This window comes from Salinivirga sp., assembly GCF_055145285.1.
The window spans coordinates 1-57,671 of the sequence record NZ_JBSRDC010000005.1 but is presented as its reverse complement, the minus strand read 5'-3'; the positions used below and the strand labels follow the sequence as shown (position 1 = coordinate 57,671).

The window sequence follows — 57,671 nt, the reverse complement described above, 5'->3', positions numbered from 1 at the left end:
TTTTAATCTGGCTATAGATTCAATAAAAAGTTTGTGATTTTTTACGGGTACCAGCCTGCCTACAATGCTTATTGCAAAATCATTCTCATCCAGATTCCACCGTTTTCTGAAGGCTACTCTCTTGTCTAAATGGTCTTGTCTAAAGCGGGCGAGGTCAAAGCCTAAAGGTATGACTTCAAATTTGCCTGGAGGGGCTATCTTGAATTCATTTGATAATTCTTGTTTTTGTTTATTACTTATAGCAATAATTTTTGTGCTTTTACTGGCGAGATATTGTTCTATTTTCCTAAATACAGAGGTTTTTGCCCCGGAAAAATAGGAATGAAATACGTGTCCATGAAAAGTATGCACTATAACCGGAACACCTAACTGTATCGCGGCCAGCCTGCCTAATGTGCCTGCTTTTGATGCGTGGGTATGCACAATATCGGGTTGAAATTGCTTAATAATTTCTTTGATTTTGAGATAAGCCTTCCGGTCATTAATGAGGTTGAGAGACCTGTGCATTTCCGGAATAATTTCGGCTTCTATGCCCAATTGGTTTAAAATGAACATGGAGTCAGCTTCGGATTCCAGGGAGACACCACCTACCAGTTTTGTTTCAAATCCTTTATCAGTCAGGTAGCGTGTTAAATAGGCAGCGTTGTATGTTGGACCTCCCAGGTTAAATCTGTTTATAATGCGTAAAACTTTAGGCATAGATTTTCTTTTTAATTCATGTAAGTATCCCACCAGTTCTGAAAAACTATAAGCGCCCAAATTCTGGCCGGAGCATCTCCGGGGCTTGCGCTCATGAGTTGGGTCCGCAAATTGGCAATGGTCCTGTGGTTTAATATTGCTTGTTTTTTTATTTTTTCTTCATTAAGTATTTCATGAAATATGAAATCAAACAGGTCATTGCGAAACCAGTTCCCCAAAGGTATTTCAAAACCTTTCTTGGGCCGGTTATACAATATTTCTGGTAATTCGTCTCTAAAAGTATCTTGCAGGATTCTTTTCTGTTGGTTTTTGTTGATTTTATAATTGGTTGGTAGTTGCATTGCAAAGTCCACGAGCTCGTGGTCGAGAAAAGGAACGCGTACTTCCAGGCTATTGGCCATCGACATCATGTCAACCTTTGTGAGCATATCGTTTGGAAGTAGCATTTTTATATCAGCATTTAGTATATGGTGTAACTCGTGTTGTTTCGGAATGTTCAAGCCTAATGAATCCCATGGTTTTATGGAATCATTTGCAGGAGCATTTAATACAAGTTCTCTGGCGTAACTTTCGGAAGATATGCTTGCCCAAAACCAATATCTTTCGATGCCCTGAAGTTTAATGCCACGACTGAATTTTGCTGCCTGGCGTGCCTTGTCAGCGATTTTATTTTGCCTTGACTGTGGTGTGAGCTCTAAAATAGGACCAGCTGTTTTTATTAATGTATTAAAGAATGATGGGTTTAATGCGCGTTTATGGGCCATGTGTTTGCGGTAACCTCCAAATAGTTCATCTGCGCCATCGCCAGAGAGGGCAACTGTAACGTGCTTTTTTATTTCGCGGCTTAAAATGTAAACGGGTATAGCACTGGAGTCGGCAAAAGGCTGATCCATATAATCTAACACATTGGTTAATGCTTCGAGCATGTCGCGCGAATGCACATTGATGATGTGGTGCTTAAGGCCTGCTTTATTTGCTACGGCTTTTGCATATTGTGTTTCGTCGAAATATGGTTCGTCCGGGAAACCTATGGAATAGCTTTCGATGTTGGGGTTTATCTTTGCTGTGAGTGTCGCAATAATGGATGAATCAATTCCTCCACTTAAAAAAGTTCCTAAGGGTACATCTGCAATTAGCCTTTTTTCTACCGATTTAAGCATTAATGCTTTAAGTTTCTGTTGGGCTTCATTGTAGCCACCTTCGTAACCGGGCTGCTGGGGAGGAGTATAATATTTAAGTGTTTTTACCCCACTGCTATTGATTAGCATTGAAGTTCCCGGCATTATCTGTTTCACTTTTTTGAAAATGGTGTCAGGGCCTGGGATATAATTAAGCTGAAAATAGCGGCTAATGGATGAGTAATCAGGTGTTTTGTCGATGTTGAATTCCTGTAAAGCCTTAATTTCCGATGCAAAGCATATTTGGCGGTCATCTTCTGAAATGTAGAGCGGTTTTATGCCATATCTGTCTCTCGCTATGAATACTTCATGTGTGGAATGGTTGTAAATGGCAAACGCAAAAAATCCATTGAGGATAGCGGGTGTTTTTGTATGATATTTTTTAAAGAGTTCGAGTAAAACTTCTGTGTCTGAATTGGTTCGGAATTTAACCCCTTCTTTTTCGAGTATTTTTCGGTGTTGTTTGAAGTTGTAAATTTCCCCGTTAAATGTTATTGTGAATTTACCGGAGCTGTCTGTAAAAGGCTGATGGGCTGAAGCAGAAGTGTCGATAATGGACAAACGCGCATGCCCCAACGCTACGTTATCCTTATGGAAAAAGTTGCTATAGTCAGGGCCTCTTTTATTGAGCCTTTTAACAGCATTTTCCAGATTCGTAAGTTGAGAAGTTGCATTTTCGCTTTTAAGCCAATATCCAGCTATTCCACACATTTATTTGACCAATGGGTTTAAGTATTTTACAAACTCTTCGTGCGGCACCGATACACATATTCGGGAGTGATTTTTATATTTCTCAGGGTCAATACTGAAATATGACATCGAAACGGCACTAATTTTATTTGCAAGTAGTTCTTCTTCTTTCCTCTTTATACTTGCAAAAATACCCATTGGTTTGCTGTTTTTATAAAATTCGGTGGACAGTAGGTTGTTGTTAATCAAAAAATCTATGTTTTTGGCGATTGCAGAGCTGGTTTCTGTTCTAAATTTTCGAATTGCTTCTTTGCCTTTTTCTGTACTTATTAACCGGTAAACGAGTTCCTGTGCAAATGCATTAACGCCATTGGTTGCATATAAAAGTCGTTGTTTCGCTTCCTGAATAAAGGTTTTATCCTGATTGTGCATAAATCCTATTCTTTGTCCACTCAATCCCATTGATTTACTAAAACTATCTACAATAATTACATTGGGAAAATCAAGTAACCGCTCGTATAGATCATCCTCCTCATCTGTAAATACTTTGCGATAGGGGCTGTCAACTAATACAAGAATCTTTTCCTGGTACAACCTGTCTATTGCATTAAAAATATCGGTATCCGCATGCTTTTCTCCAAGAGGATTTCCCGGATCATTAATTATGACCAATTGATTGGTGAACTTGTTGGGGTATTTTATAACCGTCTGCAGGTTTGGGTAAGCGTTCAGTTTTATTTTGCGTAGCCTGGCAAGCTGAGCATATGAGCCCCAGAAAAAATGGGGCAGAGTAATGGCATCTACCTGAATATTTTGAAATGCTATATCAAGACCACTAATGCCGCCAGGCATTATAAGAATATTGTCGGGGTTGGCTTTTCCTTTAAAATAACTGTCGGAAACTGCCCTGCGAAGTTTTTCTTTTCCCGCTGTGCCGGGGTACACTTGTATGTCTGTTGAGTTAAAGTCAATAGATCTTGCTATGTCGTTTATATCTATATTCACTACAGCATTAACTCCCCGGTGTAGCATCAGGTAGGGTGTGTTTTGTTCTTCTTGTAATTTGCGCGCTTTTTGACCAATTTTGAGTATGCGCGATGTTTCAGTATTGGTTTCATTGATTTGCATAGCAATAATCAATTATTAAAAGACAGCGATAAATATTTTACCGCTGTCTTTTTGTTTTTAAGAATTATAGTTTATCTATTCGTCTGCTTTAAACATCGGGTCCCATGGTGGCAACATGGTAGGTTTCTGTTCTAAGATTTTAAGTACCTTTTCTGGTAAATATTTTTTATGTATAACTACTCTAAACATGTACTCGTTAAACCATTTGTCTGTAAATGAAAGATAGCCATTGTGTCCGCTTTTGCTTCCCCAACTGTTTTCAAATTGCCATTTTACGGGTTCTTCCTGTGCATCAACATCAACGGCAATTAATGCCATTCCATGGCTGGAACCACTTTCGCGTGTTAGGATTCTGGCTTTTTTATCCATGTTGAATTTTATACCATATGCACTTTCATAGTTGTAGTTGGCCGGGTCTAATAAACCTATGTCGTTATTAAGTTGTTTGCCAACATCACAGGAGGCATACATGGCGTCGTTTCCTTTAATTGATGTCACGGCATATTGTTTCAGCTCATCATTTGGCAGGTTTATATATTTCCAGTTCATGCCCTCCATTACATTACGATCGTTATCAATTTCGTACAGTTTGTGATATGCTCTAGTGGGATCGTTCATTAACATTACGTAGTTATCGTAATTGATATCTGGCAAAATGGTTTTTGCAAACTCCTGAGGTGTATAGTTCTTCCTTTCCCCCAATTCTTCCTCTTTGTTTACGAACCGGTATTCAAAATTTTGTGGTGGTTCACCCAAATTAAGCGCGAGCATTTTGTATACTATGCCCATCATTTCAACTTTTCGTTTTTCAATTGCTTTAGGTTTGGCTCCCTCGTTGTGCATATTCCTGAGTTCAAGAGCAAATTCGCGAATTTTTCGCCTTAACAGGCGTCGCATGTAAGCTGTGTTTTTTGAATTATGCGTCTCGGGCATTATGCTTTGTGGTACTAAGCCATATTTAGTTACAAGGTTTGTAAAGGAGTTCCATACGCCCCCGTCACCGATGGGCGATTTTAGTAACCATTGGTTGTAACGGCTGTCTAAATCTTCGTCAGCGTGCTGAATGATATTTTCAAGAAACAAGTTGGCTTTTTCAAACTGATCCCAGAAGAATAAATGGTTTTGCGAGAATACAAATTCCGACAAATCATATTTTTCAATTACCTTGGGGCGAATTACATTCAGACTGGTAAATAGCCAGCAACGTCCTGATTTTTGCTGGTCTGTAATGCCGCTTACATCAACTTTATATTTAAAATGATGTTCAACTCCACTTAGGTTGCTGCGGCTAAGTGCAATTTCTTTTATACTGTTGTTCGAAATTGCATTCATACGCATTATATTTTCTTTATCTGTGTTGAAATCTTTATGCATTTCGTTAATCATTTCCATGCTAATGCTGCCCTTTTGACCAAAGGCCAATGAGATAGCAGATAAAAGAACAATAGCTAAAATTGTATGCTTTTTCATATTACCTGAGTTAATTAGGTTATTTGCTAATGCGGCAAAAATAAGGTTAATAAAAGGTATTTGCAACAAAATTTGCCAAAGACTACCTGCCTTTTGTTTTTTATGATCCTGCGTGTGGAAATGGTTATGCCTCTGTTGAGTATGTTTGTATATAACACTTGTTATATGTTGAGTCTGCAAAAAATGATAAAATACCTTTTATGCTGTGCAATAATCTTATATTTTCGCTGATGTTTAATTTTATAATGAAATGACCGTTCAAAAATCATCAAACCTGTTTTTAAGTGATGATTTTTGCATAGCAAATTAATTATAAACATGTGAAATAGTTTGATGCGATAAGCATTAACAGAAAAATAACTCTTATGAAAAGCGTTTTAATTTTAGGTTCAGGTATGGTTGCCGGCCCTATCATCGAATATTTACTCGAGAAACAGTATCATGTAACTGTAGCTAGTATAAACGAGGAAAGAGCAGTGCAATTACTAAATAACCATCCAAATGGACAGTTTGTTTATTGGAATGCCGAGGACGAGCAGCGTCTTCACAATTTAGTTAAGCAACATGATCTTACAGTAAGTCTTTTACCTTATAAATTTCATGTAATGGTAGCTAAGGTATGCCTGGAGCATCAAAAGCACATGGTAACTACATCTTATGTGAAGCCCGAAATGCAAAATTTATATGAGGAAGCTGTAAATAAGAATGTGCTCTTACTCAATGAGATTGGTGTGGATCCGGGAATTGACCATATGTCTGCCATGCGCATCATAGATCAAGTGCACGATGCTGAAGGAGAGGTGGAAGATTTTTTTTCAATTACGGGGGCTTTACCAGACCCTAAAGACGTAGATAATCCATTGGGATACAAGTTCTCATGGAGCCCCAAGGGAGTGATTCTTGCCAGTAAAAACGATGCTACATACTTGCATAAGGGAGAAGAAATTTACGTGGATCCTAAGGACTTGTTTCAGGATATTTTTGAGATTAATTTTCCGGATGTAGGCACAATGGATGTATATCCAAATCGAAACTCGATTGACTATATTGACATTTATAGGATTCCTGAGGTTAAAACATTATTTAGAGGAACCTTTAGACATAAAAGTTGGTGTTCAACCTTAGATGCCATAAAAAAACTAAATTTAATTGAAACTGACGAACACGATTTTACAGGCAAAACTTATGCAGATTTTGTGAAAGAAATGGCCGGTTTGAAAGGTGCTGACCTGAAACAAGCTATAGCTGATAAACTGGGTATTTCTGTAAATTCCGATGCTATAAAATCTATTGAGTGGTTGGGGCTTCTCGACAATAAAAACATGGAACGTGGAAAAGATACCGCTTTTGAAATTACTTCGGATTTGATGATTGATAAAATGTGGATGGAAGAGAACGATCGCGATATGGTGGCCATGCAGCATGTGTTTTTAATTAAAAAGAAAAGTGGAGAAAAAGAGGTTGTAAAATCCCGTCTGCTCGATTACGGTGACCCCAAAGGTTTTACCTCTGTAGCCCGTACCGTTGCGTTACCTGCAGCCGTGGCGGTCGATAAAATTTTACAGGGAGAAATAGCACTTGCAGGCGTTTATCGGCCTGTTGTTAAAGAGATTTATGAACCGGTTATGAAAGCGCTGGAAAAGATGGATATTAAAATGGTGGAGGAATTTGGTTTGCCGTTAAGTGAAAATATTCAAAAATAGTGCACAGCGCACTTACCCGGAACGTTTCAGTTATCAGCAGGTTCGACTTGAATTTTTAATCTTGAGATCAATGTGCTAATACGTCATGTATTTAAAAAATTTTGAATATATTTGCCCGATTAATTGGCAAAAAATTGAAATCATTATCAAAAACCAAACGAAATGCAGAATAAAGGAGTAATTAGGTTTATTGCAATTGCACTGGCATTGGTAGTAGTCTACCAGTTATCGTTTACTTTTGTTACTTCAATGGTATCTAATGATGCTGAAGAGTATGCAGAGGGATATGTTGCAAAGGCAAAAAAATCTGAGAAAGAGTTAAGTGAGGAAGAATTAGACGAGCTTAAAAAGAAAAAAGAGAGTCATTACCTGGATTCTATCGCGGGAGAACCGGTCTATAACTTTATCGGAATCCGTGAATTTACCTACCGCGAATGTCAGGAACGTGAAATTAACCTTGGACTTGACTTGAAAGGGGGAATGAACGTTATTCTGGAGATATCAGTATCTGATATAATTGAGGCATTAGCTGGAAATAGCGATGATCCTGATTTTTTGGCGGCTCTTGAAAAAGCAAAAGAATACCAAAAAGAAACACAAGAAGATTTTGTAACGCTTTTTGGTCGTGCATATGAGGAAATTGCTCCGGAAGGACGTTTAGCTACTATTTTTAGCACCAAAGATTTGCGCGAAAAAGTTAACTTCAACTCAACCAACCAGGAGGTACTTGACGTAATTCGTAACGAAACTGATGGTGCCATTTCAAACGCCTTTAATGTATTACGTAATCGTATCGACCGTTTTGGTGTGGCACAACCTGTAATTCAACCGCTGGAAACAGATGGCCAAATATTAATTGAATTACCCGGTATTAAAAACCCGGAGCGTGTGCGTAAACTTCTGAAAGGAACCGCGAAACTTGAATTTTGGGAAACACACAGTAATAAACAAGTTTATGAATACTTGTACAGGGCAAATGAGAAAATTCGCAGTTTAGAACAAATAGAAAAAGCACAACAAGACAGTGTGCAGGCGGCTGATAAAGAAGGTGAAGCTGTTCAGGCTAAAGCGGAAAGCAAGCAAGTCGAAGAAAACCAGGATTTGTTGTCAGAAGATGAGGATTTGCTCTCTGAGGATTCTACATTAATTGCCGAAGATTCAACTTCAATGTCAGATGCAAAGATGCGTGAACAGAATCCATTGTTTTCTGTGTTGATGCCTCGTGTGTCACAAGATAATAAATTAATGCCAGGTGCATCTGTAGGTTATGCCCATTTTAGCGATACAGCACAGGTTAATGAATACCTCCATATGCCAGAGGTGCAGGAAATATTCCCGCGCTCAATGCGTATTAAGTTCCGCTGGAATGTACAGCCCATTGATGAAGAAGGTAACATTTACGAGCTTGTTGCACTTAAGGTTAGCAACATGGAAGGTGAACCCGCATTGGCTGGTGATGTCGTTACCGATGCACGCGCCGATTTCAATAGTCAGACAGGTGGTAGTGCAGAGGTTTCTATGACTATGAATACAGAAGGTGCAAAAAAATGGGCCCGCCTTACAAGAAATAATATTGGCAACCAAATTGCCATTGTCCTCGATAATTACGTATATAGCTATCCTAGAGTTAATCAGGAGATTACAGGTGGTCGTTCATCTATTACCGGGCAGTTTTCAGTTGCTGAGGCTAAAGACCTTGCAAACGTATTGAAGTCAGGTAAATTACCAGCCCCTGCGCATATTATCCAGGAAGAAATCGTTGGACCTTCTCTTGGTCAGGAATCCATTACAAAAGGTTTGTGGTCATTCCTGATAGCGTTCCTTATTGTAATGGTTTACATGGTTTTATACTATCGGCATGCCGGTTGGGTAGCCAATCTTGCCCTTATCACAAACATGTTTTTCATTTCAGGTATACTCGCATCGCTCGGAGCTGTCCTTACACTCCCGGGTATTGCCGGTATTGTATTGACAATCGGTATGTCTGTAGATGCAAATGTGCTGATTTATGAGCGAATAAAAGAGGAGTTAAACGCCGGTAAAGGTTTGAGAATGGCAATTTCTGATGGTTATAAAAATGCCTACTCTGCCATTATTGACTCCAACTTAACAACCTTGCTTACCGCCATAATACTTGGTTATTTTGGTAAAGGACCTATTTATGGATTTGCCATTACGTTAGGTATTGGTATCATTACCTCTTTATTCTCTGCAATTTTTATTACACGCCTTATATATGAAGGCCTACTTGGTCAAAAGAAAAATATTGCTTTTGCTACCAAACTTACGCAGAATGCATTTAAAAATACAGCCATTAAGTTTATCGAAAAACGTAAAATTGCTTACGCCATCTCAGGTATTGTTATTATTGTAGGCGTTGGCTCATTGGTTACACGTGGACTGAATCTAGGTGTTGATTTTACCGGAGGACACAACTATATTGTGCGTTTTCAGGACGATGTTTCTGTAACCAAAATTAAAAATGACCTCGAAGATGTATTTGGTGAAGCCCCTCAAGTGAAAACTTTTGGTGGAAATAATCAGATTAAGGTAACTACCAAATATCTGATAGATACTGATTATGAGTTAACAGAAGCAAACAGGCAAGAATTTTATAAAATTACAGGAGTGGCTTCAGGTAACGAAGTAGATGTTGATGATTATGTTGAAGCAAAACTCTATCAAGGCCTGAAACCACATTTTGGTGATGTTGATTACCAGATGTTTGTGTCAGACCAGGATAAGAACGTCGGCCGTATGAGTTCGCAGAAAGTAGGACCAACCATTGCAGATGATATTAAAACATCAGCTATTTATGCGATAATTTTCTCGCTGATAATCATTTTCCTCTATATTTTAATACGATTCTCCAATTGGCAGTTCGGTTTAGGCGCCGTTGCAGCCCTTTTACACGATGTGTTATTTATATTGGGTCTTTACTCGCTGTTCTATACCATAATGCCTTTCTCCATGGAGATAGATCAATCATTTATTGCAGCCATTCTTACTGTTGTAGGTTACTCTATTAACGATACTGTGGTAGTATTTGACCGAATCCGTGAGTATCTCGGGCTTTATAAGAAACGAGGACGAAAAGAGATCCTCAATACAGCACTTAACAGCACACTCGCCCGTACATTTAGTACATCGTTGAGTACATTCGTGGTACTGCTTACCATCTTTATTTTTGGTGGTGAAATGATCCGCGGATTTATATTTGCCATGTTGGTTGGTGTTGCAGTGGGTACGTATTCATCATTATTTATTGCTACACCGGTAGTTTACGATACCGTAAAAGCTGATGAACGTAAACGCGCACTCAAAGGAGCCAAAAAGTAATTCAAATATAAACTACATGAAACCCCGGCAAATTTTTGTCGGGGTTTTTTATTTTGAATGTCTCATTATCAATTTTAAATCTTAATTTTGCGTATAATCACTTATGCTCAACCTGTTGAACTTTAAATATGATAAAAGTAGAAAAGTTAAATAAATATTACGGAGATTTGCACGTGTTGCGGGATGTGGATTTATGCATTAAGCAAGGTGAAATTGTTACTATTGTGGGGCCGAGCGGTGCCGGAAAAACAACCTTGTTACAAATCTTGGGAACCCTCGACAAGGCTGATAGTGGCTCGGTTTGGTTCGATGAGCAAAACCCATTCGAACTTAAACAGCAGGGCCTTGCACGTTTTCGTAATGATAATATTGGGTTTGTTTTTCAGTTTCATCAATTATTACCGGAGTTTAGTGCATGGGAAAATGTTAGTATACCTGCACTAATTAAAGGTCACAGTATGAGAGATGCCCGCGAAAACGCAATGATGTTGCTTAAGAAAATGGGTCTTACTTCGAGAGTAGATCATAAACCATCAGAATTATCCGGTGGGGAGCAGCAACGTGTGGCGGTGGCTCGGGCTCTGATGAACAGGCCAAAGGTAATTTTGGCCGATGAGCCTTCTGGTAACCTCGATACCGCTAATAAAGAATCGTTACATAAGCTTTTCTTTGCATTGCGGGATGAGTTTAACCTTACCTTTATTATAGTAACGCACGACAAGGAGTTGGCCGGTTTGGCCGATAGAATTGTGGAACTGCGGGATGGTGAGATTATAAACCGTCAACCTGTCCAAAATGGCGCAAAACCAAAAGCACAGCAGCAATAATTGCCAATGTGAGAATAACAATGCCGGATATTTTATTGATCCACCATAATTGTTTGAGTCTGAAGCGGTGACGGAAGATATTTACAATGGACGTTAGCCCGATCCACCAGCTCATTGCTCCAGCACTAATGCCACCAACAAGTATTAATTGCGACATCAGGTAATGGTCTGTCTCGTGAATACTTAATGCGGCAATGGTGGCTCCAAAGAAAAGTACTGTTAATGGATTACTTAATGTGAGGAAAAAAACCGAAATGAAGTCACCAAAAATACCTTGTCCTTTATTTCTGGCCCGTCGGCGAATCTGGGTCACCGGGTTTGAAAAGAAAATTTTAGCTCCAAGTCCTAAAAGCACAATTACACCCAATATCTGGAGTTCTATACGGTATTCCAATAAAATTTTTTTAGTTACCGTTAATCCAAAAACCGCTATTATGGCAAAAACAGTGTCCGCAAATGCTGCTCCAAAACCAGATAGCATACCATGTAGCCTTCCTTTATTGATGGTTTTTTGAACACATAAAACCCCAATCGGGCCCATGGGCACTGATACAGCAAGACCAATCACTATGCCTTTCAAAAATAATATTACTGGTGCTACAGCTTCTTCCATAAATCTTTTAAAAAGACCCAAAAATAATTAAAATTGCACTAATGAGAAAACTATTTATATAAATGACAAACGAAGCTGCCCGACTCTTGGTTAAAGAATTGCTTGAGGAGAAATATGAGCAATACAACAGAAGCGAATTTATTGAAAATGATCCCATTGCTGTACCACATCTTTTTAAGAAAAAAGAAGATATAGAGATCGCAGCATTTCTGTCAGCTACAATTGCCTGGGGGCAAAGACCTATGATTGTAAAAAAGGGCATGGAAATGATGCAATTGATGGATTATGCCCCTTATGAATTTGTGCAAAATGCGGGGAAAGACGATTTTAAACGGTTTCAAAAATTTGTTTATCGTACTTTTAAAGATAGTGATTTAGTTTACTTTATAGAAGCATTGCAAAAGTTAGTTGCTGAATACGGATCCCTTGGAAATTGTTTTGAGCATTTATATAAAGAAGCAGGAAATATTTATGATTTACTTATTTTGTTTCATTGCCGGTTTTTTCAACACAAAAAACCAGGACGTGCGCAAAAACACTTATCAAATCCGGCCAAAGGCTCTTCCGCCAAACGAATGAATATGATGTTGAGGTGGATGGTGCGAGACGATAACAGAGGAGTAGATTTTGGCATGTGGAAGTTTGTAAAACCTTCGGCATTATATCTTCCGTTAGATGTTCATACGGGTCGTATAAGCAGAAAGCTGGGACTTCTAACGCGGCGTTCAAATGACTGGAGCGCTGTGGAAGAGATTACAAGCACCTTACAGGAATTTGACGTGGAGGACCCGGTGAAATATGATTTTGCTTTATTTGGTCTGGGTATTTTCGAAAAGTTTTAATCAATGGCTAATCAATGGTTTCAGTTTAAACAATTTAAAATCAACCAGGATCGCACGGCCATGAAGGTTGGAACAGATGGCGTGCTGTTGGGTGCCTGGGCAAACTTTTCACAATCAACTCATATTTTAGACATTGGCACGGGCACAGGCCTGATTGCTATTATGGCAGCTCAACGTACCAATAAGTCCAAAATAGCGGGTGTTGAAATTGATGAGGGTGCATTTAAACAAGCAGAAGAAAATGTATTGGCCTGCAAATGGAGCGATAGAATACTATTGTACCATCAAGACTTTAATTTTTTTGCGCAAACCTCCACGAGAAAGTATGACCATATTGTAAGCAATCCGCCTTTTTTTAACAGCACATTGAAACCTCCACAGAACAGCAGAGCAACAGCCCGGCATAATGAATCTTTAAGTTTAGATGAACTTATTAAAAGTTCTGCTTTAGTACTGGCCGCTCATGGCCGCATTTCTTTGATATTGCCAACAACTGCAAAGTCTGAGCTTCAGTATATTTGCCAAATAAATGGTTTGTTTATTTCAACCCTCACATTTGTAAAACCTACTCCCGGCAAACCTCCTCATCGTATGCTCGTTGAATTAAGCTATAAGTATGAACCAATGGAGCCGGAAGAGTTGATTATTGAGGAATTTGGGCGGCATCAATATAGTGCGGCATACAGACAACTCACATACCCATTTTATTTGTGACTTCAGTTTTTTTAACGGTATAACCGTTTACGGTAGCTATTAATTTGGTGTTAACTAACTATTTTTCAAAAGCCCTGTGTTTTTTTTGCTATCTTTACACTAAAGCCATCGAATGAATCCATTGATTTTTGTCATAGCATTACTCACCATTTTGGATGTTTCCATAATTCGGACTTTCGTTTTTAATGATTCAGAAAATATTGGATACAACATTTACGAACTGCCCAGGATTTATGAGGGCGATTTAGTTTTTAGGAGAGGAAAGAGTATTGAAAGCTATGCAGTTTTGAAAGCTGATGGTAGTGTCCGATATTCTCATGTAGGAATAGCCCATATAAATAAAAATGGAGATTGTACTGTTGTGCATGCTGTGCCGGCCGATAATAAAACTGAGAACAAGGTGAGGATTGAACCCTTGTCAGATTTTTGGGATTATGACAACGCATCTGCTGGGGCTGTATATAGGCTAAAGCTGAATAATTATCAGCGAGAAATAATTGGCAATTATGTGAAAAGAATATTTAATGAGGAAGTTGAATTTGATGGGGCTTATGATTTACACGATACATCCAAATTGTACTGTACCGAATTGGTGCGTAATGCGTACCAAAAATGCAATATCGATATTCTGTCGGGCAATATGGATACCCTGTATTTTCCAAAACAGATACCAATAATATTTCCCGGTACAATATTAAAAAATAAGAAAATCCAACAAATTTATTCTTATACAAACAACTAAATTTATGCTTATGAGAAAGTTAGCGTTTTTATTTACTGTTTTAGCAGCATCTACTACAATGTTTTTTGCTTGTGGTAATGATGAAGCCCCCGGCGATATCACTGAAAAAGTATATTTAAGTATTGCTGATGGTGAATATGATTATGTGATAGACAGGCTGGACACCAAAGGAGATGAAATTACAACAGAAGACCGTGAAAAACTTAAAAAGATGCTTGAAATGAGTAAAGGCCAAATTGAAAAGAAAGGCGGAATTAAAAAGGTCAATATTCTTAAGGAAGAAATTGCTGAGGATGGAAAAAGTTGCACTGTACACGCAGAAGTGGCGTATGGTAACGGAGATAAAGAGCCCGCCAACTCCCGATTTGTAAAGACAAATGGAAACTGGATGATTAATGTGGGACAATAATTATCTTCAATTTTCCAAAAAAAGACTGACCTTTAAAGGCAGTCTTTTTTTGTTTTTAGCACTAAAAATACCTTAAAAGCCTTAATTTTGAACTCAGATAGAATTGTTAAAAGAAAAAAGTATTACAACTACCTATGAAAAAAGCGCTTGTTACCGGTGGAGCCGGTTTTGTGGGCTCACATTTGTGTGAGAGGCTTTTAAATGAAGGATATGAGGTTATTTCGCTTGATAACTATTTTACAGGCGACAAACGAAATATCCTGCATTTGAGGGACAACCCGTTCTTTGAAGTCGTCAGACACGATGTAACTACCTCTTACTATGCCGAAGTAGATGAAATTTACAATCTGGCCTGCCCGGCTTCTCCAATACACTACCAGTATAATCCAATCAAAACAGTAAAAACTTCTGTTATGGGTGCCATCAATATGCTGGGTCTGGCTAAACGTATAAAAGCCCCAATACTCCAGGCTTCTACTTCAGAAGTTTATGGCGACCCCAAAGTGCATCCGCAAACCGAAGACTACTGGGGGCATGTAAACCCCGTTGGCCGTAGGTCGTGTTATGATGAAGGCAAGCGCTGCGCTGAAACTTTATTTATGGATTATCATATTCAAAATAAAGTCCGGATAAAAATTATACGAATTTTTAATACATATGGCCCCCGCATGCACCCGAGTGATGGCCGGGTAATTTCAAACTTCATAATTCAGGCGCTCCAAAACCAGGATATTACAGTTTACGGCGATGGTAGCCAAACCCGCAGCTTTCAGTATGTTGACGATCTTGTGGAAGGAATGATTCGCATGATGCAAACCGACGACAAAATTACCGGACCTATTAATGTGGGAAATCCCGGAGAGTTTACCATAAAGGAACTTGCCGATATGGTATTGGAGATGACCGGTTCCACTTCGAAAGTAGTGTATTTACCAAAACCCGATGATGACCCGATACAACGGCGACCCGATATATCGAAAGCTCATGAATTACTTGATGGATGGGAACCTTCCATAGCCTTGCGTCAGGGGCTTGGAAAAACAATAACTTATTTTGATAATCTTTTGAAATCAGGTAATTTCGATACCTGGTAATATTCTATAAATGAACCATTAAATTCAAAAATATGAAAGGTATTATTCTGGCCGGCGGTGCCGGTACGAGACTTTATCCTATCACAAAAAGTATTTCGAAACAAATTATTCCGGTTTACGATAAACCCATGATTTATTATCCGCTCTCTGTTTTGATGTTGGCTGGTATAAAGGATATACTCATTATTTCAACCCCCCGAGATTTGCCGCTTTATAAAAATTTATTCGAAGATGGCAGCCAATACGGGCTAAATATACAATATGCAGAACAACCCTCTCCCGATGGACTTGCACAGGCATTTATTATAGGAGATGAGTTTATAGGAAACGATCAGGTATGTCTGATTCTGGGCGACAATATTTTTTACGGATACAGTTTTTCTGGTATACTCAGTAATGCCGCTGAAAGAACTCAAGGGGCTACAGTCTTCGGGTATTATGTGAAAGACCCGCAGCGTTACGGTGTGGCAGAATTCGACGAAAAAGGCCAGGTGTTAAGCATAGAAGAGAAACCCGAACATCCTAAATCGAATTATGCAGTCACCGGTTTGTATTTTTACGATAATACTGTAGTTGAAAAAGCTAAAGCATTAAAGCCTTCGGATAGGGGCGAATTGGAGATTACCGATCTCAACCGAATGTACCTCAACGAAGGAAAACTGAATGTTGAACTGCTTGGACGTGGATTTGCCTGGTTAGATACAGGAACACATGAAAGTTTGCACAATGCTTCTAATTATGTGGAAACCATTGAGACAAGACAAGGGTTGAAAATTGCTTGCATCGAAGAAATAGCATATAAAAAAGGCTTCATTGATAAAGAGCAATTGCTCAAGCTTGCAGAAGAACTGAAAAAAAATCAGTATGGTGAGTATTTATTTGAAGTAGCCAGAAAAAACAGTTAAAAACATGAAGATTATTGAAACACCCATCCCCGACTTGTTAATTATAGAACCTAAAGTATTCGGGGATGAGCGCGGATATTTTTATGAATCATATAATAAGCAGGTTTTTGAGCAGGCAGGCCTTCAATACGATTTTATACAAGATAATCAGGCTTTGAGCCAATATGGCGTATTGAGAGGCTTGCATTATCAGCATCCGCCTTTTGCCCAAAGTAAATTAATCAGGGCGGTGCAAGGTGAAATAAACGATGTGGTGGTGGATTTGCGCAGAGGTTCTCCAACTTTTGGCCGCTGGTATAGCGTAAAACTTACGGCAGATAATCATCGCCAGCTTCTCGTGCCCAAAGGTTTTGCGCATGGCTATGCTGTACTGAGTGATCTATCTTTGGTGCAATATAAATGCGATGCCTTTTATCATCCCGAATCAGAAGGAGGTATAAACCCCTTCGATGGTGAATTGGATATTGACTGGGGCCTTTCTTATGATGAAGCCCGGTTAAGCAATAAGGATAAGGCTCATCCTGCTTTTAAAGATTGTGTAAATAAATTTGAATTTCATGCCTAAGAAAACTGTATTAATTTCTGGTGTTAACGGACAGCTGGGACAAAAAGTTAAACAAGCGCTAAAATCCTGCGACAATATTAATGTACTTGGTATTGATATGGACCAAATGGATATTGTTTCCCGCAGGCAGGTTGAGGCAAAATTGCAGGAAATACAACCGGATGTGTTGATTAATTGTTCTGCTTATACCGCCGTAGACAATGCTGAAAATGAAAAGGAGATGGCCCTTAAAGTGAATCAGAAAGGGCCACTTGTATTGGCTGAAAAATGTAAAATGTTCAATACCTTTTTAATACATATTTCGACAGATTATGTATTCAGTGGAGAAGGATTTCGGCCTTATATCGAAAATGACCCTATCAGGCCGGTGAATTTTTATGGTGAAACAAAAGCTTTGGGTGAGGAATCCATACAAAAAACATACGAAAATGCCATTATTATTCGCACGGCATGGCTTTATTCCGAATTTGGTAAAAATTTTGTGAAAACCATGCTGAGGTTAGGGAAAGAGCGTAAGCAACTTGGTGTAATCGATGATCAGGTGGGGAGCCCTACCTATGCGGGAGATCTGGCTGATGCCATAAAAACTATTACTTCGCAATATGTGGCAGGAGAAGATTTTTCCCGTGGAATATACCATTTCACCAATGAAGGTGTTTGCTCGTGGTTCGATTTTGCATTGAAAATTCAGCAAACTGCCAACAACCGGGTAAAGGTTAATCCAATACCTACCAGCGATTATCCTACACCGGCAAAACGACCTTATTATAGCGTGCTTGATAAACGTAAAATTAAAAATCAGTTTCATCTTGCTATTCCGCATTGGGAAGATAGTCTGGCAAAATGCATTGATCTTTTGGAAGAATAAAAAAAGTTTGTGCTAATAAATCAGTAGTTTCGATTGGCGTGTACTTCCATTTGCTGTGGATATTTTCAAAATGTACATTCCGCTTTTCAAATTCCGGGTGTTAAGTGAATAATGCTTATCGTTAATCTTCTTGCGTTTTTTAAGCTGTCCGTTCATACTGTAAACTTCTAATAGCTCCATCTTTGTTTCACAGGTTACCATTGCTACATTGTGTGCCGGTTGGGGGTAAATATTTATACCTGATTTTGTAACTATGTTGGCTATAGCTGTGGTGCCGGAAAGATATTGTTCGGCTTCATGAATGTTGCCAATGATGTTTGACAGGTGAAAGCCGGCTGTCAGTATAAAAATTGTTGAAATGGTATCACCCGGATATACAACCATGCTTTCTGTGCCTACAAGGTGTGCTACATCATCTCCTGAACTCGATCCTGCTTCTTGCCGTTCGTTGGAAAGGGCAAACCACCTTTCTTCATCGGTGAACCCGTCGATTATATTTATGCCTTCGGTGTCTTCTTTAAGCTCAAAAGCATAGTGGTGAAAAGGCTGGTTGTAGACTTTAATGCCTGTAAGCAAATTGTCTCCCAGGTTGTTTGTGCAATAAGCAACCTGGTTGGTCTCATCAAAAAACATGTTATTGTTGTCTGCGCTAATTAAATCCCAATCAAAAAACAAACCGGTATGAAAGTCGCTGTAAGTGTTGTCGCTTTGGTTGATAAGCTGATATTTGAGAAAAACAACAGATGATAATTCCGGGTTGTTTGAAATACTTACTGTTTGTAACGTTGTGATTTGCATACTGTTTAGCTTGTTGGTGTCTGTCATAACAGCTTCAATTGATAGCTTCTCTTCTCCAAAATAACTGGTGTCAGCAATATTGAGTGTCTGTAGTTCAGGCGCATTCAAAAAAGTGCTGATTACTTCATTGGTGCTGTTTCCATAAATTAACCCGGCTTCCCACACCATGTTTCTGTAATTGTTGAGCCATATGCCATTTCCCTGTAATGGGCTCCTTTCATTGAACCCAAGGCGACCATTGGCCGGAATAGTTATATTTAATTCATTTTGGGTTAAATTAATGTATGACCGATTGGCATAAAAGGAATAAAACCGGCTGTTAATATTTTGTCCGTTGTCGATTAGAAATTTAATTGTTATCTTTTTATCGAAAGGTACATCATTATGGATGACTATGGGCAATGACTCATTTTCTATTGCGAATGTTTCATTTGTGTTAACTATGCCGGCGTTCATTGATGTAGTTAAAACGGAGGCATATTCTGATAATGACTCGATTTCTATAGATATAGCAGCACTTTGCAGGTGGTTTTTAAATAGCCCATGCAGGTAAGCCGTATCTCCTGCCCGAAGCGAACCATTAATATTCATCTCAGTAATATCAACACCGCTTATCATGGTATCTGAGAGCGTTTTGTGAGCGTCTAACCTGCCACTTCCCAGTTTGTCGGCGTAGATCACATTTTGAGGTATTGTGTCTAAATAGTAGGATGAGTTCTGTACTTGTTGCTTTACCTGAAAAGCATTCAGATGCGGCCTTTGGTGTCTGACTAAAGCAGCAATAGCTCCAACCGATGGAGCTGCATAAGAAGTTCCCGAACCACTGCTGTAACTATTCCCAAGGGCCGTGGATAAAATTCCTTCGCCGGGGGCTGAAATGTCGATGTGGTAACCATAAGTGGATCCAACCCATTTTTGATCGTTTTCATTTGTTGCTGCTACAGAAATAACCTCTTCGTAAACTGCCGGATAATATAAATCTTCATTGCGGCTGTTACCTGCTGCTGCCACAATAACCATATCCTTATCGTAAATGGCATATTCGATAATGTCCCGGGCAAATGGAGATTCAACCACACCGCCCCAGGAGCAAACTGCTACATCTACTCCGTGATCTGCTGCATAAACAATGCCTTCCCAGGCAGTGTTGAGCTCTCCATGGCTATTCATAACTTTTATGGGTAAGTAGCTAATGTCGCGGCCTGAGCCGGCAATTCCAATTCCATTGTCAGCAGCTGCTGCAGCTATGCCAGCCACTTTTACACCATGTCCGTTTATGTCGGCCTGTGGGTTATTATTGTTTTCGCTCAAATCCCAACCGTTAAAGTTATCAATAAAACCATCTAAGTCGTCATCAATTCCGTTTATCGGGTCGGCATAATTGCGATGCACTTTGCTGTTTAAATCTTCGTGTGTAAAATCTGTGCCTGTATCGATTATGCCAACCACAGTAGTTGAATCACCTTGTTCTATATCCCATGCTGCAAAAGCATTGATTTGCCCGAGATAGTATTGTTGGTTAATATAGGTATCGTTTGTGGTGTCGAATAATTGAACCCCGGGCTTTTTAACTGCATAAATAACCTCAGGGTGTTGGTTGAGTTGTTTTATGATTTTTGTTTGTGCAGCATCAGACGACAACGAAATGCTAAAAATATTGGACAACCTGCTTTCGGTTCCTTTTAATGCTTTTTGGTAGTGAGTAGGGAATAGTGGTCTGGGCGGTGATGTTTTATTGTTAAGGTTAACCACGGACCAGTCAAAATTTGCATTTTTTGTTTTAACTATCACGGGCTGGTTTTGAGCTATGTTGTGGATATAGCTCAGCAATAAAAAAGTGACTAAAAGCAATTTGATGATTTTCATGCTAACATGTTTAACTTTATACTTTTATAAACGGAAATCAATGGTGTAAAGATTAAAAAAATGAATATTATTACTATTTTTAGCTAAATTATTGACTATATTTGAATTTTATACGGTTAATAAAGGACAAGCAGCCACGAAAGTAACTAATTTTTTGACTTAGGGTTGCACAGCATTTAAAGTTCTTTATATAAAAAAGTGCCAAAATTATAGACGCTCAAAAACATGGAAGCTATGAATTGCATAATTATTGATGATGATCAACTGTCGCGTAAAGTTATTGAAGAATTTGTAAAAAAATCCGATTCATTAGAATTAATTGCCTCTTACGATAATGCTATGGACGCTATTCAGGCGTTTAATGGTCCGGATACCATCGATTTAATATTTCTCGATATAGAAATGCCGGAAATGTCTGGGCTCGATTTCTTAAATACACTGGACAATCCACCACAGATTATCATAATATCGGGCAAAGAGAAATATGCAATCGAAGCTTTCGAATATGATGTTACAGATTATTTACTCAAGCCCGTAAGTTTAGCCCGTTTTATAAAATCAGTTAATAAAGCACGAAAACGGTTTGATAATGCTGCCCAGGTTTCAGGAGAGACCAGTGATGAGATCTTTATCAAGAAGAAAAACTCTACGCTTGTACGCCTGAATTATAGTGATATCATATACATTGAGGCGCTCGAGAACTATGTGATTGTTGCCACCTACGAACATCGGTATACTATACACTTTACTATGAAAGCCATAGCAAATAAGCTCCCTGAAAATAAATTCAAGCGGGTGCACCGGTCTTATATCGTCAACGTAAACAGGGTTGATATGATAGAAGATAATACCATTGTGATGGGTGAAAAAACAGGCACAAAGGTAATACCCATCGGAAAATCGTACAGAGATGACCTTATGGACGATTTAAACCTGATTTCCAAATAAAACACTTTCTGATAATCGATTTTTGAAATGCTGAGTAACCGCCAGCTCTTTTTTGAACATGTAGCGCAAACAACTACCGATCCTCTTGGATTAGAAATTGTAAGTGCCGAAGGTATATTTCTACACGCTGCTGACGGGAAAAAATATATTGATTTGGTTTCGGGCGTTTCGGTAAGTAACGTAGGCCATACACATCCAGAAGTAGTGGAAGCTGTACAGAAGCAGGCAGCAAAACACATGCATTTGATGGTTTATGGAGAAATGATTCAAACGCCGCAAGTACAATATGCCGGGCTGCTTACCTCAAATCTGGCAGCACACCTGAATACGGTATATTTTGTAAACTCCGGCAGCGAAGCTGTTGAAGGAGCCATGAAGCTTGCCAAGCGCGCCACGGGTCGTTCCGGTATTGTAGCTTTTCATAATGCATATCATGGTGGCACACAAGGGGCGCTTAGTATACTCGGTAACGAGCAGCTTAAAAGACCATTTAGGCCACTTTTACCAGGAATTACACATTTGAATTTCAATAAATCCGGGGAATTATCCTTAATTGACCAAACTACAGCCTGTGTAATTGTCGAACCAATTCAGGCCGAAGCGGGAATTATAGTCCCTGATATTCAGTATGTTAAGGCACTCAGGCGCCGCTGCGATGAGGTGGGTGCTTTACTTGTTTTTGACGAGATACAAACAGGCTTTGGCAGAACAGGGAGGCTTTTTGCCCATGAGCATTTTGGCGTTACTCCTGATATTATGACCATTGCCAAAAGTATGGGTGGCGGAATGCCAATTGGTGCCTTTGTGGCAGAACATTCTTTGATGAAACAATTAACTTATAACCCGGCATTGGGGCACATTACAACGTTTGGCGGACATCCGGTTTCCTGTGCTGCTGCATTGGCTTCACTCAAAGTAATTTTACGAGATGACCTTGTCAGTAGAGCCAATGAAATAGGCGCTGTTTTTCGGGAAAAAATGCAACATCCACGCATAAAAAATGTGCGTGGTGAAGGCTTATTTCTTGCCGCAGATTTAGAAGATATTTTTATTCCTGATTTTATGAAGTTTGCAGCTCAAAACGGCATAATTTTCGATCCTTTTCTTTTCAATTCAGAAGCATTTCGCATTGCACCCCCGCTTATTATATCTAAAGAGCAGGCAATTGAAATTGCTGAAAAGTTGGTTGCTTTGATCGATAAATTTGTGAAGACAAAGAAATAGAATGGAATAAAAATATAGATTAATTACAATCGTTAAGATAAAAGAAATAAAGTAAGGAAAATGTTGAGAGTATTGATGTTGATTGTGTTGATGTGGCTATCCCTTTCTGGAATAGCTCAAAAAGAGCTTGCCAAAAGTGTAGACGATACCTTGTATGATTATTTTACCCGTTTGCGTACCATTGAAAATATTAATGATAAGCTGGCTTTAAATGATTCAATACGTGATGTTTTTAGTAGAGTTCTGAAAAATAAAGATTCATTTAAACATGAATTTGATACTCTAAAAACCATTGGCAAAGTGATGTCGCCTGATGAAAAGTTCAGATTGATCAACTGGAATATAATTAAGCCCGACGGAACATATAATTATTATTGCTTTGTTCAATATTATGACGATGATAAAGAGCGCATTCGCCTTACAGAATTGCACGATCAATCAGACAGTATTCAGAATCCAGAACAAAAGGTACTAAGCGCCGATGAATGGTATGGTGCTTTATATTATGAAATTGTACCGGCCCAAACAAGACGTCCTAATCATTATCTATTGCTTGCATGGGATGGAGGTGATTTATTCATAAACCGAAAGGTTATTGATGTAATTAGTTTTAACTCCAGAGGTATACCGCGTTTTGGTAAAAGCGTTTTCAAATTCAAAAAGGAACGAAAAAAACGTGTTATTTTCGAGTTCTCTTACATGTCCACAATGAGGTTGTTATACGATGACGACCTCGATATGGTAGTGTTTGAACATATGGCACCCATCAAACCTTCTTTAAAGGGACAAAAAATGGCCTATGGATCTGACCTAACCTTTGATGGTCTGGAATATGAAGATGGGAAATGGATCTTAAAAGAGAATTTAGATGTAAAAAACAGTAAAAAGCAATTGAATAAACGGAAAAAAGATATATCTTATACTTTTTGACAGATTAAAACTATGGCTTTTTTACATAAAATATTACGTACATCTGTTTATATTGTTGAAGACGACCGGGACTTCCAACGAGTACTCAAACAGGTTTTTGCCCGGGGCGTAGAAAATCATAAAATTTTCACATTTTATTCCGCCGATGATCTGCTTGAACAACTTAAAAGCCAATCCGCGAAGAAAATCCGGCGTAATGTGGTTATTATTTCGGTAAGCGCTCATGCAAAAGAAACAAATAGTGTTTTTGAAACCATAGAGCGTTTAAAGCATTATTTACTTAACACTCATGTAATACTTTTATACAATCCCGGAGAGCTCGAAAACGATGAGATGGAGGTATACAAGGCCGAACTAATTGTAGATGATATAATCATCAAAAATAATTTTGCGCGGTTGCGTATTCAGAACTCTATTCGTAGAATACTGAGCCGCGATGATTTCGAATGGCGCCGCAAAATTCTCTATTTTGCTGCTGCAGTGGCTGGTTTTTTCTTTATAACCACCTTGCTTCTGTTTCTTATTGCATAAAAAAAGCCACCCCAATCACTGGAATGGCTTCTTGTTAAATTTTATTTTGTGACTTAAAGCGTGTAATTATTTCCGTCCGGATTATTATTGAAAGTGTTGTTGGCAGTGGCACTCTCAATATCGTTGATGGTTCCCTGGAAATATACGCCATAGCTTTCACTATCCTCAATAGTAGAATTCGTTATGGTTAAATTTCCGTTATTCAGTCCGCCAATTATGGCATTTACATCAACGAAATCATCCAGATCCATTTTTGCACCACCTGCCCAGCTTACTGTTGTGTAATCGAATGAGTTGCGGGCATCGGCTGTTTTAATGAGTATACCACCCCAACGGAGTTGCCCCGCCATATTCGAGGTGGTTATGGTCACCTGCGCTGATGATGTGCCGGCAGAGCTAAGGTAACTGCCACTGTTTACATTAATGAATTTATCTTCCTCAACCTCAACGTAAACACCTGCATCCAACGTTAAACCTGCGCTCATGTTAAGATTTCCGGTCAGGTTGTAGGACGCACTACCGGATAAGTTTACCCAGGTAGATTCTGCTGTAAGTGTACTTCCGAATATTTCTACGCCATCATACCCATTACCGGTAAATGTGGTATTCGGGTCAATTGCTCCAGCCTGGTCGGCTTCGAGTCCTATAGCCGTAAAGCTGTTGCCGCTGAAAGTGTTATTGGCGAAGTTTTCAAGTATTCCATAGCGGATGTACATGCCATAACCATCTCCATCGCTGATAGTACTTCCTGTCAGGGTGAGCTTGCCGCCATCCATGATGGCAATACTAGATTTCAGGTCGACGAAATCAGCAAAGCCTCCCCACTGAGAATTACCCGCTGCGTTGATTTCAACATTTGAAAGATTGTTGCGTGCATCAGAAGATTTAATAGCAATGCCTTTCCAGAAAAATCCGGATTCTGCTTTGTCTGCATTAAATTTAATCATCTCACCGCCCGAAGCATCGGCCATTAAAACACCTGTACTTTCAATCTGGAGCTTTTTGTCGGTGCCTACATCAAACTCAGCACCCGGGTCAATGGTTAGTTCTCCTTCAATGGATACATTGCCGGAAATCAGATATCGTGCATTTCCAGCAAGGTTTGCCAGGGTTATAGCGTCCGATTCTGATAATGTAGAGCCGAATATTTCAACATCTGATGCATTACCGGAAAAAGTGGTTTGAGCATCAATCTGACCTGCCTGCTTAATGTTCAAACCAATGGCATTGACAGTGTTGTTTTCGAATGTATTGTTGCTAAATGTACCCAGATCACCATATCGGATATACATCCCATAAGCTTCACTATCGCTAATAGTAGAATTGTCCATATTTAGGAAGCCTCCGCTGTGTATACCTATATTGGCACCCAAATCTACAAAATCTGAAAATCCTGTTATTTCAGTACCTCCACCATATTTGAGGTCGGCATATGAAATGGTGTTGCGATTGTCTGAAGACTTAACCACCAAGCCGCCCCAATACTGGTTTCCAGCTTCATTGGAGCTTGTAATTACAATGCGATTGCCTTCTTCTCCCACTGCACTAAGTACACCTTCCTGGTTAATATTTACTCTTACGTTTTCGTCGATATGAACCAAAACACCCGGGTTTATTGTAAGCAAGGCTTCGAGGTTTAAGGTTCCGGTTATTAGATAATCGGGTATAGCGGGGTCACTTACATGGTCGGCCCATACTGCATCAGAGTCTAATGTGCCGCTTACTTCTATGGTTTCGCCTGCTCCGCCTTCAATGGCTGAAACTGTAATTAAATCTGTGTCTTCTTCGGCGCCGTTAGAAACAAGTAGTTTAATAGAATAGGCTCCTGCTACATCGGGCGTAAAACTTGCAGTAACGGACGTTGAATTTGTTATTTGGGCAGAGCTCTGATCAGGAGCTGTTTCAATGGTCCATAAATACGTAAAGGAATCTCCTGTGCTGGATCCTGAGCCATCCAATGTGGCTTCATTGCCCACCGATACAGTTAGGTCACCGCCTGCATTGGCTGCTACTTCATCTGCCTGCTCGTCGTCTGTTGCTTCCTCGCAGGAGGTCAATATTAATGTTGAAGATAAAACAGCGAGGAATAGCCATTTGAATGCGATGTGAGTTTGATTAATGAAATTCATATTGTTAGATTTTTTTGAGGTTTGGACAATTAGACATCTTTATATCTTAAATGTTTTATTATTTTCTGAATTAACGTGAATTTAACAACGGCATAAAAAACAAAAGCTGCATAGTTTTTTGACTATGCAGCTTTTAGTACTATTATGTTTTTATTGGTTAGACGGATCGTATGTTTTTATGATTGACCCATGCGATCAATGAAAGCATGATAAGCATTCCGATACTGATGTACACAAACATTGGGATTGGTACAGGGTCCCCTCCGGCGTAGCTGTGCAGCCCTGAAAGGTAGTAGTTTACGCCAAAGTAGGTCATCAGTACTGATAAAAACGCATAGACCGATAAAATATTGAATACGAAAAGGCCATTCATATTTTTCACAAGCCGCGCATGCGTTACAATGGTGTATACAATAATGGTTATTAAAGACCAGGTTTCTTTAGGGTCCCATCCCCAGTAGCGGCCCCATGATTCATTGGCCCATACTGCTCCCAAAAATGTACCAATGGTAAGAAAAATAACACCGAGGATCAGTGTTTTATGATTGATGACCGTTAGACTTTCAATGGTTTCGTTTATGCGATTTTTGTTCTTTTTACCTTGCAGCATAAAAAGTATCAGGTTAATGATGCCCAATATCGCACCCAACCCCAGAAATCCGTAACTGCCTGTAATCACCGAAACATGTAACGTCAGCCAGTATGATTTTAATACCGGAACCAGGTTGGTGATTTGCGGATCCATAAAGCTCAAATTGGCAACCATCAAGGTAAATCCTCCAAGAATAGCTGTGGCAGCAAGGGAGAAAGAGGAATATCGCTTGAAAATAAAACCAGCTAACACTGTAACCCACGAAACAAATATCATTGATTCATATCCATTACTCATGGGAGCATGGCCTGCAATGTACCACCGGATACCCAAACCTGCTGTATGGGCAATAAAACCAATTAGAATTAATATTAGAAATGACCGGTTGATCCAGGGATTAAAGTGCTTGCCAGAAATAATGGCTCCAACAAGTATGAAAAGGTATATTAAACCTACGGTTGCATAAAAGGGAAACAGCTTTTTAAAGATGTTCCATCTGTAATAACTAATCTCCAGATCTATTTTGCTTTGAGATGGCAAATCGTATTGGGCATGGGTACGTTGATATTTTTTTATACCATCAAGAATTTCTTTGGCTTGTGCGTATTTACCGGTTTTTTTGGCATTCATCACCTCTTGAAAATATATGCCTGTTACATCTTTCAGAAATGCTGAATCTTCAGGGTTTTGTGTGTATTTCCATGCATTTTCCGGCGTTTGCCATTTGTCAATAGTCGAATCTTTTGCCGGAAATATTCTGAGAAACCTACCCGTAAAAATTCCGTAGCAAATATTCACCCGCTCATCAACTTTAATGAGTTCCTTGTCTGCTTTGTCGCGTTCAGCTGGCGACTTGGCATATACTTTTTCCACCATGCCACTGAGTGTGTAGCCTTTGCCCGGTAGCACAATGTCCGTATAAGCTGCATAGTTTGAATTAATACCTATTATTTCTTGTACATGTTCGTTACCAACTTTTATAAAAGGGATATGGATGAGGCTTTCGGGGTTAATGTGCATTTCGAGAAAAAACTGAGCGGGGTTCATACCTGCAACTTTAGATTTTCTCGATAACTTGCGCATTATATCCGATGCCAGTGTGTTAACCGGCTTTGTTCTGCCCTGTTTGTCTTGTATCAATAATTCTCCAAACTCAAAGGCATGGCTTTTGGTAACTACATTTAAGGGTGGTTGATGCGTGTGCTGCTGAGCCTTTAAATTACTACCCGGGGTTAATAAAAACAATATAAGCGCCAATGCACCTAACGATTTGATTTTGGTATTACGTAAATATGTATGTTTACTTACCAGCGACCATAAAAAGCCAAGTGTAAGCAAAAAATAACCTATATAAGTTATAGTTGTTCCGGCTGTATCGTGATTTACCGATAAAATTGTTCCTTTTTCATCCTGATCGTAGGATGATTGGTAAAATCTGTATCCCTCCATTTTCAAAATATTATTCATGTAAATATGATATGGTTTAGGCTCCTTGCCTTCCTGGTAAATGGTTACATGGCTCGAAAAAGATGAAGGGCTGTGAGACCCCGGGTACCTTTTAATCTCAAAGTCATTGAGATATATTTTGAAAGGTAGTTTAATCGTTTTATAGCCATATGCAAAGTCAAGGGTTGTTGGGGTAAAATTTACTGTTGAAATATTGTTTTTAAATTCCCTGCTTTGCCATACAACTACTTGCTTACGCTCATTTTTATGTGTTACATCGAAAATCAGTGCAGGCCGACTTGTTCTGTGGTTTTGCGCTTTTACCGGTACTGCTGTTATGTTGGCTGAGCTGTACAGGTCTTGTGCAACAAGATTAACGTTGGCAGTTTGGTAAAGCTTTTTTGTTTCAAGCGGGGTTTGTCCATTGGTAAGCTTTCTCTGTTTCTGGGTGCCCATTTTGCCCTGGGCAATGGGTGTTTTGGAGGTTATAAAAAACGTATCATTTTTGTAACTAAATCTGATGTCGGCCGTGGTGTCAGTTTTAGAAAATGCTACTGTCAGCATTCCGTATTGTTTCGTCTCTCCTTGTGTTATGTAGGAAAAACCCCGGTATGCGCGGCCGGCCAATACAAATCCGATAGTGGGTTTTCCTTTTTCTGTTTCTACCGCCCGCTCTATGGCAGCACTGTAGTTTTTAGATAATGCTATGTGGTATGTTTCTCCATCAGCTTCTATTGTTTCCTCAAATGCTTCAGGATTGCTTATGTCATAATTAAAAAGATTTTGAAAGTCTTCTTGTTCACCGGTTTTGATTTTTATGGCCTTCTCCTGCAATAATATTTGCGAAGATGCCTCTCCCTCTCGAATATGCATGGTCCCCTCGTAACCAAAATATCTAGTAATTGCTGCTCCAAGTAGTATGATTATAAAGGCGAGATGGAATAGTAAAACCGGCCATTTCTTTTTTTTGTAAAGTTTACGGTCGAATATTGAACCGAAAAAATTAACGGCCAATAGAAACAGTAATAGTTCAAACCACCAGGCATTATAAACTGCATTTTTGGCGGCTTCAGGGCCAAAATCATTCTCGATAAAGGTGGCCAGACCCATAAAAAAAGCAGCCATGATCAGGAGTACGACCATGGTTGCTGGACTGAATAGTAAATTCCTTAAATGTCTCATAGTTGATTTAATGTAATGTTTTAATTTAGAGTGCTACCCAGATTGCATTATTTTGGCAAGTCGCTCTTTGTCTAATATTTTAATGTTACTTCCTCTTACCTGCAATATACCTTCTTCATCAAATTCCTTTAAAAGTCTTACAGTACTTTCTTTCGTCATCAGTGTTAGTTCTCCTATTTCCTGCCTGGTTAAGCAAGAGTTAAATTCATCAGAGTTGAAAACCTGATCGCTAAGGTATAACAGCCCTTCGGCAAGTCGTCCATTCATCTTTTTCTGACTGAAACTTATAATCTTTTTTAAACTTGCTAGTGCTTTTATACTGATATCTCTAAGAAAACCTTCTGCAAAATCGCCGTTATCATGAACCATTTTTTTGAGCATTTTCATTTCAATAAAACATACTGTTGAATCTTTAACAGCAACAAGATTGAAATAATGCGTATTGTCGATAAAAATACCAGGCCCGCCTATGAGTCTGCCTGGTTTAACCAGCGCTATAATAACCCTTTTCCCTTCGTCAGTTTCTAAGTATAATTTTGCTAATCCGCTGGCCATAAAAACAGCATTGGGGGTAGGCGAACCTTGCTTAAAAATTACCTCTCCCGCTTTATATTTGGCTTCAAAACGGCTGGCGTCTATTTCTTTGATCTGTGCTTCAGTTAAGTTTTTAAAATTGTCCCATGCTACAGGGCAAGATCCACAAGAATTACAGGGTTTAAAATCCATCGTTCAAAAGTATTAATTTTTATAAACAGTCCCAGTTGATATATATCAACACATAAGTTGTGCTTTTGTAGTTTTCTAATTGTGAAAATTCAACTACTTAAATGTAAGTAATCATATGCAAAATCCAATCCCAAAGTGGATATATGCGTATTTTTATCTAGAATATTTTTTGTGACACGAAGCTTTAATTTATTAAATACTTAATTAAATGAAAAACAATAAAAATCAGAGGAATATGAAAAAAACATTAAACTATCTTTTAGGTTTATCTACACTGTTTGCAATGAGTTTAACAACTAGTTGTGAAGGCCCTGAAGGCCCGGTTGGCCAGGATGGTCAGAATGCAAGCGAAGTTTGTAAAGAATGTCACAATGAAGAGAAACACGATTCAGTAGATGTGCAATATGCATCCAGTATACACTTTGCGGGTGCAAATGTGGGTTATGCAGGAGGAAGAAATGATTGTGCTGCTTGTCACTCGCACGAAGGTTTTCTTGAAACACAAAGAACCGGACGCGATACAACGGCTGCCAATATTCCAATTCCAACAGCTATAAGTTGTAATACCTGCCACGATGATCACTATAGTCTTGATTTTGAAAACGATGGTCCAGATTATGCTATGCGTACAAGGGAAGCCGTTACCTTATTAATAGATGGTACTTCGCTTGACTTTGAAGGTAATAGTAATTTGTGTGCTAACTGTCACCAGCCACGCACACCAGCTCCTTCTTCAAATGACGGCACTTATACAATTTCCAGTCCTCACTATGGGCCACATCACGGTCCGCAGTCTACCATATTAGAAGGTATGGGTGGTTATGAACTGGCTGGAAGCGCATCTTACCCGGAGCCAGGAACCTCTACACACAGAACAGGTTCTTCTTGTAATAATTGCCACATGGCACCTGCTGCTGATAATAATTCTACAGGCGGACATACTTTTGTGCCCAACATGGCCAGCTGCACAAGTTGTCATACCGATGCTTCAAGTTTCGATATTAATGGTGTACAGACTGAAGTTGAAACAATGCTGGGTGATTTAGAAACAGAACTTATTAATGCCAGTATTATTAATGCCGACGGTGATTTGCTTGACGATAGTGGTGCTGTCCTGAATTACGGCAGTAGTCTGAACCTTACAGTTAATGAGGCAGGAGCTTTTTTTAACTATGAAACTGTTTTGGAAGACCGCAGTATGGGTGTTCACAACCCGGCTTATGTTAAAGCGTTGCTTCAGAACTCACTCGAGGTTTTTAATTAAAATTAGTACCATAATATAAATGTGGGAGCTTTATGTAAGGCTCCCACTATTTTTAAGCTGATGGTAGAATCAGGAATTATTTGAAAAAAGTTAAAAACATGAGAAAGATATTCATTCACTTATTTTTTCTAACCGCAGCAATATTTTTGTGGGGTTGTGAGTATACTGCTTTTGAGGCTGAAGCATTACCTGAAGTTTCAGAAGATGTAAGTTTTGCCAATGATGTGGAACCAATATTCACCGAAGCGGGTTGCACGGATTGTCACAATGGAGGACAATCACCTAACCTGACTACCGGAAATGCCTATAACAGTCTTACGGGAAATCCGGAGTATATCGATTTGAGCAGCGATAATAATATTTACACAATGGCTGCCCCGGAAAATTCCCATTTTAAAAATTATTCTGCAGAGCAAGCTGCACTTGTACAAGCATGGCTTGAGCAAGGAGCTCCAAATAACTAAAAAGAATCACCATGAAGAAAATTATATTTCTGTTACCGGTTTTATTATTGAGTTGTCAGTTTTTGTTGGCTCAGGAAACAGAGAAAGAAACTGAACCACGTCCTGTGAGAGCACCTTTTGAGAGTCCTTTATTGCTCGATAACCAAACTACATTTGTGTTGCCTGAGAAAACACTCCAGATGGCTATTCAGCATAAATTTGGTACAATGGAGGAGGGTATATCCGATCTATTTGGAATTTATTCATCAGCAAATATTCGTATAGGGTTTGATTATGTTCCATACGAAAATGTACAGGTTGGTTATGGTCTTACGCGTACAAATATGACGCACGATTTCAATGCCAAATGGACGCTTTTTGAACAAACCAGAGACAATTCCAGGCCTGTCGCACTGGCACTTTATGGCAAAATGGGTATTGATGGTCGCGAGAAAGAGAATTTAGGCGCCCAAAATGCCTTTACCCAACGATTGTCGTATTTTAGTCAGCTAATCCTGAGCCGAAAGTTCGGTTATAGATTAAGCCTGCAACTTGGGGCAAGTTTCTCACATTTTAATATGACCGATACTTCGCGTTTCGACTACGACCGCGTAGGTATTCATTTTAACGGAAGAGTCAGGGTGGCTCCAACCGGTAGTATTGTATTTAACTACGACCAACCGCTTGATTTATTGAGATTGTCGGGTACAGAAGAATATGAGCTAAATCCAAATATTACAATTGGATATGAGATAGTAACCAGCACGCATGCATTTCATTTGTATATGGGATACAGCAACCATCTGTTACCCCAGTACGCAATGGTGCGCGAAACCAAGGAGTTTGAATTTGAACAGTTTAATTTCGGCTTTACCATAACCAGGTTATGGTCGTTTTAACCAGATTGATTAACATTAAATTTTGAGTTATGAAAAAAACGTATTTAACAATTCTAGTATCAGCCATAGCAATGGCCTTTATTCTAATGTCTTTTAATTTTCCACAAGACAAGCCTTATGGCCCCGAGTGGGAAATTCCGGCAAAGTATGAAAATATGGAAAACCCCCACAAAGGCGATAAATCGCTGAAAAATGTAGGGCGTGGTCTTTATATGAAACATTGTCGCTCTTGCCATGGAAATAAAGGCGAAGGAGATGGCCCAAAATCCCGCATGCTTAAAACAGCTATGCGTGATCTTGGATCTGAAGAAGTACAATCGCACACTGATGGTGAGATTTACTACATGTCTATTATGGGACGTGATGAGATGCCCAACTATGAATCGAAAATAGAATATGAAGAAGATCGCTGGGCACTGATTAATTATATCCGGTCGTTTAAATAAAACTTAAATGCCCCTGTTCAGAATAATCCTGGATGGGGCATTTATTTTGATTAAGTGTTGATTCCTTTTATTGCAAACCATAAAAAACTATATTATGAAAAAAATCCACTTAATAAGTTTAACCTCCTTAGTTCTAATCGGGTTAGTTTTAATGGCCTTTAGTTTTCCACAGGATAAAGAGTATGGCCCAGAGTGGGAAATACCTGCAAAGTACAAAAACATGGAGAACCCTTACAAAGGCGATAAAGGACTTAAGAATGTGGGACGTAGTATTTACATGAAGCACTGCCGGTCATGTCATGGCAACAGAGGAACGGGAAATGGTGCTAAAGCCAGAATGTTAGATGTAAAGATTCGCGATTTTGCTTCAGAGGAAGTGCAATCTCATACTGATGGCGAACTTTACTATATGTCAATTATTGGACGAGATGAAATGCCTTCCTTTGAAAAGAAAATTACAGTGGAAGAAGATCGGTGGGCTTTGATCAATTTTATTAGGGGCATGAAATAACCAAACATTCAAAACCGCATATTTTTTTGCATAATCGTCGAGAGGTATCCTACATCCCTTTATCTTATATTAATCGCGATTTATTTGCAAGCTTGCAATGGCGTGTATTTAATAACTAAAAAAAATAGAGACAATGCCAATGAGAATTTTATGGATTATAGTGGTAGGAACTTTGCTACTAACGACAAGTAATTTAAAGAGCTTTGCGCAGGCGGAAGAGCAAGCCATGATGGACATGAATAGAACATGCATTAAATGCCATGCTAACACTCATTATGAGGTATTTATTGAAATGACACAGACCACGCAGCGAAGAATCATGAATCCATACTATATAATCGATACTATTGGCTACGTAAATGGGGTTCACTCCAGTTTCGCCTGTATTGATTGTCATAATTACGAGTATGAAACTTATCCTCACAAGGCTTCATTGAAACTTGAACCCCAATACGGATGTATGGATTGTCATGGAGGAGATGATCTTTTTGCGCAGTTCCACTTCGATGAGATCGCTCAAGAAGTAGAGCAAAGTATTCATGCCAAGGCAATTGGAGATAACTTTACCTGTTCTAAATGCCATGATCCGCATACCTATAAATTGGTCGCTCGGGATAGCACAAGCAAAATTAAAGAAATTGTAACGTCCAATAATGCAATGTGTTTGGATTGCCATGGTGACATTAATCGTTACCATTTATTTACAGAACAAAAAAGGCCTGAGATTTTGGAAACGCACAGTTGGCTTCCGAATCAGGAGCTTCATTTTAGTAATGTGCGATGTATCGAATGCCATACTCCTATTAAAGATACAATGAATGTGCCTCACAAGATTTTATCAAAAACAAAAGCCGTAAAACGATGCGCCGAGTGCCACTCAACAAATTCATTATTAAGTAATAAATTATATAAATATCGAAGGGTCAAAGATCGTGACGGCGGCTTTTATAATGATATAATTTTGAATGAAGCCTATGTGATAGGTGCTAATCGTAATAAGAACCTAAATAATATAAGCTTGCTTATTTTTGCTCTTACTTTCAGCGGTATATTTGTACATATTATTATGCGAATTATAAAAAGAAAATAGTTATGGAGAACAATAAGATGTATTTATATCCTACCTGGTTGCGTATTTGGCATGGCATTAATGCTGTTTGTATTATTATGTTGATTGTAACCGGTATAAGTATTCAGTATTCTGATCTTCAATATCCGTTTATTCCATTTGGCACAGCAATCACTTTACATAACATTTTTGGGGTTATTGCTGTAATTAGTTATGTGTGGTTTATTATTGGGAACCTGATTTCAAAAAATGGGAAACAATATAGAATACAACGTAAGGGACTTATAAATCGCCTTATTAAGCAAACAGAGTTCTATGTATTTGGTTATTTCAAAGATGCACCCAAGCCTTACCCAATAAGTGAACAAAATAAATTTAACCCCTTACAACGGATTTCATACGCCAGTGCAATGTATTTTCTGGTGCCGATAAGTATAATAACAGGTCTGTCATTGTTGTATCCCGAAATGATTGTAGATGATCTTTTCGATATTAATGGTATTCAAATAACCGCTATTATACATGCTAGTGTTGGTTTCTTTCTATCCATATTCTTAGTCATACATTTATATGTTTCGTCAGTAGGGAAGCATCCAATAAAAAATTACAAAAGCATAGTGACTGGGTATCACGAAAGAACTTAAAAATGATGGGAGCGAAATTTGTTGAGCGCTTTTAAATGTAGTCTGGTGTACCATCCCATCATTGCGAATAATTTTATACGGTAGAACTACCGGATCCTGGGTTGAGCGGGCATGTAGTGCTAACCTTTGGATTATATGCAGTGCTTTTTGTAATGAAAACTACAAATATTGTTGATCTATATTTCAAGCATCATGGTTTGATTCATTCGATCATTATAATCAAAATTATATACGCATGAAATTACCCAGAACTTTTTTCAATCGCTTATCACTATTAGGTTCAATTCTTGGTCTTACAGCGTTAATCATCTTCGCATTTCTTTTTATTGTAACCTATTTTTTTAATGTAGGTAGTACATATGTTGGGATTTTGATGTACATGGTACTTCCTGTTTTTATTATTATTGGCCTTGTGCTGATTCCCATTGGTATGATTAGGACAGCTAAAAAATTCGCCCGGGACAAAGATTATGATCCTAAGCGTTGGAAAGTAATTGATTTTAATAATCCACGCACACGTATTGCAGCCGTAATTTTTGTTTTTGGAACGATTATTTTTCTTGTGCTTTCGGCTGTAGGGAGTTACCAGGCTTACCACATGACAGAATCTGTTGAATTTTGCGGAAAAGTTTGTCATAAAGTAATGAAACCGGAACATACCACCTATCAAGAATCACCGCACGCTAGAGTAACATGTACAGAGTGCCATGTTGGAGAAGGAGCTGGGTGGTATGTTAAATCAAAACTATCTGGGGCCTATCAGGTATACTCAGTTCTTGCAGAGAAATATCCAAAACCTATTCCTACGCCAATTGAGAATTTGCGACCGGCAAGAGAAACCTGTGAGCAGTGTCATTGGCCAAAAAAGTTTTATTCAAGTCAAATAAGGTATGAAAAACATTTTTTGGCTGACTCAATGAATACAGAGTGGAATATTCATTTAAGTATGAAGATAGGTGCCAAGCATAGTATGTTCGCGAATCAAAAAGGCATACACTGGCACAACAACGAGAATGTAAAAATTGAATATATGGCCAGCGACGACAAAAGAGAATACTTGCCATGGATTCGCTATATAAATAAAAAAACTGGTGATACTATAGTATACGAAGATGAGTTTATGCCCATGGATGATTCATTAAAAACCGTAACTGAAAAACGGACTATGGACTGTATGGACTGTCATAATAGACCATCGCACAAGTTTTTAGTGCCTCAGTTGTTTGTAGATCAGAAAATTGCATCCGGGGACATACCAAAAGACCTTCCGGAAATTAAAAAGTTGACAATGGATATTTTGTTCAATGAAAAATTTAATACCATGGATTCAGCAATGATGATCATTGACGAAAAAATTTCAACTTTTTATGAGGATAACTATCCTGACCTTTATGCTGATAATCAAGAAAAGATTAGAACTGCCATAACCGGAACCCAAGAGTGTTTTAGTCAAAATATTTTCCCTGAAATGGGTGCAAATTGGGATGAATATCCAGACCATATCGGCCATGTTGAATATAATGGCTGCTTCCGTTGTCATGATAGTTTCCATGTTTCAAATAATGGGGACCGTATTAGAAAAGATTGCAAAATGTGCCACTCAATTCTGTTGCAGGGTGAACCCGGGAAAGCAGAAGTTGCTAAGCATAATGAATCTCTTGAATTCGATCACCCTGTTGACATCGGTGGGGCATGGAAAGAGTCCAACTGTACTGATTGTCACAGATATTTGTATTTGTAGACGATGTAATAATTTGAATACGACATAAATTACTCTAAATACTATCAAAAAGAGATCGCAGGTTCCACCGTGGTCTCTTTTTTCTGTATAATTTGCGAAAGGTTCCTTATGTATATTAAACATTATTTATACCACTTCTGAGGTGCTGCAAGAAGGCCGGAAAAGGCTGTAATTATTATATAAAACGGATATAATAAGCTTGTTAGGAAAATATACTGGCGCAACTCGTGTTTTTTCCACTTCCCGGTATATTGCCATAAAGCAAAGTAATCTGTCCCCATTTTAAAAACCCAAATCAGAATGGACAATAGTAAAACCGGCCAATAAAAGAGCACAAATATCTGCACAAAGGCAATTGTAAAAATTCGCACGGCCAGTAAAAATGTTTGCACATCTTTATAACTTTTTGCTTTTCCGCCCCACCGTATCCTTTGGCGAATGAAGCTTTTGACCGATTTTGGCGCAGGAGTTGTTACCACTAATTCATCAGATGGGTAAGGTATGATATATTTGCTGCCCAGAAGCTTTTTTACTGTGTGAAGCAGAAAAACATCATCCCCACTGCTATATTTCTGGCCATCTTGCTGGCTGGAAAGTTCTTTTAAATCAGCAGAAATGGCATAATTTGCTCCATTCATGTAAACCGGACTTCCCCTGAGGCCCAGTCCCATGCCAGTTCCCATCAAACTGAGGAATTCCAGGGCAAAAAGCTTCTGTAAATTGTTGCTTGTGCTATTTATGACCGCCCCAAAATATAAACCTTTCTTCTGTTGGCAATGTAGAGAAGCGTAGCCCGAAAGCCATGTCTCAGGCAGTCTGCAATCTGCATCGGTAAATACTATCAACTCGGCATTGGTAATACTTAGTGCTTCTGCAACCGTATGTTTTTTTCCGCTGTTTTTCGCATCCAGAAAAACTGTGTCATCTTTGTTGTATACTTCTTTGAGTTTTGTGGTGCTGTTATCGGTAGAATGATCATTGACCCAAATGACCCGAAAGTTTTGATGGGACTGTTTAGCTAAATCGGCTGCAATTAGAGGTAAGTAATTTTCTTCGTTGTGGTAGGGTATAATGACATCAATCCTAATCCGGCCTGATTCGTTTTTAACCTTTTTATGTTGCTTGTTTTTCTTTAACGCTTTTGTAGTTCGCCAAATCATCACAGCATAAACCAGTAAAAGAAAAAAAGCTATGGAATAAAAAAGGAGCGGAATAAAATTCATTATCTTGCGTTAAATAAATGCTTAATTAGTAAAAGTAATGCTTAACGCATAAAACTGCAATAATACCTGACATCCACATGAAGAAATATTTCATTTTTATAGTTTTTGTTTTGCTATCACTTACCACGCTATCGCAATTAAATATCAAAGCTTATTTGGGAGCCGGGCGCATGGCACTAATGGAGAAAAATTATACTGAAGCTATTAATCGCTTCAGCCGTATAGTGGAAGTAAAACCCAAATTTGCACAAGCCTATTTCTTGCGAGGTATAGCTAAATATAATCTGGGCGATTATTTGGGTGCCAGAACAGATTTTACGCAGGCCATTAAAATTAATCCGTTTTACGCCAATGCTTATCATTACAGAGGGCTTACTCATGAGCAACTAAAAGATTTTAAAGATGCTTTAGACGATTATGAACAGGCGCTCCAAATGGATCCTACTGAACCAATGGTGTACATACACAGGGGTTTGACTTTTTTAATGAATGAGGAGTATAAAGAAGCCAGAAATGATTTCAATGAAGCTTTACGGATCGACCCCAATCAGCCATTAGCTTATATGAACAGAGCCATTGCTTTATTAAAACTCAAAGATACGGCTATGGCCATCAGAGACCTCAATAAAAGCATTAAACTTAATCCTTATCATGAAGAAGCCTTCCGTCGCAGAGGTCTTATAGCCTATATGAAAGAAGACCACCAACAGGCTATTGAGGATTACAACCAGGCTTTGAAACTCGATCCGAAAAATAGCCTCGTTGTTTATCAGCGTGCGCTTGCACATTATAAAATGGGAAATTACGATAAAGCACTGGAAGATTATAATACCGTAGTAACACTCGATCCCGGCAATGCGTTAGCTATTTATAATCGAGCTTTGTTAAAGTCGGAGATGGGTAATTATGACGATGCCATTGAAGATTATAATAAGGTAAGTAAACTCAATCCGGATAATGTGCTTGTATATTATAATCGTGCCGGAGTTAAAATTGAAATTGGCCAATTAAAAGGAGCGCTGGAAGATTACGATAAAGCAATTGAAATCTTTCCCGATTTTGCCACAGCATATATAAACCGATCAGTAGTTAAACAAAAGTTAGGGCAGGAGAAAGGCGCTTTTTTAGATCGGCAAAAAGCTGAGAATATCATCGCTGAATACAAAAAGTCTCACAACGACACAACCTATCAGGCTTTCCGCGATACTTCCAGAAATCTGGCTCAGTTAATAGACTTTAATTCTGAGTTTAATAATGATTTTACCCGCAACAGAATCCAAAACAGAAATGTACAGATTACCCTGAAAAACAATTATGTAATAATTCCGGTATCGGAAGATGTAAACCCGGAAAATGTAAGGTTTGTGCAGGCTATCTTTGATCATGAAAAAGATGTGGAGAATGAATGGAAATGGATTCCGGGGCTTTGGCCCAATGAATCAGAAACGCTGATTGCAGAACCTAAACCACTGGATTCTCTAAAACCATCGGCCAACCAAACCGATTTGTATAGCTATGCCTTGCATCAAAGCCTGAATAATAATTATTACAAGGCTGTTAAAGCATTCGATAACATAAAAATGGACTGGCAAACCCATTTCTTGTTAGGGACAATCAAAGCTCAAATGCAATCTTATATTCACACAATGAACGATTTCCCGAAACAAATCAGACTAAATAATAAAACCGGATCTATGAATAATACTACTGCCAGTAACAGTTCACTTGATTATACCGGTGCCATTGACGACTTGTCAAGAAGTATTGAACTCAATAATGACTTTAGTCTGGCTTATTACAACAGAGGTAATTTATATTGCCAGCAAAGAGACTTTAAAAAGGGTATAGCTGATTATACGGAAGCTATTGCCATTGATAAACTTCCTGAAGCTTATTATAACCGTGGACTTACATTGATATATCTGCAGGAAACCGAAAAAGGTTGTCTCGATGTAAGTAAGGCTGGTGAGCTTGGTATTTCTGAGGCTTATAATGTAATTAAGCGCTACTGTAAATCAAAAGAATAATTCTTCTTACATCCCGGTTTTAGAGGCGCCCACTTTATTTATGCTAAAGGTCTGAACTTAAAGCGTATATGGTGTTTTTGTTTTGGAATATTTCTTGTAACTTTACTTATCAAAATATATAGATACTATGATTACAAAAGATATTACAATCGAAGATCTCGTGGATGATGTGCCTGGTTCAGTACGATATTTAATGGAACAAGGTATTAAATGTATTGCATGTGGTGAACCCATTTGGGGTACATTGGAGGAAGCAGCCAAAGAAAAAGATTTTGACGATGCCGCCATTGAAAAATTTGTAACTGATTTGAATCACTTGCAGGAAAACCCACCCGAAGACCCGGCAGGAGGAAAGCACATAGAAACTAAATCGTTAGACGATTAATTACCGATTTTGCGACATGGCCTTTCATGTCATCACCACCCATATTACCGCTGCGGCCACAAAAATACTGAAATTGATTTCAGTAAAAATTCGGCTGCGGGTAACCAGGTATTGGTTAGACAGGAAAATAGTTGCCGGTATTCCGGCCAATGCTACACCTGCCTGACCTGCCGGCGGTATGAGTAGCATGCTTGCTGTAATGGTTACCAAAAACCAAAATAGCCCCATGTAATATTTTCTGATGATGATTTTTTTATCAATTACATGGGTGAAATGGTACCACATAGCGCTAAATAACAAGAAAATAAGTACATATATTTTTATTGACCTGAGATCATCGCTCAGCGGAAAGTTGCGATGTATGCTCAGTTTATTTGCTATGACCTGATATATTTCAGTTTGGTCTGACATGAAGTAATAAAAGGCCAGAAATAACCATGGAGTAATTGCACCAATAATCTGCACAATTAGTCCACGCCAGTTAAGCCCATGTAATATCAGTGTGAAGAACCACAAAGGCACAATCATAAGCATCACCGGCCAGTAAAACATGGCTGCAATACCTATCAGCAAGCCCGATCTAAAAATTATTCTGATGTTAAGGCGGCTTATCTCGGTTTTAAGCATAGCCTCAAAAGCAATGAGAATGAATAAATTTGCAATAACCGTAGCATTGAAATGGCTGGTGCCGGTCATTAAAGTCATCCATAAAATGTAAACAAACGCCGGGAGGTAGGTGCGCCGATCTATGAAAATATACTGAAAATTGAGCCTTACCATGTAAAATGCCTCAAAAACAATCAAAGAAAACAAGATGAGGGAATTGAGGAGTTGCAAGTTCCCAAAATGGAGGTAATGGCTTTTTATGAAAGGGGCAAAATATATTTGTGAGTTAAAATCGTGAGTCCAAAATAGTTTAAGCCAAAGCAGGGCGCTAAAAAGCACGATTAGCAATATGTTGGCAGGTTGTGGTCCTTTAAGCAGTCTAACAAACATAGGTTTCTATTTTAGATCAAATCCCAGGTCTTTCCGGTAATATTTTTTATCAAAATTAATTTTTTCTGCGTTATTTAGTGAAATTTCCAGGGCTTCCTTCATGGTTTTGCCAAAACTTGTTATAGCCATTACGCGTCCCCCGCTGGTCATAATACCCTTATCTGTTTTCTTTGTGCCTGCGTGTAAAGCAATACAATCTTCAATGGTATCAAGTCCTATGATAATTTTTCCCTTTTCATAGGCTTCAGGGTAACCTCCTGAAACAAGCATTATAGCAACGGCAAATTTTGATTCTATTTCAAGCTCAAAATTTTTGAGGCTGTCCGATATGCCGGCTTCAAACATGTCCATTAAATCGGTTTTGATTCGTGGCAGAATCGATTCCGTTTCAGGGTCACCGAGGCGCACATTGTATTCTATTACGTAAGGATTGCCGTTTACATTCATGAGGCCAAAAAATATAAAACCGTGGTAATTGATTCCACGTTGCTGCAACCCCTTAATGGTAGGCTCAACAATACGGTTTTTTACTTTTTCCGTGAATTCGGTATTGGCAAATATAACGGGTGAAATGCTGCCCATGCCGCCGGTATTCAGTCCTGTGTCTCCTTCTCCAATGCGCTTATAATCTTTTGCTTCAGGAAGCATCACGTAATCTTTGCCATTGGTGTAGCAGAAACAGGATAATTCTATACCTTTCAGAAACTCCTCCACCACTACCGTTGCACTGGCATCTCCAAATTTTCCGCTTAGCATCTTTTCCAACTCTTGTTTGGCCGTGTCGATATCTTCAAGTATCAGCACGCCTTTGCCTGCTGCCAGCCCATCAGCTTTCAGTACGTATGGTGCTTGCAGCGTTTCCAGAAAAGATTTCCCTTCTTCCAGGGTAGATTTAGTGAAAGAACGGTAACGGGCTGTTGGAATATCAAAGTCCTGCATAAATGCCTTAGCAAAATCTTTACTCCCTTCGAGCATTGCGCCTGCTTTTGTGGGGCCTATTACAGGTATTGCCTTTAATCTTTCATCGGCAATGAAGAAATCTGCAAGTCCCCCTACCAAAGGAGCTTCCGGCCCTACTATAACCAGCCCGATTTGTTTCTCTGTAACCGTTTTTTTTATCGATTCAAAATCAGTAGGGTCGACACTTAAATTGGTGCCACAATTTTGAGTGCCACCATTGCCGGGCGCAATATAAAGGGTATCAATTTTTTTACTTTGGCTGAGCTTCCATGCTAAGGCATGTTCTCTACCTCCGGAACCAAGCACCAATACGTTCATAATGTGTCAAATTTAAAATCTTCACGAAGATAATATTTTCCCGCAGGGAAATGAAATGGGAGCGGTTCTTTATGTCATGCGCAAAGCGGCTGGTTTGGAGTAGGAACGGGTTAGTGGCCTACGCCCAATAGCCGATTATTGAATTGGCTCATCAATAATTATCAATACATGCTCATTTTTTTTTAACTTTAAACAAAAATTTGTCTGCCATGAATCGAAAAACACTTTTTATTACCATTGGCGCACTCCTGGCTGCCATAATCGCAATTTATTTTACCGTTTTCACCACTTCAGGTGAAGAAAACCGGCAAGCGTATGCAAGATGGATTTCTGCGCATACGAGTGGAACCGTGTCTGCTCATAGTCCTGTGAAGGTCTATTTTACACAAAACATTGTTACTGTAGATCAAACGGGTATTGCTGCGTCAGACGGGGTGTTTGATATTTCACCATCAACTGACGGGCAGGCCATTTGGGTGCAACCCAATGTACTGGAATTTACCCCCGCAAAACCTTTTTTGAATGGTGAACAGTATCATGTGGAAGTCGATTTGGCTGAAATGGTAGACTCGCTCAAGGTTGATGCATATGAGTTTGATTTCAATGTAATTGAGCAAAATTTTAATATCGACATTGAAGGACTGGCGCCCGTAGATATTCAAGAAGCCGAAATGCTCAGGGTGTATGGAAATCTTACTCTGGCCGATAAAGCAGCTCCGGATGTAGTTGAAAAAATGCTGCAGGCTTCTGTTGGCAATCAAAACTATAAGGTGAAATGGGAAGCTGACAAAAGTGGTCGTTTTTTTCAATTTACCATAGACAGCATTGCACGCACCGAACAATCAAAGCAATTGACCATTGAATATACCGGAGAACCACTAAATATAAGCAACAAGGGGATGACCACCTATAAAATTCCCTCGAAGCATGAGTTTATACTTACAGGATACAAAGTGCAACAACACCCTGATCAGCAGGTAGTACTTTATTTTTCCGATCCCGTGCAACGTTATCAGGATCTCAAAGGCTTAGTTACTTTTAGTCAGATTGATAACTACCAGCTTGATGTGGCCGGTAATCTACTTATTATTCAACCTGTGAAACGCCAGAAAATTCAGGATGAACTAACCATTCACCGGGGTATTAAAAGCACAAACGATAAAACTTTAAGTGCCGACACCACATTAAACATCCTCTTTGAAGAGTTGAAGCCTGCTGTGCGGGCCAAATCTGATGATGTAATTTTGCCTCCCGGAGAACAAGGCGCCCTGTTTGCTTTTGAAGCAGTAAACTTACGTGCAGTAGATGTGAGGGTTTACAGAGTGTATGAAAAAAATATCATTCAGTTCCTGCAGGTGAACACACTTGATGATGACCGCCAGCTCGATCGTGTAGGAAAACCTGTGTTTGAACAAACGGTGATGCTGGAACAATTTGCTAATACCGATTTGGGGCAATGGAACACTTTTTATATTGACCTGAATAAAATTGTAGAACAAGCACCTGGTGCCCTTTATCATGTGCAAATAGCTTTTAGAAAAGAAAATGCCATCACCCAGTGTGATGAGGGTTCAGCAGAAAAAAGGGCTCAAATTGCCCCGGAAAGCTTTTGGAAAGATTTCTCCCGCTATTCCTACGGCGACCGTTATAGCTGGCGCCATCGCGACGATGCCTGTCATGAATACTACTACGGGTTCAGGCGTGCCCTTAAGCACAATTTTATGGTAAGTGATATTGGCGTTATTGCCAAAGAAGGACAAGATAACCATTTAACCATATTTACCACGATTTTATCAAAAACCAAGGTGCTGTCGGGCGCTACAGTCGAAGTGCTCGATTATCAGCAGCAGGTTCTGGATAAGGGGCAAACAGACGCCAATGGTAAAGTCGAATTCAGCAGGCTCGAAGATCCGTATTTTGTTCGGGCAACAGATGGTAATCATACCACTTATCTGCGCATGAGTAGTAGCGAAGCTCTTTCCTACAGCCATTTTCGAACAGATGGTGTGGTGGTTCGTGAAGGCCTCAAAGGATTTGTTTACAACGAGCGTGGCGTATACCGTCCGGGCGATACCATTTATACAGGTTTTATGTTGCATGACTTAACCAATAATTTGCCTGGTAATATTCCAATAACCATTGAGTTGTATAATGCCCGATCGCAACAGGCAGGAAGGAAAGTGCTCTCACGCAACGCCGCTGACCATTACCTGGTTCATTTTCCTACCTCAACTGATGATGAAACCGGTACATGGCGCATTAAAGCAATGGTGGGTAGTCGTACATTTACAAAATCTATAGCTGTTGAAACCGTAAAGCCCAACAGGCTTAAACTGGATATAGATGCACCTGGGCGTATTCTGGCCGACGAAAAACGTTATATCGACATTCATGCCGAATGGTTACATGGTGCTCCTGTAAGCAACCTGAAAGTTACAGTAGAGGGTGCTGCTACAAAAGCCAGGTTGAAATTTGATAATTGGCCCGGATTTGAGTTTAATCACCAGGAACAGCAACTAAGCACACCTCCCAAAATGTATTTTGAAGGTAATCTTAATACCGAAGGAGATGCTGAAATTCCTGCCTATACACCTGAATCTAAAATGTTGCCGGCTAAAGTGGCGTTATCTTACTTTTTTAAAGTATTCGAACCCAATGGCAATTTTAGTATTGCCTCAGCACAGCAAGATTACTATCCATACACATCATACGTAGGACTAAGATTGCCCGAACCTAACGGCCGATACAATATGTACCAGACCGACAGGGCAATCGACATCGATATTGCTGCCACAGATGTAATGGGCGAAAAAATGAGTTCCACCGTGCGCGCCAAGGTAAAAGTTTATAAGGTGGCCTGGAGCTGGTGGTGGGAGTCGGCCAATGATTTTGGTTACCGCTACCGTAGGTATAAAAAACTCAAGAAAACCGATTATGTCAACATAAAAAATGGCGAAGGCACTTATGAGCTCTCCATGGACCGGAAAGAATGGGGAAGATACCTTATTGAGGTAACCAATATGCGTAATGAGCAAGTCGCCTCGAAGTTTATTTATTTCGACTGGCCTTCTATTGCCGGCCGGAATAACAGACCGGAAGGTGTATCCCAAAACATGTTGCGTTTTGCCACTGATAAAGAGGCTTACGAGACAGGTGAAACCGTAACTTTGAGTTTCCCCACAGAAGCAGGAGGAAAGGCACTGGTCAGCATTGAAAACGGGATTCGTGTTATTGAAGATTATTGGGTTGATACACAGGCTGGAGAAACATCCTTTTCATTTAAAACCACTCCTGCAATGAGCCCGAATTGTTACATCAATATTCATTACCTGCAGTCTTATAATCGCACAGCCAACGACCAACCATTGAGGCTTTATGGTGTAGCCGGTATTGGTGTAACCGATCCGGAAAAGAAAATTCACCCGGTGATAGAGATGGACGAAACCGTAGAGTCAGGTGAGGAGTTTGAGATTACTATCTCCGAGCAGGAGGGGAAAGCCATGAACTATACCCTTGCCATTGTGGACGAAGGTTTGCTGGCGCTAACGAATTTCTCCACAGCAGACCCTTATGCACATTTTTTCAGTCATGAAGCTTTGGGTGTGATGACCTACGATATTTTTGACTGGGTGATTGGTGCGTTTAGCTCCACAATTGAGCGTGTAATTGGTATCGGTGGTGGTGCTATGGGCGATAAAGATCCTTCAAAGGTGGCTGACCAGCGTTTTAAACCGGTTGTGGTTGTGGAAGGTCCATTCGATTTGGTAAAAGGAAAATCGTATACACACAAAATTAAATTGCCTCCATACATTGGTGAAGTGCGTACCATGGTGATTGCCCGCAACGAGCAAGCCTTTGGAAAAGCTGAACGCTCCGCCAAAGTTAAGTCGCCATTAATGGTGATGGCCACCGCGCCCCGCAAATTGGTGATGAAAGATCAATTTGTGTTGCCGGTAAATGTGTTCCGTGACCAGTCATCAAGCGGTAGCGTGACTATTGAGATTAAACACGACAACAACATTGCAGTAGACAATCCAAAACGAAAAATTTCATTTGAACGTGGGCAGCAGGAGAAAATGATTTTTTTCGACTGCATTGCCGGTAAAGCTCCGGGCAGTACAAAATTTAGTGTGCATGCCATGGATGGAACTTATACGGCTATGGAGCCTCTTTTCATTGAAATTTATAATCCAACACCCACCATTTACAATGTAAATTATGTGCGTTTAGATGATGAGGAAAGTCGTACCATAGCTGTGGACCCCATCGGTGCACCGGGTACAAATGAATTGACTGCAGAAGTGGCTACCATGCCGCCGTTTAATATTCAAAAGCATTTCCATTACCTTCTAAATTATCCGCATGGCTGCATTGAGCAGACTGTTTCCGGTGTTTTCGGGCTTGTGCATGCACCCAAAATAATTCAGCTATCAGCTAAGACCGAAAAAAGAATGAAGGATAAGATTTCAGCAGCCCTGCAACAACTCCGTAAGTTTCAAACTTCAAGCGGAGGACTGGGGTACTGGCCCGGATCGCGCAATGTGAACAAGTGGGGAACAAACTATGCCGGCCATTTTATGCTAATTGCCCAGGGGGCAGGCTACCAGGTCGACCGTGGTTTGTTGAATAAATGGGAAAGATACCAAAAAACCATGGCCCGTAATTGGGTCGATAATGGACCCACTTCACGTTATAACCAGGCTTACAGACTCTATACACTGGCGCTTGCAGATAAGCCTGCCCGTGGTGCAATGAACCGTTTGAGAAGTTTGGAAAAACTGCATCCAACAGTCCAGTGGCGACTGGCCGCTGCCTACGCTGTGGCAGGGCGGGACCGCGCCGCTGAAAAGCTAATTACCAGTTTATCTGTAGCCGAACCCATCAATACCATACGTTACACCTATGGTTCCTCATTGCGTGAGCAAGCTATGGTGCTGCAAACACTCGATTACCTCGGCAAAGAAACAGAGGCTTTTAACCTGATCGCAGAAATGTCTGAAGCTATGATTGAAGACCAGTGGTACAGCACGCAAACCCGCGCATGGGTTATGTATGCCATCGCCGAATTTTACCGTAAACGCGATGTGGCACGTAAAATCGACCTGACTTATGCCGTAAATAATGGCAAGAAAAACACGGTGCAAAGTAGCAAACATGTGGCCAGTGTCGATTTTCCATTAGAATTTTCATTGTCGCAGAATATCAGGTTTACCAACCAGTCGGGTGGTGAAATATTCCTCCAGATGATCAGTCAGGGTAAACCGCTGCCCAAAGAGATGGCGGGTGATGCATCGAATTTGAGTATTGATGTGCAATACCTTGATTTTAACCAAAATCCCGTGTCTGTTTCGCAAATCGACCAAACAACGGATCTTATAGCGCGTATCAGCGTTAAACATCCGGGTGTGCGAAGAGCCTATAAAGACCTGGCGCTTACTTTTACCGCTCCCGGTGGTTGGGAAATTATCAATACACGGTTTACCGATTTCGACGGCGAAATTAACGAGAGTAATTACACTTACCGCGATTTTCGCGACACCAGGGTGATGACCTATTTTGATTTGGCCAAGAGCCAGAGTAAAGTGTTTTATATTAAATTAAATGCCAGCTATCCGGGCCGGTTCTATTTTGCTCCGGTAACGGTGGAGGCCATGTACGATCACACGATCAATGCACGCACCCAGTCGCAGTTTGTAAAAGTTATACGTAAGGAATAATCAGGAATAGAATATGCACAGCCCGCTGCAGTTTTGTAGCGGGCTTTTTTTGTGAATTAAAAGCTTAAGCAGAGCTTTAATTTTTATGGTCAAATCCCTTCGTTAACGTTAGTTTACAACGACTACACAAGATTTAAAAGCCTCAGAAAAAAAGAAAAATACAGAAACCGACACTAGTTGTCGCAAGTGCATCGTAGATTATTTATAGACCTTTAAAAATATTTTACTATGCGCCTAATTTTTGTTTTTATATTACTTTTTGCATTTAAAATGCCCTTAAAAGCCCAGTTGGTTTACCGGGCCGAACAAGATTCTATTACAATGACACCCTATGATATTTGGCATGAGGTTAAGCTGTATAGTTATGTTAAGTTAATTCAAAGGGCAGGAGCCGACTATTCATTTATGATAAACTATGAACTGTATTTACATGTACGATTGAAAAATAAACTTGATGATGGCAGTGAGTTTTATGATGTAATAAACGGACATAACAGGTTTTTCGTGATGGAAGACAATTTTATTAATATCACCCATATTCATCTTGACAGACAACGAAAATATGTGCTGCTTCTTGATGAAGAAAACCCCGCTAAAACACTTTATATGGAAGTAGACACCATTCATCCGGACAAAGGCCGTTTTGATCCTGAGTATTATGATTATTACTGATTTGGGAAAAACGCTAACCCGGTTGTGCTTGGTTTTCTATTGCAATAATTACAAAGGAAGTGCTTAATCTGCATACCACCAGTAGTTTAAATTGCACATGTGGGTTCGCTTTCAAGCTTTTGAGCAGGGCTTCCCAGCCGGAGAAATAAAAAAAGCCCACGAGAAATTTGAGTTCATCGCTGATGCCGATCAGGGTATTTAAACGCCCTTTCAGCGTTTTTTGGGTTTTATTGTTGGTTATGAAGTTATTGGCCATTTTAAAATATATTTATTGATATTTTACAAATATCTAAACTCATCCAAAGTATAGATATTGTAAGCTCTATTGTGATGAATAATAAGTATTTACATTAGATAATATTAATAAAAATATCTAAACTTATCTATTCTTTTCAACTTTTATCCATTTGGGGTATCTGTTTGAACCTTCATTCTTAATTGTCTTATCTTTTTGTGACATTGTATTTATGAGGTTATGAACTTTATTCTTTTTTTGTTGAGCATTTAATATATCAGGTAATTGATCATAGATTAAATGATCTATTTCTTGCTTATCAGCACTGCCAAATTTTTCAATAAATTCCAAAATCATTTTTTTATAGTGGCTGTCTTTAAAGCCTCTTTGTTTAATATATGAGGCTTTTTCATTTAATGCTCCGGCAACTCGTGATGAAATATAAAAATTAGGCTTTCTTCCTTCAATTAACTCCTTTTGTTTGAGTTCATTTATTTCTTCATTTGTCAACTTTTTTTGTTTAGCTACCTTATCCAGAAGTATAATTTCATGCAAGGAAAGATCAGGGATTTGCGCTAACTTTCTTGCATAATTTACATCCATTACCTTACCAATGATACTTACGGTTACTTTACGATTTGAAAAATCATATTCAGGCAAAGGGAAATATTTATTTTTCTGGTAGATGAACATTTTCTTTATTCCACTGCCAATGGTATCAATCAAATTCAGGTTAACCATTGCTGTAGTCAGAAAAGGGTTTCTGTATTGTGCCTCGGGGGCATCGGATTGAATAACATTTTCTACCGTTTGAGGAATAAAATCACCTGAATTAGAAAAAACAAGTATTCCGTCTTCACGTTCTACGACATTAATTTTTCCACCCAAACGATAATCCTGATGGGCAATGCAGTTATGAAGTGCCTCACGAATTGTAAATGGTTCAAATTGATCGACTTCATCCGGGAAAAGTGTACCTTCTTTGATATAACGATACTTTAAATTGCGTATTTTACCATACACCTTATCAACTTCAAGGAGTAACGGGCAAAAGAAGTGTTGATAATCTTTTTCAATGCCATCGCGGTCGCGTAATATCCAACTAATTTTAGATGTTCCTGGATTCAAATAATGATCTGATTCCGGTTTTCCCAGGAGCAAAATGGCTGTTCGGGTTATATCTCCGTTTATGGTTAGTTTTGCTTTATTTAAAAAAGTAACATCATCCCACGATTGTATTTCTTCTTGTAAATGAGGATTCTTTTCAGCGTAAAACAACCGCGCTTTATCTATGGCACTTTTATCTAAATCGTTTAATGATGCTGCCGGCACAATTACCCTGCTCCAATCGTCCTGTACCTGATTGCGGATACGTTCAATTTTTTCGATTGATAAACCAGCCAGACTTTCCCCATCGCGCGCATAATAATGATTTTTCCATGCCACGGGCATTCCTTTTGGAGCTGCCGGAATCTCAAATAGTATTACGTTGCCTTGATCTGTTGGTATTTTTTCTACTCTTATAAAATTGAGGGTTGGTGAACTATTGTTGGCAATTTCTCTTTTATATTCATTAATTTGGCTGTCTGAAATACGGGTTCCAACAATGCGCTTATCGTTGCTGATTCCAAAAAGCAGGTAGCCACTACGCAGGTTATTCAAATTGGCTTCATTGCTAAGGGCCGAAAAGTATTTACCCAGCTTATTCTTATCAAACTGCTGTTCAGCTTTCTTGAACTCCAAAACTTCCGTTTCGGTATTTGTTTGTAATATTTTATTCAGAAAGTCAATCATTCTTCAAAGTTAATGGTTTTTAATTTCACAAGTGGTTGTCCGGAATTTCCGGACAACCATGTTCTCATCCAATTCTCCTTCATTAAAAATATTTCTGATATGCTCAGAAATGGTTCGTTTATCCTTTCCAAATAATTCCCCCATTTGATGCTGACTTAACCAAACAGTTTTTTCTTCTAAGCGCACATCAATTTTTATGTTGCCCTGTTGATTTTCGTATATGAGTATTTGTCCTGTGTTCATTTTATGTCTTATTATTGCTTATCAAGCTGATTGTTCATAACCTCACAGTTTAATTAAACATTCGTTACTACGTTACCATCTGCGTTACTAAATGTCATTACTTTTGCTAATATGCTGCAAATCAATTTTTTTATGTTGGCTGGTAGTTTCGTTACTATTGGTTTCATTTTTCTATATTAATTGGTAATGCCATTACTCTTTAAATATTTTACTAAAGTAAATGTATTAAGATCTATTTCGTTTGTTTCATCATCATAATAACCACGACCAAAACACTTTTCGCAATTTGGGTTAACTCCTTTGCATGTACAATCTTTTATGGCCATCATTAAAAGAAATTTTGAAGTTAAAGCTACCAAAAAAGGATAAAAATAGAATGCAAAACGTGTTTTTTTGTAGTAAAGTTTATAATTAGAATTTACTCACCTCCTCAAAAAGCTTATCAATTTACTTTGAGGACCATGCTGAAGCCCGGAAGGCAACAACTGCTTCCAGTGGGAGTTTTAACAAGGAAACAGGGTTAGGTAAATTAAGTGAGAAAATCCAGTGTAACCCTGTTATTAAAGCACCCACATACACCGCCAGGCAAATAAGTTTTAGGTGTAAAGTTTCCAGTAGTTTTTTCATGGCACATTTTTTACAGGTTTATTGTTTAAATGTACGGGGCGGTTTCGACAACTAGTGTCGGTCATTATTTTTATAAAAAACCGTTTTTCGCTTTTTGCACTAGGTAGGTTTTAAGGGCTGTTGCTTCAGGTATTTTTATTTCACCGGGCAAACCTGCCTGCTTAAATCATTCGCAGAGAGAATTCTACATGGTTGTAAAATGCGTCGTATCCATCTCTTAATTGTTTACGGCATTGCCCAATGATGTAATGAAACGCTGAAAGTGATCCTCCTGCGACATTCCTGTTTCCTAATTTCCTTGCTCTACTATCTGTTGCAGCAACCGGCCTACCTGGAGACCCACCAGTAGTTTAAATTGCACATGTGGGTTCGCTTTCAAGCTTTTGAGTAGAGCTTCCCATGCGGAGAAATAAGAAAAACCAACGGGGAATTTGAGTTCATCACTGATCCCGATCAGCGTATTTAAACGCCCTTTAAGCGTTTTTTGGGGTTTATTGTTAGTTGTTTATGGTCACAAATATTTGAATATTCTATCTATCACACTCTTAATTATAATATCTGCATTCACTGACTCATTCGATGAAACCTGATGCTGTAAGCTTCTTTTCCATTGCTTTTTAGTTTGTTGTATTGATGAGGTTTTGAACAAACTATCCGGTCCGCCATAAATCATTTTTTTATATTTCATTTTTCCTATAAACAATTTTTTAATAATCTGCCACTCTTTTGCATTGAAGTTATTGGTTAAGTAATATAAATCATAAAAATCACGTGGTGCAGTGTATGAACGCTGTTTTAATGCTCTCAGTTTCTCAGCCACTATTTCTTCAATTGTATATGTTTGTATTTGTTTTTCTGAAAATAATTGATCGCTATAGGGATGATGAATTGTTCTAATTGAGGGCTCACAAAGCAACACTTCTGCTGTTGATATTTCCAATTTTATACGGGTTTGCCATCGTTCAGGAGGCAATGGTAGCTGGTTGCGTGAATGATTGGCTCCCCAATACTTTATGTATACCTGATACCCTTTGAGTTGATCCTCATGTTTTAATGGTTCAATTGTTTCTGGTGAAAATTGTATGCCAGAAAAAGCTTCTACTTTGCGACAGATATCATTTAAATCATCCGATTTTAATACAAAAGAATTCTCAATCGCTGAAAAATCGAGGTCTTCCGAGAAACGATAATTTGGGAAATAACATTTTCGCAAACATGTTCCACCTTTAAAGATCAGTTGGGCATTAAAATGGTAAAAAAAACCGGATAAAAAATGCCCCAGAACATAGTCCTTATCAACGGTATCTGCCGAAACTTTCCATTCAATGGCCTTGTTTCTAATTTCTTTTTGTTTAATCATTTAATATCCGGATTCAATGATTTGCATTATTGAGTTTTCGTCAATATTTAAACGGATTTTCCACCTTTTAACAAATATTCCTTTATCCAAACCTCCCGGCTCCAGAAGAATATAACGCTTGCCGGTTTGCGTTTTTGCGTAATCAACGAAATCCATTAGTTTCTTTTTGTTGAATAACTCAGCCAGGTAACCCATACGCTTTATCAGTGATTGATTTTGGTAAGCCTTAGTATATTCAATCATTTTTTCAGAACTGACGTCTGCCAGGTAAAAGGCGCGCAACAAATCTGCCCAATCTCCGGCATACCGTGGCTGATCGAAACAATCAACCAGTGTTGCTTCCATGTTGGTTATTGCATAAGCATTTTGACCATAACCCATGTGAATTGCCCCAATTCGTTTCTCCCGTTTAGTGTATACAAACTGAATTGTTGATCCCAAAATATTTGTATTTCGTTTACGATAATTCGTTTTTACAAATGTTGTATTGGGAAAACGGTCGGTAAGATTATGAAAATGTAAAGCTGACCAATAGGCAATTGTGCCCCCATTGGATATAAATGATGCCAGCACATTAAGATCACTAAAGTTCGCTTTACAGTACTTTCCTTTTTCTAAACGAATGAGTATTCCTTTTTCAACCAGGTTTTCGAGAATTTCATTTAGATTTGTGTAAGATTCATGCAATTCTTTCTCAATTTCAGCCAGTTGAAAGTACAATATCTCCTCCTCTTCTATCCGCTTTAGGAAATGAAGTTGCTCGCTGGTTAGGTTTTTCGATTTGTAAACACTATCTGCCATTACATATTGTGTATCTATAAGACCTGAAAAATGGGTCTTTGGGTTACATGAGGTGTAAATATAAGATGTTTTAAATACTTTCAACGATATCTTGGCAGCAAAATTCATCTGCTCCATTTTATAGTTTTGCTGTTTAGGTATAAAATCGTGGCTGTCCCAAATAATGTGTTGGTAGTATCGGGGCTGCCCTGCAAAGGTGTGGATAAGAAGACTGGTGGAAAGTTGTAAAAGTCGATTAGTATGACCGTAAGATTGTCGATTTCTTTATTGTTTCATCCAGAGTCACAAAATTTTCAGGCTAAATTCCCTGCGGGAAGCCCCCAAAGATTTTTAATGTAGAGACTGGAAAGCTTGCGCTTATCGCTTATTTTGCTTCTTCGGTTACTTTGATTTTTTCTTTTTTCGCGCAAAGTCCCTTCTTTAACGGGTTGTGCAAAAAATGAGGAGAAATTTTGCATCAAAACACAAAAAAACTTGACTTTTAAAATTTTATATACTACTTTAGCAATATATTAGAAACTTATATATTAAAAATAATGATATCAAAAGAACTACTGAAGGGATCTATTAAATCGATCATACTGAAATTGTTGAAGGAAAATGATCGTATGTATGGTTATGAAATCACCCAAAAGGTAAAAGAAATTACATCAGGTAAGGTGCAACTTACCTACGGAGCACTTTATCCTATCTTGCACAAGCTCGAGAACGATGGTGCAGTGACAACCGATAAGGAGACTGTCAATAATCGTACACGTGTGTATTACAAACTCACTGATAAAGGGCATAATTCTGCAATGGAAAAGATTAAAGAGCTGCAGGAATTTGTGGATACACTTTCCAATATCCTGAAACCTGATTATGGACTCAATAATTCGTTATGTTAACCGAGGCACATATCAGTGTAATTGAAAAGGATGTTGAGCAAGCACGAATCTTTTATTCGCATTTGAAGGAAGATTTGGTTGACCATATTTGTTGTGATGTGGAAAACGAAATGGAACAAGGCTATAAGTTTAATGATGCATATAAAATGGTGCAGCAAAGGATCGGCTACAGGGGGCTGAAAAAGATCCAGGACGATACCTTTTATTTAATCGATAAAACTTATAGAATTATGAAAAACACAATGAAAGCAACCGGACTCATTGCGCCGGTTTTAATGGGATTTGGCTCCCTGTTTAAAGTCTTCCACTGGCCCGGTGCCGGTGTGTTGTTAGTACTGGGTTTTTTAACTCTGTGCCTGGTTTTTCTGCCTACTTCGGTATATGTGCTCTACAAAGAGACCCGTAGTAATAAAAACGTACTGACTTACCTGACCGGATTTATTGCCGCTTTTGCTTTTACGCTCGGCGTGCTGTTTAAGGTTCAGCATTGGCCGGCATCAGGGATTTTGCTTGTTGTAGGTGAGTTTATGCTGATTGCTTTGTTTTTACCTGCCTTGCTTGCACAAAGCATACGTAATGTCAGCGATAGGCTTCATAAAGCATCCATAATTATTGCTTTTTTGGCTGCTGGTATTCTTGCCGCTGGTTATCTTTTCAAACTCATGCACTGGCCCGGTGCTGCCATTTTATTGGTGGCAGGTAATGTTATTTTGTTTCTTATTGCTGTGCCGCTTTACGGTACGCATATTTTGAAAAGCAAGACCTATATCACAGGTCGATTTATTATGCTTGTGCTGGGGGTGGCCTGGCTTATTTTATCTGTAAACCTCATTTCTGTGAAGGTTTCCCGCAATTTGAGCCAAAGCTACAATGGCCAATTCAGTGAATTGTTGCATGGGAATAAATTATTAAGCAAATCAAACAGTTTATTTCTTGAAAAGAATCAATTCTCAGATGCCACGAAAGCTCAAAAGCTACATACTGCTACAGCCTCGGTTTTAGAGACAATTGACGGGCTTAAGAGCGACCTTGTAATGTTTGACTCAGGCGTAAGGCCCGAGGCGGGTTTAAACGCAAAACCGTTGTTGTATTATTTAAAAACACCCTTTGGTCATGATTTGGTAAGAAAATACATGCTTGACCAGGACGCCGGTAGTGGTGAGGGTTATGCCCTTCAGGAGGAGCTTAAGCAATATTTGAAAGATATGGATGCGCTTTTGCCTGCACACAATTTGAATCCCATAATAGAAGAATTTTATAATGATGTTGCAGAGGATACCTGGCCAACCTACCACTTTTCTAATTCGTTGGCTTACACGCTTGAATATCTCACACTTTTACAACAAAAATTGCTTATTATGGAGTCTGCCTTTCAGTCAGTAATGCTTGATGCTGAAATACACACTGCTGCAGAAGATGTTTCACCTCAAAAACAGTCGTTATGAAAAAAACAGCTCAAATTACAGGTATACTCTCCATCATTCTCGTTGGAGCAGGTTCACTGGCCAAAGCACTTCATTGGCCCGGAGCAGGTGTCGCACTCGTTGCAGGCCTTGTATTACTTGCCCTTGTTTTTGTTCCGCTTGCACTTATTAATAATTATAAAGCAGTTAAACCACCTACTGTAATTTTTCATAGTATTGTGTTGCTCACTGTTTTAATTCACTTTATTGCTGTTTTGTTTAAAGTGATGGGCTGGCAGGGGACAGAAATTCTTATGCTTATTGCTTTTCCATTTCCTTTTGTGGTGTTTATTCCCACGCTGTTGTGGTATACACGGAAATATAAGCTGATTACACTGCAACAAACCATTATTATTCTGTTTTTTATGGCTTATTTGGGTATTAGCAATGCCTTTCTTGTTATCGATTTTTCGAAAGATTTAATTCAGGAAAATATTTCTTTGGAAAAAGAATTTCAGGTACACCAGGAATTTATAGAATCAATAAATCAATTGCAATATGCGAATGTTGATGAAAAGGAGACTCAGCGCTTCGGGCTTGCTAAAGAGTCCGTTAGGCAGGTTAAATCTCAACTGTTAAATGCAGATGATAAACATTTTATGAGCCAGCGTGCCGGGGATGGTTTCGAGAATCTTACCAATAAAACCAGTTTCAGTGCATCTTATTCCAGGTTGATGGCGGCTGAGAAATACGTTACAGAACTTAAAGAAAATATAATGGCCTGCTATCTTGCAACATTACCTCATGGAAACCAGCAAGTTTTATCGGAAGGGGATCGGATCATGCGC

General features: G+C 39.0%; 48 protein-coding genes (1 of these 48 running past the window's edge). 30 read left to right on the top strand and 18 right to left on the bottom strand.

The window, feature by feature from the left end; genetic code table 11:
* The 4 genes from ACTB0Y_RS01345 to ACTB0Y_RS01330 all read right to left on the bottom strand — a co-directional run.
* Positions 1 to 699: the 5' portion of a glycosyltransferase gene (locus ACTB0Y_RS01345; RefSeq protein WP_463204985.1), read on the bottom strand. 498 nt of this gene lie to the left of the window's left edge; only the first 699 of its 1,197 coding nucleotides appear in the window; its start codon is at positions 697 to 699; its stop codon lies beyond the left edge, outside the window.
* An 11-nt stretch (positions 700 to 710) separates the two neighbouring features.
* Positions 711 to 2,588, bottom strand: coding sequence for an asparagine synthase (glutamine-hydrolyzing) (gene asnB, locus ACTB0Y_RS01340; protein ID WP_463204984.1), 1,878 nt, complete (start codon positions 2,586 to 2,588; stop codon positions 711 to 713).
* Entirely contained in the window at positions 2,589 to 3,695 is a 1,107-nt protein-coding gene (locus ACTB0Y_RS01335; RefSeq protein WP_463204983.1) for a pyridoxal phosphate-dependent aminotransferase, read from the bottom strand. It lies immediately after the preceding gene.
* Positions 3,696 to 3,770: 75 nt separating this feature from the next.
* Positions 3,771 to 5,165 (bottom strand): C1 family peptidase, encoded by a 1,395-nt coding sequence (locus ACTB0Y_RS01330; RefSeq protein WP_463204982.1) that lies wholly within the window; start codon positions 5,163 to 5,165, stop codon positions 3,771 to 3,773.
* Between the two features lie 365 nt (positions 5,166 to 5,530).
* On the opposite strand from ACTB0Y_RS01330, the gene ACTB0Y_RS01325 reads away from it, so the two are divergent.
* From ACTB0Y_RS01325 to ACTB0Y_RS01315, 3 genes are all read left to right on the top strand, one after another.
* Positions 5,531 to 6,868 carry a saccharopine dehydrogenase C-terminal domain-containing protein gene (locus ACTB0Y_RS01325; protein WP_463204981.1) on the top strand — a complete coding sequence of 446 codons (1,338 nt, stop codon included), beginning with the start codon at positions 5,531 to 5,533 and terminating at the stop codon, positions 6,866 to 6,868.
* A gap of 162 nt (positions 6,869 to 7,030) precedes the next feature.
* Positions 7,031 to 10,207, top strand: coding sequence for a protein translocase subunit SecDF (secDF, locus tag ACTB0Y_RS01320; protein ID WP_463204980.1), 3,177 nt, complete (start codon positions 7,031 to 7,033; stop codon positions 10,205 to 10,207).
* 128 nt (positions 10,208 to 10,335) lie between these two features.
* On the top strand, positions 10,336 to 11,034 hold the full coding sequence (locus tag ACTB0Y_RS01315; RefSeq protein WP_463204979.1) for an ABC transporter ATP-binding protein: 699 nt from the start codon (positions 10,336 to 10,338) through the stop codon (positions 11,032 to 11,034).
* Here the strand turns inward: ACTB0Y_RS01315 and ACTB0Y_RS01310 are convergent.
* Positions 10,979 to 11,647: a LysE family translocator gene (locus ACTB0Y_RS01310; protein ID WP_463204978.1), complete on the bottom strand. Its 669-nt coding sequence runs from the start codon at positions 11,645 to 11,647 to the stop codon at positions 10,979 to 10,981. The genes ACTB0Y_RS01315 and ACTB0Y_RS01310 overlap by 56 nt on opposite strands.
* Before the next feature lie 62 nt (positions 11,648 to 11,709).
* Here ACTB0Y_RS01310 and ACTB0Y_RS01305 point away from each other — a divergent pair, with 62 nt between their 5' ends.
* From ACTB0Y_RS01305 to rfbD, 8 genes are all read left to right on the top strand, one after another.
* A complete protein-coding gene (locus tag ACTB0Y_RS01305) occupies positions 11,710 to 12,489 on the top strand; it encodes a TIGR02757 family protein (RefSeq protein ID WP_463204977.1) in 780 nt (259 codons plus the stop codon).
* A 3-nt stretch (positions 12,490 to 12,492) separates the two neighbouring features.
* Positions 12,493 to 13,203 carry a tRNA1(Val) (adenine(37)-N6)-methyltransferase gene (locus tag ACTB0Y_RS01300; RefSeq protein WP_463204976.1) on the top strand — a complete coding sequence of 237 codons (711 nt, stop codon included), beginning with the start codon at positions 12,493 to 12,495 and terminating at the stop codon, positions 13,201 to 13,203.
* A 112-nt stretch (positions 13,204 to 13,315) separates the two neighbouring features.
* Entirely contained in the window at positions 13,316 to 13,945 is a 630-nt protein-coding gene (locus ACTB0Y_RS01295; RefSeq protein ID WP_463204975.1) for a YiiX/YebB-like N1pC/P60 family cysteine hydrolase, read from the top strand.
* A 10-nt stretch (positions 13,946 to 13,955) separates the two neighbouring features.
* Positions 13,956 to 14,354, top strand: coding sequence for a DUF4878 domain-containing protein (locus ACTB0Y_RS01290; RefSeq protein WP_463204974.1), 399 nt, complete (start codon positions 13,956 to 13,958; stop codon positions 14,352 to 14,354).
* 134 nt (positions 14,355 to 14,488) lie between these two features.
* Complete coding sequence (locus tag ACTB0Y_RS01285; RefSeq protein WP_463204973.1) at positions 14,489 to 15,448, top strand: UDP-glucuronic acid decarboxylase family protein; 960 nt, start codon at positions 14,489 to 14,491, stop codon at positions 15,446 to 15,448.
* A 32-nt stretch (positions 15,449 to 15,480) separates the two neighbouring features.
* Positions 15,481 to 16,353 carry a glucose-1-phosphate thymidylyltransferase RfbA gene (gene rfbA, locus ACTB0Y_RS01280; RefSeq protein ID WP_463204972.1) on the top strand — a complete coding sequence of 291 codons (873 nt, stop codon included), beginning with the start codon at positions 15,481 to 15,483 and terminating at the stop codon, positions 16,351 to 16,353.
* 4 nt (positions 16,354 to 16,357) lie between these two features.
* Positions 16,358 to 16,918 (top strand): dTDP-4-dehydrorhamnose 3,5-epimerase, encoded by a 561-nt coding sequence (gene rfbC / locus ACTB0Y_RS01275; protein WP_463204971.1) that lies wholly within the window; start codon positions 16,358 to 16,360, stop codon positions 16,916 to 16,918.
* Positions 16,911 to 17,786 carry a dTDP-4-dehydrorhamnose reductase gene (gene rfbD, locus ACTB0Y_RS01270; RefSeq protein ID WP_463204970.1) on the top strand — a complete coding sequence of 292 codons (876 nt, stop codon included), beginning with the start codon at positions 16,911 to 16,913 and terminating at the stop codon, positions 17,784 to 17,786. Before rfbC ends, rfbD begins: the two co-directional genes overlap by 8 nt.
* A 12-nt stretch (positions 17,787 to 17,798) precedes the next feature.
* Here rfbD and ACTB0Y_RS01265 read toward each other — a convergent pair whose 3' ends face one another.
* Complete coding sequence (locus ACTB0Y_RS01265) at positions 17,799 to 20,450, bottom strand: S8 family serine peptidase (protein WP_463204969.1); 2,652 nt, start codon at positions 20,448 to 20,450, stop codon at positions 17,799 to 17,801.
* A gap of 234 nt (positions 20,451 to 20,684) precedes the next feature.
* Between ACTB0Y_RS01265 and ACTB0Y_RS01260 the strand changes: the two genes are divergently transcribed.
* Genes ACTB0Y_RS01260 through ACTB0Y_RS01245 form a run of 4 tightly spaced genes read left to right on the top strand, consistent with a single transcriptional unit; the run spans position 20,685 to position 24,083 of the window.
* Positions 20,685 to 21,398, top strand: a complete 714-nt coding sequence (locus tag ACTB0Y_RS01260; protein WP_463204968.1) for a LytR/AlgR family response regulator transcription factor — start codon at positions 20,685 to 20,687, stop codon at positions 21,396 to 21,398.
* A 27-nt stretch (positions 21,399 to 21,425) separates the two neighbouring features.
* On the top strand, positions 21,426 to 22,622 hold the full coding sequence (locus ACTB0Y_RS01255; RefSeq protein ID WP_463204967.1) for an aspartate aminotransferase family protein: 1,197 nt from the start codon (positions 21,426 to 21,428) through the stop codon (positions 22,620 to 22,622).
* Between the two features lie 60 nt (positions 22,623 to 22,682).
* The gene (locus ACTB0Y_RS01250) at positions 22,683 to 23,552 is read left to right on the top strand and encodes a hypothetical protein (protein ID WP_463204966.1); all 870 of its coding nucleotides are present in this window, start codon (positions 22,683 to 22,685) and stop codon (positions 23,550 to 23,552) included.
* Between the two features lie 12 nt (positions 23,553 to 23,564).
* Positions 23,565 to 24,083, top strand: a complete 519-nt coding sequence (locus ACTB0Y_RS01245) for a hypothetical protein (protein ID WP_463204965.1) — start codon at positions 23,565 to 23,567, stop codon at positions 24,081 to 24,083.
* Positions 24,084 to 24,136: 53 nt separating this feature from the next.
* Here ACTB0Y_RS01245 and ACTB0Y_RS01240 read toward each other — a convergent pair whose 3' ends face one another.
* From ACTB0Y_RS01240 to ACTB0Y_RS01230, 3 genes are all read right to left on the bottom strand, one after another.
* On the bottom strand, positions 24,137 to 26,212 hold the full coding sequence (locus tag ACTB0Y_RS01240; protein WP_463204964.1) for a right-handed parallel beta-helix repeat-containing protein: 2,076 nt from the start codon (positions 26,210 to 26,212) through the stop codon (positions 24,137 to 24,139).
* Between the two features lie 157 nt (positions 26,213 to 26,369).
* Positions 26,370 to 29,432 carry a c-type cytochrome biogenesis protein CcsB gene (gene ccsB, locus ACTB0Y_RS01235; RefSeq protein ID WP_463204963.1) on the bottom strand — a complete coding sequence of 1,021 codons (3,063 nt, stop codon included), beginning with the start codon at positions 29,430 to 29,432 and terminating at the stop codon, positions 26,370 to 26,372.
* 33 nt (positions 29,433 to 29,465) lie between these two features.
* A complete protein-coding gene (locus ACTB0Y_RS01230; RefSeq protein ID WP_463204962.1) occupies positions 29,466 to 30,158 on the bottom strand; it encodes a Crp/Fnr family transcriptional regulator in 693 nt (230 codons plus the stop codon).
* Positions 30,159 to 30,393: 235 nt separating this feature from the next.
* Here ACTB0Y_RS01230 and ACTB0Y_RS01225 point away from each other — a divergent pair, with 235 nt between their 5' ends.
* The 8 genes from ACTB0Y_RS01225 (at position 30,394) to ACTB0Y_RS01190 (ending at position 37,175) form a co-directional block, all read left to right on the top strand.
* The gene (locus ACTB0Y_RS01225) at positions 30,394 to 31,422 is read left to right on the top strand and encodes a multiheme c-type cytochrome (protein WP_463204961.1); all 1,029 of its coding nucleotides are present in this window, start codon (positions 30,394 to 30,396) and stop codon (positions 31,420 to 31,422) included.
* Between the two features lie 98 nt (positions 31,423 to 31,520).
* On the top strand, positions 31,521 to 31,886 hold the full coding sequence (locus ACTB0Y_RS01220) for a hypothetical protein (protein WP_463204960.1): 366 nt from the start codon (positions 31,521 to 31,523) through the stop codon (positions 31,884 to 31,886).
* A gap of 11 nt (positions 31,887 to 31,897) precedes the next feature.
* Positions 31,898 to 32,764 carry a DUF5777 family beta-barrel protein gene (locus ACTB0Y_RS01215; RefSeq protein WP_463204959.1) on the top strand — a complete coding sequence of 289 codons (867 nt, stop codon included), beginning with the start codon at positions 31,898 to 31,900 and terminating at the stop codon, positions 32,762 to 32,764.
* Positions 32,765 to 32,793: 29 nt separating this feature from the next.
* The gene (locus ACTB0Y_RS01210; RefSeq protein ID WP_463204958.1) at positions 32,794 to 33,210 is read left to right on the top strand and encodes a c-type cytochrome; all 417 of its coding nucleotides are present in this window, start codon (positions 32,794 to 32,796) and stop codon (positions 33,208 to 33,210) included.
* 94 nt (positions 33,211 to 33,304) lie between these two features.
* Positions 33,305 to 33,721, top strand: coding sequence for a c-type cytochrome (locus ACTB0Y_RS01205; RefSeq protein ID WP_463204957.1), 417 nt, complete (start codon positions 33,305 to 33,307; stop codon positions 33,719 to 33,721).
* A 133-nt stretch (positions 33,722 to 33,854) separates the two neighbouring features.
* Entirely contained in the window at positions 33,855 to 34,811 is a 957-nt protein-coding gene (locus tag ACTB0Y_RS01200) for a hypothetical protein (RefSeq protein WP_463204956.1), read from the top strand.
* 2 nt (positions 34,812 to 34,813) lie between these two features.
* A complete protein-coding gene (locus tag ACTB0Y_RS01195; protein WP_463204955.1) occupies positions 34,814 to 35,434 on the top strand; it encodes a cytochrome b/b6 domain-containing protein in 621 nt (206 codons plus the stop codon).
* Between the two features lie 235 nt (positions 35,435 to 35,669).
* Positions 35,670 to 37,175: a cytochrome c3 family protein gene (locus ACTB0Y_RS01190; protein ID WP_463204954.1), complete on the top strand. Its 1,506-nt coding sequence runs from the start codon at positions 35,670 to 35,672 to the stop codon at positions 37,173 to 37,175.
* Between the two features lie 122 nt (positions 37,176 to 37,297).
* On the opposite strand, the gene ACTB0Y_RS01185 is transcribed toward ACTB0Y_RS01190, so the two are convergent.
* Positions 37,298 to 38,398 (bottom strand): glycosyltransferase, encoded by a 1,101-nt coding sequence (locus ACTB0Y_RS01185; RefSeq protein ID WP_463204953.1) that lies wholly within the window; start codon positions 38,396 to 38,398, stop codon positions 37,298 to 37,300.
* A gap of 77 nt (positions 38,399 to 38,475) precedes the next feature.
* On the opposite strand from ACTB0Y_RS01185, the gene ACTB0Y_RS01180 reads away from it, so the two are divergent.
* Both ACTB0Y_RS01180 and ACTB0Y_RS01175 read left to right on the top strand, forming a co-directional pair.
* Positions 38,476 to 40,425 carry a tetratricopeptide repeat protein gene (locus tag ACTB0Y_RS01180; protein WP_463204952.1) on the top strand — a complete coding sequence of 650 codons (1,950 nt, stop codon included), beginning with the start codon at positions 38,476 to 38,478 and terminating at the stop codon, positions 40,423 to 40,425.
* 127 nt (positions 40,426 to 40,552) lie between these two features.
* A complete protein-coding gene (locus tag ACTB0Y_RS01175) occupies positions 40,553 to 40,810 on the top strand; it encodes a hypothetical protein (RefSeq protein ID WP_463204951.1) in 258 nt (85 codons plus the stop codon).
* A 24-nt stretch (positions 40,811 to 40,834) separates the two neighbouring features.
* Here ACTB0Y_RS01175 and ACTB0Y_RS01170 read toward each other — a convergent pair whose 3' ends face one another.
* Positions 40,835 to 41,806 (bottom strand): DUF6427 family protein, encoded by a 972-nt coding sequence (locus tag ACTB0Y_RS01170; protein ID WP_463204950.1) that lies wholly within the window; start codon positions 41,804 to 41,806, stop codon positions 40,835 to 40,837.
* A 6-nt stretch (positions 41,807 to 41,812) separates the two neighbouring features.
* Positions 41,813 to 43,084 (bottom strand): phosphoribosylamine--glycine ligase, encoded by a 1,272-nt coding sequence (gene purD, locus ACTB0Y_RS01165; RefSeq protein WP_463204949.1) that lies wholly within the window; start codon positions 43,082 to 43,084, stop codon positions 41,813 to 41,815.
* Positions 43,085 to 43,293: 209 nt separating this feature from the next.
* On the opposite strand from purD, the gene ACTB0Y_RS01160 reads away from it, so the two are divergent.
* Entirely contained in the window at positions 43,294 to 48,801 is a 5,508-nt protein-coding gene (locus ACTB0Y_RS01160; RefSeq protein ID WP_463204948.1) for an alpha-2-macroglobulin family protein, read from the top strand.
* Positions 48,802 to 49,029: 228 nt separating this feature from the next.
* Positions 49,030 to 49,473, top strand: a complete 444-nt coding sequence (locus tag ACTB0Y_RS01155; protein ID WP_463204947.1) for a hypothetical protein — start codon at positions 49,030 to 49,032, stop codon at positions 49,471 to 49,473.
* A gap of 13 nt (positions 49,474 to 49,486) precedes the next feature.
* Here ACTB0Y_RS01155 and ACTB0Y_RS01150 read toward each other — a convergent pair whose 3' ends face one another.
* The 6 genes from ACTB0Y_RS01150 to ACTB0Y_RS01125 form a co-directional block, all read right to left on the bottom strand.
* A complete protein-coding gene (locus ACTB0Y_RS01150; protein WP_463204946.1) occupies positions 49,487 to 49,729 on the bottom strand; it encodes a phospholipase D-like domain-containing protein in 243 nt (80 codons plus the stop codon).
* 123 nt (positions 49,730 to 49,852) lie between these two features.
* Entirely contained in the window at positions 49,853 to 51,502 is a 1,650-nt protein-coding gene (locus ACTB0Y_RS01145) for an RNA-binding domain-containing protein (protein ID WP_463204945.1), read from the bottom strand.
* A 9-nt stretch (positions 51,503 to 51,511) separates the two neighbouring features.
* Positions 51,512 to 51,745, bottom strand: coding sequence for a hypothetical protein (locus ACTB0Y_RS01140; RefSeq protein WP_463204944.1), 234 nt, complete (start codon positions 51,743 to 51,745; stop codon positions 51,512 to 51,514).
* 447 nt (positions 51,746 to 52,192) lie between these two features.
* Positions 52,193 to 52,372: a hypothetical protein gene (locus ACTB0Y_RS01135; protein ID WP_463204943.1), complete on the bottom strand. Its 180-nt coding sequence runs from the start codon at positions 52,370 to 52,372 to the stop codon at positions 52,193 to 52,195.
* A 511-nt stretch (positions 52,373 to 52,883) separates the two neighbouring features.
* Positions 52,884 to 53,732 carry a nucleotidyl transferase AbiEii/AbiGii toxin family protein gene (locus ACTB0Y_RS01130; RefSeq protein ID WP_463204942.1) on the bottom strand — a complete coding sequence of 283 codons (849 nt, stop codon included), beginning with the start codon at positions 53,730 to 53,732 and terminating at the stop codon, positions 52,884 to 52,886.
* A complete protein-coding gene (locus ACTB0Y_RS01125) occupies positions 53,733 to 54,650 on the bottom strand; it encodes a type IV toxin-antitoxin system AbiEi family antitoxin domain-containing protein (RefSeq protein WP_463204941.1) in 918 nt (305 codons plus the stop codon).
* Between the two features lie 419 nt (positions 54,651 to 55,069).
* Here ACTB0Y_RS01125 and ACTB0Y_RS01120 point away from each other — a divergent pair, with 419 nt between their 5' ends.
* From ACTB0Y_RS01120 to ACTB0Y_RS01110, 3 genes are all read left to right on the top strand, one after another.
* Positions 55,070 to 55,420, top strand: coding sequence for a PadR family transcriptional regulator (locus ACTB0Y_RS01120; RefSeq protein WP_463204940.1), 351 nt, complete (start codon positions 55,070 to 55,072; stop codon positions 55,418 to 55,420).
* A complete protein-coding gene (locus ACTB0Y_RS01115; RefSeq protein WP_463204939.1) occupies positions 55,414 to 56,865 on the top strand; it encodes a hypothetical protein in 1,452 nt (483 codons plus the stop codon). The genes ACTB0Y_RS01120 and ACTB0Y_RS01115 overlap by 7 nt, the downstream gene beginning before the upstream one ends.
* Positions 56,862 to 57,671 (top strand): GldL-related protein (locus tag ACTB0Y_RS01110; protein WP_463204938.1); only part of this gene is annotated, 810 nt, incomplete at its 3' end. The genes ACTB0Y_RS01115 and ACTB0Y_RS01110, both read left to right, overlap by 4 nt.

What these genes read in the sequence shown, in the direction of transcription:
- asnB (WP_463204984.1), bottom strand. Translation starts at nt 2,588, where the DNA reads ATGTGTGGAATAGCTGGATATTGGCTTAAAAGCGAAAATGCAACTTCT.
- ACTB0Y_RS01335 (WP_463204983.1), bottom strand. Translation starts at nt 3,695, where the DNA reads ATGCAAATCAATGAAACCAATACTGAAACATCGCGCATACTCAAAATT.
- ACTB0Y_RS01330 (WP_463204982.1), bottom strand. Translation starts at nt 5,165, where the DNA reads ATGAAAAAGCATACAATTTTAGCTATTGTTCTTTTATCTGCTATCTCA.
- ACTB0Y_RS01325 (WP_463204981.1), top strand. Translation starts at nt 5,531, where the DNA reads ATGAAAAGCGTTTTAATTTTAGGTTCAGGTATGGTTGCCGGCCCTATC.
- secDF (WP_463204980.1), top strand. Translation starts at nt 7,031, where the DNA reads ATGCAGAATAAAGGAGTAATTAGGTTTATTGCAATTGCACTGGCATTG.
- ACTB0Y_RS01315 (WP_463204979.1), top strand. Translation starts at nt 10,336, where the DNA reads ATGATAAAAGTAGAAAAGTTAAATAAATATTACGGAGATTTGCACGTG.
- ACTB0Y_RS01310 (WP_463204978.1), bottom strand. Translation starts at nt 11,647, where the DNA reads ATGGAAGAAGCTGTAGCACCAGTAATATTATTTTTGAAAGGCATAGTG.
- ACTB0Y_RS01305 (WP_463204977.1), top strand. Translation starts at nt 11,710, where the DNA reads ATGACAAACGAAGCTGCCCGACTCTTGGTTAAAGAATTGCTTGAGGAG.
- ACTB0Y_RS01300 (WP_463204976.1), top strand. Translation starts at nt 12,493, where the DNA reads ATGGCTAATCAATGGTTTCAGTTTAAACAATTTAAAATCAACCAGGAT.
- ACTB0Y_RS01295 (WP_463204975.1), top strand. Translation starts at nt 13,316, where the DNA reads ATGAATCCATTGATTTTTGTCATAGCATTACTCACCATTTTGGATGTT.
- ACTB0Y_RS01290 (WP_463204974.1), top strand. Translation starts at nt 13,956, where the DNA reads ATGAGAAAGTTAGCGTTTTTATTTACTGTTTTAGCAGCATCTACTACA.
- ACTB0Y_RS01285 (WP_463204973.1), top strand. Translation starts at nt 14,489, where the DNA reads ATGAAAAAAGCGCTTGTTACCGGTGGAGCCGGTTTTGTGGGCTCACAT.
- rfbA (WP_463204972.1), top strand. Translation starts at nt 15,481, where the DNA reads ATGAAAGGTATTATTCTGGCCGGCGGTGCCGGTACGAGACTTTATCCT.
- rfbC (WP_463204971.1), top strand. Translation starts at nt 16,358, where the DNA reads ATGAAGATTATTGAAACACCCATCCCCGACTTGTTAATTATAGAACCT.
- rfbD (WP_463204970.1), top strand. Translation starts at nt 16,911, where the DNA reads ATGCCTAAGAAAACTGTATTAATTTCTGGTGTTAACGGACAGCTGGGA.
- ACTB0Y_RS01265 (WP_463204969.1), bottom strand. Translation starts at nt 20,450, where the DNA reads ATGAAAATCATCAAATTGCTTTTAGTCACTTTTTTATTGCTGAGCTAT.
- ACTB0Y_RS01260 (WP_463204968.1), top strand. Translation starts at nt 20,685, where the DNA reads ATGAATTGCATAATTATTGATGATGATCAACTGTCGCGTAAAGTTATT.
- ACTB0Y_RS01255 (WP_463204967.1), top strand. Translation starts at nt 21,426, where the DNA reads ATGCTGAGTAACCGCCAGCTCTTTTTTGAACATGTAGCGCAAACAACT.
- ACTB0Y_RS01250 (WP_463204966.1), top strand. Translation starts at nt 22,683, where the DNA reads ATGTTGAGAGTATTGATGTTGATTGTGTTGATGTGGCTATCCCTTTCT.
- ACTB0Y_RS01245 (WP_463204965.1), top strand. Translation starts at nt 23,565, where the DNA reads ATGGCTTTTTTACATAAAATATTACGTACATCTGTTTATATTGTTGAA.
- ACTB0Y_RS01240 (WP_463204964.1), bottom strand. Translation starts at nt 26,212, where the DNA reads ATGAATTTCATTAATCAAACTCACATCGCATTCAAATGGCTATTCCTC.
- ccsB (WP_463204963.1), bottom strand. Translation starts at nt 29,432, where the DNA reads ATGAGACATTTAAGGAATTTACTATTCAGTCCAGCAACCATGGTCGTA.
- ACTB0Y_RS01230 (WP_463204962.1), bottom strand. Translation starts at nt 30,158, where the DNA reads ATGGATTTTAAACCCTGTAATTCTTGTGGATCTTGCCCTGTAGCATGG.
- ACTB0Y_RS01225 (WP_463204961.1), top strand. Translation starts at nt 30,394, where the DNA reads ATGAAAAAAACATTAAACTATCTTTTAGGTTTATCTACACTGTTTGCA.
- ACTB0Y_RS01220 (WP_463204960.1), top strand. Translation starts at nt 31,521, where the DNA reads ATGAGAAAGATATTCATTCACTTATTTTTTCTAACCGCAGCAATATTT.
- ACTB0Y_RS01215 (WP_463204959.1), top strand. Translation starts at nt 31,898, where the DNA reads ATGAAGAAAATTATATTTCTGTTACCGGTTTTATTATTGAGTTGTCAG.
- ACTB0Y_RS01210 (WP_463204958.1), top strand. Translation starts at nt 32,794, where the DNA reads ATGAAAAAAACGTATTTAACAATTCTAGTATCAGCCATAGCAATGGCC.
- ACTB0Y_RS01205 (WP_463204957.1), top strand. Translation starts at nt 33,305, where the DNA reads ATGAAAAAAATCCACTTAATAAGTTTAACCTCCTTAGTTCTAATCGGG.
- ACTB0Y_RS01200 (WP_463204956.1), top strand. Translation starts at nt 33,855, where the DNA reads ATGCCAATGAGAATTTTATGGATTATAGTGGTAGGAACTTTGCTACTA.
- ACTB0Y_RS01195 (WP_463204955.1), top strand. Translation starts at nt 34,814, where the DNA reads ATGGAGAACAATAAGATGTATTTATATCCTACCTGGTTGCGTATTTGG.
- ACTB0Y_RS01190 (WP_463204954.1), top strand. Translation starts at nt 35,670, where the DNA reads ATGAAATTACCCAGAACTTTTTTCAATCGCTTATCACTATTAGGTTCA.
- ACTB0Y_RS01185 (WP_463204953.1), bottom strand. Translation starts at nt 38,398, where the DNA reads ATGAATTTTATTCCGCTCCTTTTTTATTCCATAGCTTTTTTTCTTTTA.
- ACTB0Y_RS01180 (WP_463204952.1), top strand. Translation starts at nt 38,476, where the DNA reads ATGAAGAAATATTTCATTTTTATAGTTTTTGTTTTGCTATCACTTACC.
- ACTB0Y_RS01175 (WP_463204951.1), top strand. Translation starts at nt 40,553, where the DNA reads ATGATTACAAAAGATATTACAATCGAAGATCTCGTGGATGATGTGCCT.
- ACTB0Y_RS01170 (WP_463204950.1), bottom strand. Translation starts at nt 41,806, where the DNA reads ATGTTTGTTAGACTGCTTAAAGGACCACAACCTGCCAACATATTGCTA.
- purD (WP_463204949.1), bottom strand. Translation starts at nt 43,084, where the DNA reads ATGAACGTATTGGTGCTTGGTTCCGGAGGTAGAGAACATGCCTTAGCA.
- ACTB0Y_RS01160 (WP_463204948.1), top strand. Translation starts at nt 43,294, where the DNA reads ATGAATCGAAAAACACTTTTTATTACCATTGGCGCACTCCTGGCTGCC.
- ACTB0Y_RS01155 (WP_463204947.1), top strand. Translation starts at nt 49,030, where the DNA reads ATGCGCCTAATTTTTGTTTTTATATTACTTTTTGCATTTAAAATGCCC.
- ACTB0Y_RS01150 (WP_463204946.1), bottom strand. Translation starts at nt 49,729, where the DNA reads ATGGCCAATAACTTCATAACCAACAATAAAACCCAAAAAACGCTGAAA.
- ACTB0Y_RS01145 (WP_463204945.1), bottom strand. Translation starts at nt 51,502, where the DNA reads ATGATTGACTTTCTGAATAAAATATTACAAACAAATACCGAAACGGAA.
- ACTB0Y_RS01140 (WP_463204944.1), bottom strand. Translation starts at nt 51,745, where the DNA reads ATGAACACAGGACAAATACTCATATACGAAAATCAACAGGGCAACATA.
- ACTB0Y_RS01135 (WP_463204943.1), bottom strand. Translation starts at nt 52,372, where the DNA reads ATGAAAAAACTACTGGAAACTTTACACCTAAAACTTATTTGCCTGGCG.
- ACTB0Y_RS01130 (WP_463204942.1), bottom strand. Translation starts at nt 53,732, where the DNA reads ATGATTAAACAAAAAGAAATTAGAAACAAGGCCATTGAATGGAAAGTT.
- ACTB0Y_RS01125 (WP_463204941.1), bottom strand. Translation starts at nt 54,650, where the DNA reads ATGGAGCAGATGAATTTTGCTGCCAAGATATCGTTGAAAGTATTTAAA.
- ACTB0Y_RS01120 (WP_463204940.1), top strand. Translation starts at nt 55,070, where the DNA reads ATGATATCAAAAGAACTACTGAAGGGATCTATTAAATCGATCATACTG.
- ACTB0Y_RS01115 (WP_463204939.1), top strand. Translation starts at nt 55,414, where the DNA reads ATGTTAACCGAGGCACATATCAGTGTAATTGAAAAGGATGTTGAGCAA.